Below are 42,421 nucleotides of genomic sequence, written 5' to 3'. Positions count from 1 at the left end.
ATCCAAATTTATCAGGGGGGTCACTTTTGGACGCCGATCACCCCAATACAGGGGTCAAAGTTGCATGCTGATCCACATGTCCTGCGTCTCGATGTCTTTCACTTCCATGTCACCAAGACGCGCCTCGGCAAGCGACACGATCCACTCCAGTTTCTTGAGGGTCTGCGCGGCCCGTCCTTCGCGGCGCAACTTGTCGAGATACTCCGCGGCCAGGTCCGAAAAGGAGATGCCTTGCTCGAGGAATTCCTGGCGCTTTCTACGCTTCCGTTCGACCGATGGATCATACCCCTCGACGAGCAAAAGGCGCGCCTCGTCGCGTTTTTCCCTCGCTAGCTTGAGACCAACGAGTGGGTAGCTGCCGAGCGCCAGCAGTTTCTCCTTGCCGTTGAAACGGTACTTGAACCGCCAAAGCTTTGACCCTGTTGGGTTTACCAGCAAGTAGAGACCGTGCGAGTCGGTTGCCTTGAAAGGCTTTACTCTAGACTTAAGGTTGCGAATGGCGACATCGGCGAGGGGCATTGAAAAACCGGAGTCAAATTACAGGTACCCTATAATGTACCCCCTACTCTTGTCGCTGTCACTGGTTTTAGGTGGACATCACTGGACTCGGAATTCAACCATTACAACAAGTTGGGCATCACTGGACGTTGCTGGAAGTTGAAGTGGTGCCCGGGGGCGGAATCGAACCACCGACACGAGGATTTTCAATTAGCCTTGTGATCCGCGCGCGCTGTCTCAGGATCACTCAACCTGCAACGTAGCCGATTGAAAACCTTAACCTTTGCGCTTGGCAGATCGTCTCGACCCGTCTCACGCCGGAGCATTCAAGCTCACCGCTCCTGCTACCCCAGTGATACCCGAGGTGCTTGAGGAGACCACGCAACTACCGTTTGCGTCTCAGTTCCCGGCAATTGGGCGAAGCCGGTATACTTGAATGCCGCAAAAATCGTTAGCTCCGCCGACGGTACTAAAGCTTCGCTATTCAAACCGCCCACAAATCTCTCTACGGTTGCATCACGAGGCTATCTACATACCCAATGCAGTAGCCGTTTGATCAGATTTCTTGAGAGACTGCGATTGTACGATTTATCAAGCTGGCGAAAGCTCTCTGCGGACTACGGCTTTATGCTTCCTGATGTGGAATGTCCCATCTCAGCGCCTCAGGTGCCGGGATTGCTGTTTGAATTGAACAACCTACAAGCTGCTGCTCAGGCCACATCGTTTGACGAACTCCATCGAGTCAGTGCCGCAGTTGCGGAAGAGATCATTCAAGCTCAGGCGAACGCAACCGGCGACGTCGAGCGCCTTCTGCTCGAATATCTTCAGTTCGAAATATCGATTGCGCCAATGATGGTTGCGATTCAGCGAGGTCGCTTTGATAGTGCTTTCGACTGGATACATAACGGCCTAAGTGACAGCGTAGAATCTAGTGCTACACGAAAGTTCTTTGACGGACGGCCATTTCGTTTCATCGGAGCTTTGGTGGACGTGTTGCCTAACAGCTTTCCGAACACGTTTTTGGAATGGACGGATGGTTTCTTCTATTACTGCCGCCATCAATCCGCACTGCAAACTCCTGCTGTCAGGATTGCTCCGCTTTTAGAAGCGACGGTTTTCAAGCTGCCCGCCAATAGGACTCTAAAAACAAAAGCTGCGGTGAGCCTGATGTGCTGGGGTAGAGACACGGGGCATCGAAGCGCGGCTGGCGTCGCAGCCGCTTTGAGAGGCTTGTATGATGTCGATGCATTGCCCAGAGACAACAAAGCTATGATCGCCAAGGCGTTTTCCTCACGGAGCTGCGACTTGATCGGCGAGGAGCACCACAAGTGGGCAAAGATCGTACTGCGAGACTACGCCGACTTCCTGTTTAACCACGAACCCTTTCAGTACCTCTTTGCATCTCTCGAAAACGTGGAAGATTGGGATGAGAATGTAGTCCGCTTGATCGAGACGGCCCAAGACTACTCAGATCGAGTTCGAGACAGCTTCCCGGCCTATACAGACTGGGCGATCGCTCTCGATCAGCGGTCCAGCCTGTTGAGCCCTGTGGCAAAATTCTCGTTGGATAATGATCGAGCGGGAGACTTTGCGAAAATTATCGCCGCTTGGTATGGCGGTGAAATTGAAACAGCTTCTGCCGGGTGCAGTGTCGTTTTGCCGACTGCTATTTCCGGCGTTGGGTTTCTCGGGAACGACCCTGAACTGATCAATTTTCGAGGAAAATTTTCCGGAGCGACCGAGGTGGTAGAAGCGATGAATGAAGCTACCAACAACGCATTGGGTATGACACGAACCGTACAAGCTGGTCCTGAACTTTATCAAGTTCCGGGGCGTCCCGGGCAGCCGAACAGAGATTCTGCGAATGTGTTTGAAGAGGCACTGACTGACTTCTACAATGTCCCTGTTCTAGTTGAGAAGCTGGCTGGATCACCCGCCTTTACATGTTATCCTCACAACCTTCACCCGCTTCAGGCGCTGCTGTCGCGGGAGGCGAATGAATGCTGGCCTTTGAGTTCGAGTCTACGGACACCGCTTCCAGATCGCCCAATTCGGCGGGCCGCCATCTGGGCTTCATGTGATGATTGGTATTCTGAAATGGAGGCGGCCTCGGCGTCGGAATTTCTGCAACGGCACGGTGTCGAAGCACATGTCTATCTTGGGCGTCAGCGTGGTCGAGATGACTTCTTCGCAATGTACCGCGATCCTGCCTATGACTTCATCCATGTAATAGGGCATGGAGTCTTCGACCACTGGCAACTTGGTTCCTCAAAAATCCTCGTAAATCACGGTGAGATCGTTGCTGTAGACGACCTAGTTGGCCTTCACCCAGAAAATGAAGGGAGGCGCCTTCTTTGTTTGAACATTTGTGATGGCGGCGTTTCAGATGGCTTGGGTGGGATACAAAAACTGGGGCTCGCACCTTCATTGGCCTCACCAGCACAAGCGGCTGTTTCCCACATTTGGCCCGTTGAGCCCCGAGTGGCTTCAGCCTTTGGTTTGACAATTTGTTCCGAGTTGATCGCTGCGCAAAGTGACCATTTTGGTGCATTTTCTGAAACCCTAAAACGAGTTCGAGAACCTTGGGAGCAACGTGTTGCGGCGCTGCGAGACCAGTTCGAAGGCGAAATGATGGAACGCCTTGAAAACTTCAATGCTCCTGGTGACATTTTCGATTGGGCTTCCCCCGTGTTCTTTCAGTAGCCACAAACAGTTGTCATCAGCGCCCTTTCCCCTTCGGCTCAGCAGTAGTCATCTATGCATTCTTCATAGCTGTCCCCGGACAGTTCACAATATGTCTTCAGCGCACCTTGGAGCGAAAAGTACTGATGCTCGCTTCGATGGTGGAAGAACTCACCACGAACCGAGATTTGCGCTACCGCCCAGTCTTTGATCGCATTTGGCCCCGGGTTGTGGGTCAGGACGATCAATGCATCTTCGACAAGAGATCGTTGAACCACCAAGCTCTGGTAGATGTCATTTCGTGCGAACACCCTTCCGAACACAAGGCTTTCTGCATAGCGCTCCAGCGCATCGTCGGTCACTTCCGTTGGGCATTCGGGAAATTCCGTTGGCACCCGCCAGCGAACTTGGATGACCGAAGGGGTGAGAGACTCGTACTCTTCTGGGTCCGGCTCGAAATCCGCACGTTCAGCAGTACCGTACAGCCATTCACCAATTGCGCCTCCACTGGGAACCGAACCGCTTTGTGCCCACGCTTCGAAGCGTGACTTTGTTTTGGCGGCCTCGTCTTTCGATACAGTTCGCATCCACGATACGTCTGGATAGGAAGCTTCACTTTGGATCTTTGACGGATCAGCTAGGAAAGCCTCGATTGAACCGTAGACCAGTTCAATGCGTCGCGCGGTGATCTCATTCAACAGGGCGTTTTCTAATCTCGTCAGCCATCGCAAGTTTTCCGGTCGGTTGTTCGCTCGGTTGGTGTCGATGTGATCCACCACGTGCTGATGTGTGGGCGGCTCGCCGTGAAATGCAGAGCAAACAATGCGGTGAACAGGGACACCCGACAGATACTGATACCCAGTTGTTAGGTTTTGGCGCCCGAAGGTCCACGTTTTGTCCAGTGGACGGGCGCGCTTTCGATATTCATTGAAGCGATAAACCGCGCCGTTATCGCGAACGAGATACCGCTCACCTCGATATTCAACTTCGATTTCGTTTTCGTAGACTTCAAGCAGGTGATCTTGATCGACCACTGGCAAATTCGATTGGTCCAAAGATGGCATCACACTCTCCAGTGCAAAATTGCCTCGGCCTTTCCCAGACTACTCGATCTGGTGCCGGTTTGTTGTTGGCAGACATGAAACACGGCGTCAGGCGCTGCCTTATGCTCTGAAACGCAACCGGAGAATGTCGTCCATATAGACACGAAGTCAACCAACGATTGAAGCCGTCCAAAAGCACCAGACTCACCAGACCGCCAGTGCAGAGCGAGCCATCTCGCCTCAACGCATCTAGGATTGTCCCTGACGCGGCTCATCCACTCATCTTATCATGGGCATATGAAACGCAAGCTCACCACCAAGTTCATAGAAGGGCAGAGACCCAACCCGTCGAAACGTCTCGATATCCGGGACGGGTTGATGCCGGGTCTCGTCCTGCGCATCAGCACGTCCGGCACCAAGACATTTTGCCTGCACAAGCGCATCAACAGCAAGATGCGTCGCCTGACCATCGGGCGGTTCGGCGTCGTGTCGCTGGCCGAGGCGCGTGAACGGGTGCGACAGGTTCTTTACGAAATCGAGACGGGACGGTTCGAGGATCGCACGGGCATCGAGGTGGAAACCAAGCCCAAGCTGGGCGACGTGATCCCCGACTACACCGAGAAGCACGCCAAAGTTCACAACCGTGACTGGAAGCGCAAGGAAGCCCTGCTGGCGAAGTTTACGACCCTGCATGGCAAGAGGATCGACGAGATCAAGCGCGCCGACGTGGTGAAAGCTTGTGATACCATCCACAAATCCGCGCCGGTCAGCGCCAACCGTGCGCTTGCTCATCTCAAGCACCTCATGGGCTGGTGCGTCGAGCGCGGCATGATCGATGCATCCCCCATCGCCGGGATGAAACCGTTGTCGAAGGAGCGGTCGCGCGAGCGCGTGGTGTCGGATGAGGAGATAGGCGCGCTGTGGGCGGCCTGCGACGCCGAAGGCTATCCTTTTGGGGACTGCATGAAGCTGCTGATCCTAAGCGGTCAGAGACGCGCCGAGGTCGCTGAAATGCGCTGGTCAGAACTCGACCTAGAAAAACGCCTGTGGACCCTGCCTTCGCAGCGCGCCAAGAACGGTAGGCAGCACACTGTTCCGATCACTGACGCCATGCTGACCGTCCTGCGCAAGGTGCCAAGATTTCTTGGATCGGATTTCGTTTTCACGACGGGCGGCAAATCGCCAGTATCGGGGTTTGGTCGCCTGAAAAAGCGGCTCGACAAGGCACTGCCTGATGCCACGGAACCGTGGATCATTCACGACCTACGCCGCACGATGTCAACAAACATGGCGATGCTGGGCGTCCCGCAGCCCGTTACCGAGGCGTTGCTGAACCACAAGACTGGTGTAGTCTCGGGTGTGGCTGCTATCTACAATGTTTACTCATATGCAGACGAAAAGCGCGAGGCGTTGGGCAACTGGAATGAGCGTATCGAAGAAATCAGAGCGGCCAAGAATGATCAGCCAGTTGCAAGGCAGCATCGTCCCTGAACGATGGGTCGGAGAAACCAGCAAGAATTACCCGCCTAGCCTAAACCCCTGGTCCGAAATTTACACACAAGATACGACGACCGAGATTGCAAAATCGATAAAGCTTAAGAACCCAGATAAGATTGATGCGCTTCGCCTGCAACTCGCTGCCACAGCCGAATATCTCCTCTCATTTTTTGATTTTGTAGGTGGCGCAGCCACACCGGCACAAAAGCAAAAATGGGCAAGCAGAGTTGACATTTTGTGCCGCCGTCTAGCCTCGGAACTAGCAAACTCAGATGATTTTTTGACACCAGTCGTTTTTCGCTCGGATAAAGCAGGTTCTTTGCGATTAGTGCCCGCCTCAGAAGTGCGGCAAAGGGTGCATGAGACCCAAAGCGCGATCTTGGGACTTCGTAATTTAGTTCAAGCTATTTACGGCGTACCCGCCGAAGGTGGGAAGCCGACAGCGCACGCCCGAACCGTGCAATTAGTTGTAGATGGAATGACCGAGGTATTCATCGACCTCATAGGTCTTGAGCACGTGAAGCGTTCCGCATCATTAAGTCATATAGACGGTGAATATCCTGATTTCATTCGGGCTTCGACGCGACCATTTCTCGCTGCTTACTACTCCAAATTCTCAAAAGACCCAAAGCGGTTTGAGAGCCTGAACAGACAGATACAGGCGGCTGTGGCGGCCTATCGAATATACGAATGAACAGAACGCCGCTGATTGAGGCAGTTCCGTTCATAGGAACGAAGTGCTGTATGCCGCGATATATGACAATGCTTTGTTAGGAACCGGTTCCCTTTAACCAGAAAGGGAAAATCATGACAGACAGCATAGCAAACAAGACCTTGGCAACACGCGACGACTTGAAGCGCCTTGGCATCATTGTGAGCAATACGACGCTATTGCGCTGGGAGGCGCGTGGGCGCTTTCCCAGGCGCATCAGAATGGCGGGAACCAGCGTTGCATGGTTTCTGTCAGAAATCGAGAGTTGGCTCACTGAACGTGCCGCCGAGCGCGCTCACACCCATTACACCGACTACTGATCACCTATAAAGGAAAAATACGATGCGAAATTCATTTCGTGTCGAGGGTGACATGAAGTCGTCCTCGATCACTAAAGCTGCGCTCGCGTGGGTAAAACAAGGCGCAAAAATCATCGCTTTGCACGGTATATACGCGAATGGAAAATGCACCTGTGGGAAGCCCCGGTGTCGCAACTCCGGCAAGCACCCCATCGCCGAACTGTTTCCGAAAGGTCAAAACAGCGCCACCAACAACGTAGGAAAGATCCGTCAAGCCTTCGCCAAGCACCCAAACGCTAATCTAGGGGTAATACTGCCCTCCAACTTGGTCGCACTAGACGTCGATGGGCCCGAGGGTGAAGCAGCACTTCGAGATTTAAACTTGAAAAATACCCCCACGGTTCGCACTGGCCGAGGTCAACACCACTATTTTAAGCTAACGCAGACGCTCCCCAAAGCAAAGGTATCCCTACCGCAAGTCGATATTAAGGACGACGCGAATGGGTACATCGTGGTACCGCCAAGCATGCACAAATCTGGTAAGCGTTACAGATGGATACGGACAAAAAAGCCGATTACGCCGTTGCCAGCGAGTTTCATCCGGTCTTTGGAACGGGTCAGCAAACAATCTGTATCACTCGCTAATAAGGTCAAAATCAAAGCTGGTGGTCGCAACAACGAACTGACCGGGATTGCGGGCTTCCTGAGGTATCGGGGGCTTGGAGAAACCGCCATTTCGGCTGCCCTGCAGGCCCTCAACGTATCAGTTTGCAACCCGCCGCTAGATCACGACGAGGTTGACCGCATCGCAGCAAGTGTCGCCAAATATGAAGCAGGGCACGAAGATGCATTCGGCTGGCTGGGTGACGTTGAGGAATCCGAGGTTGAATTTCTTGCCCACCCCTACATCGTAAAGGGTGCAACCACGGTGCTGGACGGGCATATGGGCGTGGGGAAGTCCACATTTACGGCAGCCATCGCATCGGCAGTAACTACCGGAAAGCCGCCTCCATTCCTTGACCAGATTGAGAAGGGTTCTGTTCTTTTCATGTCCGCAGAAGACGATGCTTCACGTGTATTGAAGCCAAGGCTTATGAAGGCGGAAGCTGACGTTTCCAAGATCAGGTATCAAGAGGAGCCGTTCACTCTGGACGAGCGTGGCATGGCATTACTCCGTCAGGAGTTGACCGCTAACACCCCTGCCCTCGTGATCATCGACCCTATTATTGCCTTCATGAAAGAAGGCACCGATGGAAACAAGGCGAACGAAACGATGCATTTCATGGTGCAGCTGGACCAACTCGCCCGTGACTTTGATACAGCCATCCTAATTGTAAGACATCTGAGAAAAGCCAGAGCGGATCAAGCTATGCACCAAGGGATAGGTTCGATTTCGATATCGGCGCGCGTACGATCAGGGTTAATTCTTGGTATCCACCCTAATGACCGTGAAAAGCGGGCGGTTGCACATGCAAAAGCGAACTATTCTGAGTTGGGGCCGACCATAGTATTCAAGATGGAAAACACGGGGCCCCGATCTCACCCACGCATCGTTTGGCACCCAAGTGAGCCGGAGCTGTTTGCTGACGATGTTCTCGCTGGCCCTGAAGGGGATAGGGGGCGTCCGCCGAAGGAGCGTGACACTGCGACCATTTGGTTGGAAGGTCTTTTGCGCAAAGGCTCAGCCAAAAAAAAAGTACTGGACCACAAAGCTAAGGAAAACGGTATCAGCCAGATGACCTTAAGGCGTGCCGCAGAAACATTGGGTGTCAGAAAGTCAAAAGATGGAAAGGAGTCGGTCTGGTCGTTGCCATAGGGAGTTGATCAACCTTGGCCGTGACGCTCACTTGCTCATAATGCCGATACATACAGGCATTGTGAGCAAGTGATCCGGGCGGCAAAAACACGATCCGTTGACTAACAATCAGTGAATCCCGCGCGCGCCGGTCCTGAAAAACTGAATCTTTTCAACTAGCGTGGATATCGATCGTATTACAGTGATCCAAAACGGGTTTCGATTGGGTAGCAAAATACCTAACGAGACTCTCCCAAAGCATACAAAAACCCGATTCGACCGATCATTAAAGATCATTCCGAGTTGCACATCGGCAACCCGCCATACAATTCAACATGCTCCCAGATAAACCGGCGCTCGGCATAGGCAATATAGGGATGCAGGATTTCCGGCTTGGAGTCGACGCCATCGGGCAGGTGCACCGTGACGAACAGGCCGGACGTGTCGCCCTCGAACACACCGTGAAAGGTGACACCCCCTGCATGACCTCTCTGCCCGGTCGTAGCCGACCTGTGAAATGCCCGAATCCGGTTGCGTATCCCTTTCGCTCCCCACGTCCGCCCGATATAGACTGTGCCCGCCGGATCGCCGCGCGCGATCACATACACACCTGCAAGGTCAGGCAGGCTTGCGCGGTCGCTCCACGCGACGGGATGGGACAGTGCCAGTTCCAAGAGACCCCGATCTGCGAGCGCCCTCGCAATTGACTGGTGATCGGGGTGTTGGAAATCCGCGATAGCACGGACCCTGTGCCTTTAGCCGGGGCCTGTTGTATAACACAGGCACCCCGACCATAGGTCAAAGGTGTTCAGCCGATTGCTCGGCCTAGCTATCGAGGGGTTTCCAAGCCCCAACATGGCCGCGTCTGCCATGTCGAGAACAGGAGTAGCAGCAGCCGTGGGAAAACTAAAGGATTTCGAGGGTTGTCACTGACAAGACGCGAGTCTTCGTCTTATCGATCTTCATCAGCAACTTAGGAGATCGATATGACCGACAATGTAACGCTCAAGGCTATCTGCGACGAACTCAAGATCGACCCGCGCGAAGCCCGCGAACGCCTGCGCGCCGCCGCCAGCGACGCCAAGGCAAACCCCGAATTGGCGAAGGCGAGAAAGCCGCGCACCCCGTGGCAATGGATGAAGGGATCAGCCGCCGAGAAGGAAGCGAGGGGTGTGATCGTCGGGACATCTAAGCGTACAGACTTGGGGAGCTAGCAATCACGCTTGCTCTATCGCTGTAGATTTTGTGTTCGAAGTTGATCCTGCCACTAGCTTTATGCGAGAAACACCGCAGCGCTTGGTCAAGGCAACTTAGGTCGGGAATCGATGTCGGGCCGCCAGCGCTCAACAATAGAAAGAACTGGAGCGGTACGTGGCCTCTAACATGCCTTCGAAACAAGAATCACAGGAAGAGACTACGGCCCTGCCGTTCCCTGAGCGCCTTCGAGCCTTCCGCGAACAATTGAACTTGGATCGCGGTGCGCTTGCCGAACGAATTGGCGTCAAGGCCATCACACTATATCGGTGGGAAACCGACACCGCTCGGCCTTCCAGACAAGACGCTGACACCTTGGAGAGCATAGGTTTCGGCAAAGTCGATGAAGCGGACACGAACGCGAGGTCCCGTTCCAGATTGCAGAAGGGGGAAACTTCGGCTGCATCTAGGCAGCTCGCACTGAACCTGCGCTCAGACGCAAAAATCGACCTGAAGACGCAGTCTGGGCAGCTATCAGTCGTACCTGCTCCCTGCGTACGCAACGGTCCACCAGACCAGACTGAGTTCCACAAGCGTCTTTTGGAGATGCAGGCAGCGGGAATGTCTGACGACATAGAATGCACACAGCGTTACTCACTGGTCGAAGAGGTCGAAGGACTAGGTGCTCCAGCGCAGCACTTGCTGGAACGCCCCAAACCGACCGCAGTCTCTTGGAATTCGAACTACGGACCACACGGTTGGCATCGATATGTAGGGCGCTTTCCGCCTCATATGGTTCGTTCCATCTTGAATGCCTTTGGGGCGCGTCCTTCTCACCTGGTTTGTGATCCATTCGTGGGAAGTGGAACAACAGCAGTTGAGTGTCGGCTACTGGGGATACCATTTGTCGGCATTGAGATTTGCCCTTTGTCGGCGATGATGACGAGAACGAAGTCGCGGTTTCCGGATGACCCGAAAGCCATCGCTCGACGCGCAGAAGAATTTGAATTTTTTTATCAGGCGAAATGGTCTGAGATGATAACCGGCACGGATGCGGACAACCTTACAAATTTGGACGTGCTTGAAAGGGTCGGAAACCAAATCCCACAGTTCAAAAACCATGAGAAATGGTTCAACCCAACGGCTCTCTTAGGCACCTCGATAGCTGTTGAGTACGCCATGACCCTTTCGGGATACGAAAGAGAGGCCGTGCTGCTCGCGCTGTCAGCTAAGATGAGAAGCATCGGAAATGTGGATGTTGATGTAGTCCGAGCTGAGTACAGCAAGAAGCCTAGAGAAAAAGTCGACGTTAAAGCCTTGGTTGCGCGGCATTTGAAAAAGATGTCAAAGGACATCCAACTTTCGGTGAAGACTCATGCTGATCTGATCGGAAGCCCAGACATTATTGATGTTATCGAAGCATCGGTACTCGACGTTGACCTAGACCCTCAATCCGTTGACTTTGTGATAACTTCACCGCCATACGGTGTCGAGGCGATCAGCTATCTGCGCACACACTTGTTGTCCTATCGCTCGCTGATCTCTCATCTAGGACACGATCCCTACGACACTCGAGAAAAAACAATCGGCTCTGAGTATCTTGAAGATATTCATCACGAGGCAGGCTCTAGTGCGACAAGAGTGTCTTCTACCATGCGTGATTATTTCCTGGCTTCGGATGTGGATGAAGATCGGAAGTATCGCCTACGCCGTCTCTCCATGCTCCAATTTTGCGATGACATGTTGGCAGTTGGTCAAAAGCTCGCTGTTTGGACAAAAATTGGAGGCAAGGTCGCCTTCGTGATTGGAAACAAGCGTTTAGGAAAATCCATCATTCCGATGGACAGAATCATTATTGAGCTTTTTGAAAGCTGCGGGCTGAAAATTATTGATGCAATGCGGCACAAGCTTAAGACCAACAACAGCAACTCTCAGGTTCCTTGGCAGGAGCGAACCATTCAGGAAGAGTACATACTAATCTTCGAGAGAGCATAGTCGTGCGTTGGACCGAAGGACATATTCACTTAGCCATGCGCAGGATTATGAAGGCTTGTGGATGGACTCTAATTGCGGGCGAATTTCCTGGCGGCTCAGATCATGAACTCTACCCACTGAATGTTGTTGACCCCGCAGTTGCGCGCGACGCCAGTCCGGATCCAAGGCGGCACAGTCTCGGCGAGTTGATCCCAGATCTTGTCGCCTTAAAGGGGCGGCAGTTGACTATTTTCGAAGCAAAAGCCCTCTACAGTGAACCTGATAGGCTCAAGTTGGAGAATCTGCTATCTGCAAGAAGACATGACCTGTTGGCGTCTCTCAAAAAATTCGCCCATGAACGCAATTTTCCAGAGTTGCTGCCGGTCGAAGCTCTACAACTTCTGCCTGTTCTCGCATTTCGTGCGGACGTCGCGGCTCCACCGCCGGTCCACGAAATCAGCTACTTAAGAGTTGTCGATCTGACTTCTGGCTACTTTGAGGGCCGACTTGATGTTGGCTCAAGCTTGGTTGGGAGCTGATATGATGCTAAATACTCTTCCAAACGCTAATAGCGTCCGCACGGCGGTGGAGTCGTCTGATTGGGAGTACGTAGATGCGGAAACCCAAAACCTCACGCACAACGTCCATAGGTATTCTGGCAAGTTCATTCCGCAAATTGCAGCCCGAGCAATAGAAATTCTGTCTAAAGACAGTGACACAATCCTTGATCCCTATTGTGGATCAGGAACAACCTTGCTTGAGGCCGCTTTATTGGGGCGCAATTCGATTGGTATCGACCTAAGCCCGTTAGCAGCGTTAATCGCGAAGGTAAAGACCACACCAATCGACGTTTCAGCTTTGGACGAGCAAGTTACTCGTCTCAAGAAGGCTGTTTCGGAACGAGAGGCACTGACTTCTGAGCCCTTGCCGCTTTTCTCTTCGGATACCTTGGATCAGTCCGTGGGTTTGGAGGGAAATGAGAAATGGAATGATGAATGGTTTAGAAAATGGTTCAATGACCAAGTATTGAAGGACCTCTTGTTCCTCGAGGAGCAAATACAAAACATCGCCGATCAAGACATTCGCAATTTGGCCATCGTGGCGTTTAGTGACATTCTCCGAAAGAGTAGCAACGCGGCGTCGGGCTACCCCAATGTGATGTTCGACAAGCGTCGTCCTGAAAGGCCACGACCTCTCAGACCTTTCCTGAGGTCACTGGTAAAGGCTTCGGAGATGGTGCGGGAGTTGCAGGGTACACCACTCTCTAAGCACCATCCGAAAATTATAAACGCTAGCTCCACAGATATGCCTGTGGAAGTCGATAGCGTCGACGCAATTGTTACTCATCCGCCCTATATTGGCTCGATCCCTTATGCTGAGTATGGGCTGTTGAGTCTGAAGTGGCTGGGCCACGACCCCAAGTCGCTGGATAGGGCGCTCACAGGCGGAAAAAGGCAAACCAAAGATGTCGTTGAGAGGTTTGCCGCCGACTATCAGCTATTTATGAAGGAGTGTCATCGCACCCTAAAACCCGGAAAGTTTGCGTTCTTTATGGTTGGAAATCCCGTTGTTAAAGGGGAAAAGATCGACCTTAGGAAGATGACAATTGATTTCGCCGAGAGCGCGCGCCTTGAACTTGTGGCGACAGCAGAACGGGTCGGCGTTAATCGCAGGGCAAACAAGATGGGTTCAGAGTTCCTGTTATTCTTCCAGAATCAGCTCTAGTACGTCTTAACCCCAAGACCTCAAAGCGAGCCCTTGGGAACTAACGAGTCAGAAAACAAGATTGCATCTGCCGCAATGCGGTAAAGCCGAATGTCCTTCCGCTCTCGCCCGGAAGCAACCGTTTTCCATGTATCGTGGGATATGTGCGGAAACCATAAAACGAGATCCCGAGTGGCGTGTTCGGCAACGTATAGATAGTGATAAAGAATTGACATGCCTGTGTAGGGGTCGGAGCGAATGTTCTGCATTCCAACGTTGTAGAGAACTACCTCACCTTTGAGAAAGCCTATGTCGTCGATGTAGTTAAAGCGAGGAAGCAGGGAGTGCCTCGAGAAGATTTCAACCGAGGGCGGTGGTCCATTATATTGCTCAGGTGAGCGAACCTCATTCTGAGCGAAGTCCTGTCTCTCCGACACCATTCTTGCGTGAAATTGGGATACAATAAGGGCGCGGTTTAGCCCGGCCAGATTGGCGGTTTGATAATACTCATCAAAGAAGGTCGCCATATATGCGCGAACGTCGTCGTCTTTGTGGGGATCCCTTCGCACTTCACACTGGTCATCTACTGGCCAATTTACGGTGGTAACAGCTGAGCCGGTTGCTCTCTCCATGGCATCCAAGGCGTGGAACAATCGCAGGTTCATATATCGTGGACCTGCTGTGTCACCGCCGTGTTTCTTCGCGACATAGGGACCGAAGTATAGGCACGGAACACCACACTCCGCGGCTGCGGCTATTCGTGCGAAGCGTTGACCTACATTATGGCCGCTAGGCACCTCTACCGTCTCCTCAACAACCAAGATCGGATGCCCGTTATCCAACAGAACGACGTCCGGTCGGTCGTAGGAAAGCACTTTGCTCACTTCTGGCCTGTTGCGAGCCCCCGTGATTGGGGCTTCGCGAGCGTCAGCGAGATCAGGGTGTAGGTTGCGAAACCAATACGCTTCTTGTGGTTCGTCATAGAGGATTTCGAAACGCGACATTGCTCACCCTTCAATTGTTTGCTCTTCTTTGTTCCGATATTGTGAGAGGGCACACGCTGCTTGGTCCTACCTAGCAAGCTTGCTGATCTCCCCTCGGCGGTGTTACCGCTTGAGAATACTCAGGTTCTTCAAGCGAGCAAGCAAAAGGAGTCCGATGCCCGATCCGTTTACAATCCGCATCTTTGTGCCTGACGGCGATCCCGAAGGCGTACGGTTGATCGACAGAATGAACTGGACTGGTCTTGGTCTTGTGTTCCCCCGTGGCAAGTGGCCCGAGGTGCGCCAGCGCTCTGAGATGCAGCGAACAGGTGTCTACATCCTCGTGGGCTACAGCGAGGATGACGACTTGCCGACTATCTATGTCGGTCAGGCCGATGGTGTGCGCGGACGGATTGATTCCCATTCGGCGACGAAGGACTTTTGGGATTGGGCTGTCGTCTTTGTCTCAAACAGTGGCGGTCTCAACCGCGCGCATGTGACGTGGCTGGAACACGCCTTAGTGAAGAGGGCGACAGAGGCGAAGCGTTGCCATCTAGACAACGGAAACGCGCCCCAAGAACCTGCTCTGAGTGAAGCCGAGAAAGCAGACACGCAAGGATTCCTAAAGGAAATCCTTCAAATCTTACCCTTGGTCGGTCTGCGTGCCTTTGAGTTCCCCAAGGCAGTTGCCGCACCCCATGCGTCTGATCCTTCGGAAAGCACCAAGCCTCCTTCTTCAAAACCGGACACTATCATTGTCCCGGCACAAAAGGAGGGGTTCGACCGCGTTTTCTTGGGTGAGGACTGTTGGTACGCAATCCGAATATCTGGTGGCATGCTCGAAAAAATCAAATACATCGCCGCGTATCAAACGCAGCCCATTTCTGCGGTGACGCACTACGCTCCGGTCTCTCGAATTGAGCCCTACGGCGAGGGCGGAAAGTACCGGGTCATCTTTTCCGAGAAGGCAAAGGAAATTGGGCCGATCCTGTATGGCGACGCTCCGATGGGTGCGATGCAGGGGCCTCGATACACCAGTTTTTCCAAGTTACAGACAGCCACGAAGCTGACTGAACTTCTTGGGAAGTCCTAACTGCCAATTCAGCCTCTTGCCCAGAAAGCGAACTCACTAACCTCAGCGTATCGGTACAACAGAATGCTACCCAAACGCTACCCGAAGCCCAATTTGCAGCTTGGGAAGGCAGCCATAGTTCGCGCAGGCCCTTGATTTTGTTTGGTTTTAATGGTGCCCGGGGGCGGAATCGAACCACCGACACGAGGATTTTCAATCCACTGCTCTACCCCTGAGCTACCCGGGCATCGGGAACGCTTGAGCGTTCGGGTGAGGGCGTTCTAGGCGAGGGTCCGGGCGCTGTCCAGAGGCTTTGGCAACTTTTTCAATGCGGTTTTGTACGATCCGCCTCTGCGGCCTCGATGGCGGTTTCGATATCTTCGGGATCGGTCGAAGGGATTGCGTATCCGCCGCCCAGCCAGCGGGCCAGATCGAGGTCCGCGCAGCGTTTCGAGCAAAAGGGCCGGTGGGCGGCCACGGTCGGTTTGTTGCAGATCGGGCAGCTCATTCAGGCATCTCCAGCGGCGCGCGGTCGCGCTTCCTTTGCAGCTCGTAATGGCCCAGCGGGGTCCAGCCCACCAGCGCGGTCTCGCCGCTATCAGCGCGGAAGGCGGCACGCAGGGCATCCTCGAACTGGCGACGGTCCTTCTTGGCCATGGGCGCGAGGTCCAGCGTGATCTGCCCGCCAAGCCCGCGAAGGCGCAACTGGCGGGGCAGCTCGCGCGCGGCGGCGAGGTTTGCCTTGTGGCCCGCGGCGGGGCTTGTATCGCCGCCCGTGTTCACATCGACGGCGATGAGGGCACGCGTCGGCTCTACATACATCGCGGCGCCGCCGCTGAGGGGGACATGGGGCTGGCCCAACTGCTCCAGTTGATCCATTACGCCCTCGGCCTCGAACCCGCCCGGCTCGGTCACGACATCAGCGGGTGCGGTCCAGTCGCGCCAGGCCAGTTGGTGAGGCCCGTCACCCTCGGTCAGCACCTCGGCCTCGCCCGCCGCATCGCCCATGACCGTGGCGGCCAGATCGGCCATTGCACGGATATCCTCAGCGATGGCCCCGTCCTCGGCCTCCAGGCAGGAGGAGCGCAGGATGAGCCCCATCTCGGCCCCGTCCATCTCGCTGCGCGCAATCTGGATCAGTATGTCGCGGCGGTCATCATCCTTGATCCGGCGACTGATGTTCAGGCCGGGCGCATCGGGCGTCACGATGGCATAGCGCGATTTGAACAGCAGCTTTTGCGTCACGGGTAGCGCCTTGCCAGGTTCGGCCTGGCCGGTGACCTGCACCAGCAGCACCTGCCCCGGCGCAAGGCCGCGCACCTGCCGCAGGAAGGCCGGACCGTCGGGCGTGCGCAGGAACATGCCGCCCTGCCCCTTGATTGGGCGGTCGGCGATGGCGCGGTAGATGGTCCCGACGCGGGGTGCGTCACTGTCGATCAGCACATCTTCCAAACGCCCACCCACGAGGCGCGCAGCGGCCTCGCGGCCCACCAGATGATCCAGAACGATGGTCTCGCGGCTCATGCCTGCGCCCTCCAGCCTGCGGCCCGCAGCAACACCGCCGTCTCTGCCAGTGGCAGCCCGACAACGGCAGTGAACGAGCCTGAAATCCAAGGGATCAGCGCCCCAGCGGGACCTTGAATCCCATATCCGCCCGCCTTGCCCTGCCAGTCGCCGGTGGCGAGGTAGGCGGCAATTTCGGCATCCGACAGGCGCTTCATCTTGACCTTGGTCAGCACGTCGCGCTGCCAGACGCGCGCGCCGCGGCGCACGGCCACGGCAGTAATGACACTATGGCGCCGTCCCGAGAGGGCCCGCAGGAAAGCCTCGGCTTCCCCCGCATCCTCCGGCTTGCCCAGAATGCGGCGGCCCAAGGCGACGGTCGTGTCCGCAGACAGAACGATATCGCGATCCTCGGCGATCACGGCCAGCGCCTTTTCATAAGCCATGCGGATGCAATAGGGGCGCGGCAATTCGGCCTTGGCCGGCGCCTCGTTGATATCGGGGGGGCGAATCTCGTCCGGCAGAACGCCGATCTGCGCCAACAGATCCCGGCGGCGCGGACTGGCCGAGCCCAGAATGAGGCGTGGCGACGTATCGGATGAAACGGTCATGGCACCCAGTTTGTCGATGACATGCGGACGCATTTCGCGCATGGCAAAACACTTTCCCGCACAGTACCGAAACGGACGCGAAACAGCATTTCGCCTTTATTTGAAGCGGTAATTGATCCGGCCCTTGGTCAGATCATAGGGGGTCATTTCGACCTGCACCTTGTCGCCTGCCAGAACGCGGATGCGGTTCTTGCGCATCTTGCCTGCCGTATGTGCGATGATCTCATGGCCGTTTTCCAGCTCGACCCTGAATGTCGCATTCGGCAGGAGTTCCTTGACGACACCGGGAAATTCGAGCGTATCTTCCTTGGCCATGTGGTCTCCTATAGCGGTAGAGTTCGCGCGGGTGCGCGGAACAGCGCCTTAAATGGCCCCATTCCCTGCCTTTTTCAAGGGCTATTAATGCAATGGCCGTCTGGCCACGCCGTCTTGCCGGCCGATTTCCGCGCTCAGCGCAGCGTGATCGTGGGCGGCGGGGCGTCGCGCCCGGCCTGATTGGCCCAATCGGCGCGGTTCAGCACCCCGCCATCGGCGCGCACTTGTGCCACGCGGGCCAGGTCAACCTCGCCAATCGTCCAGCCGGGCTGGTTCATCACGCCCTCGGCGATGACCCCGGTCGAGGGAAATCCATGATCCGGCGGGCCAAAGATACCGCCCATACCCACATTGACGTCCACAGCAGGCGACCAGGGCGCATTGCCCACAAGCGAGGACATGACACTGACGCATTGCCCTTCCAGCGCCCGCGCCATCGAGCCGATTCGCACGCGGCTATAGCCCGCCAGCGCCTCGGTGCAGGAGGGCACAAGCAATAGCTCCGCCTCGCTGACGGCACGCGCCAGCAAGGGAAACTCGCTATCATAGCAGATGAGGATCGCGATCTTGCCCAGGCTGGTGTCAAAGACCTGCAGCTTACCGCCCGGCACCACATCCCATGGCGCATACTCGAACCGGGTCATGATCTGCTTGTCCTGAATGCCGCGCCCACCCCCCGGCGCAAACAGACATGCGCGGTTGACCGGGCGCGGGCCGATCGCGTCATCGAAAACCGGGGCTGATGCGCTCAGGATGTGGACGTTATGTGCGGCAGCCAGATCGGCATGCAGATCGTTCACGTCGCCCATCAAATCAGACGTGGCGCGCAGGCAACCCTCGAGGTCGCCCGCCACTTCAGGCCCCGCCAGCATCGACAGCTCAAGCGCACCATATTCGGGAAAGACCAGCAGTTCGGCCCCCTGCCCTGCGGCATTGGTAACCCAGTCGGTCAGCTTGGCCTTGTAGCTTGCCCAATCGGGCAACGGATCCAGCGGATATGCGGCGGTTGCTATCTTCATGGCGCCGACCATATCAGCGCCGCCTGCGGCGTCCAGCCCCCTGCTTCATCTTCGACGAAAACACTCGAGCACCGCCCGCAAGGCGCGCAGCGGTGGCCCCTCAGCCGCCGTCGGTAAATTGGAGCCGCGCCAGCCGCGCATAAAGGCCATCCTCGGCGACGAGGCTGTCATGGGTGCCGGTGGCCACGATGCGGCCCGCCTCCATCACGATGATGCGGTCTGCCTTTTTCACCGTCGCCAGGCGATGCGCGACGATGATCGTGGTGCGCCCCTCGGCCAGCGTGTCGACCGCCTCCTGCACCGCGCGCTCGCTCTCGGCGTCAAGCGCGCTGGTCGCCTCGTCCAGCAGCAGTACGGGTGCGTCGCGCAGGATGGCGCGGGCGATGGCGATGCGCTGTTTCTGGCCACCCGACAGCATCACGCCGCGCTCGCCCACCGGGCTGTCATAGCCTTCGGGCAGGTCCATGATGAACTCATGCGCCGCCGCCGTGCGCGCTGCGGTCTCGACCTCGGCATCGGTGGCGTCCAGCCGTCCAAAGCGGATGTTTTCACGCGCCGAGGCGGCAAAGATCACCGGGTCTTGCGGGACCAGCGCCATCACACGGCGAAACGCATCGCGCCGCATGTCCGACAGCGCGACACCGTCCAGCAGCACGCGGCCCGACACCGGATCGTAGAACCGTTGCAGCATCTGGATGACTGTCGTCTTGCCCGCGCCAGATGGGCCGACCAGCGCGACGGTTTCGCCCGGCTTGATATGCAAATCGAACCCGTGTAGCGCGGGAACATCTGGCCGCGCGGGATAGACGAACTCGACATTCTCAAACCGGATATCGCCGGTCACCGTGGCTGGAAGAGCGGCGGGCAATGCGGGATCCTGCACCGGATCGTTGCTGCGCAAAAGTTCGACCAGACGCTCGGTCGCGCCTGCGGCGCGCTGAAGCTCGCCCCAGATCTCGGAGAGCGCGCCCACGGCGCCCGCCACCATGACCGAGTAGATCACGAACTGCACCAGCGAGCCTGCACTCATCTCGCCGCCGCGCACATCGCGCGCGCCGATCCAGAGGACACAGACGACGCCGGTAAAGACAAGGAAGATGACGATCACGGTCATCATCGCCCGCACACGGATACGCTGGCGCGCGGATTGATAGCTGCGCTCGGTCGCGGCGCCAAAATCATCGCGCGTCGCGGCCTCATGGGTAAAGGCCTGCACGGCCTGCACGCTCAGCAGCGCCTCGGACGCCTTGCCCGAGCTTTCGGCGATCCAGTCCTGGTTATCGCGGCTGAGACGGCGCAGCTTGCGTCCCAGCGTCATGATGGGCACGATGATCAGCGGCACGATCAACAGGACCAGCCCGGTCAGTTTGGGCGAGGTCGCCAGCATCAGGACAAGCCCGCCTGCAAAGATCAGCGCATTGCGCAGCGCGATCGAGATGGACGAGCCGATAACGCTGAGGATCAGCGTGGTATCGGTGGTGATCCGGCTGAGAACCTCGCCGGTCATGATCTTTTCGAAGAAAACCGGGCTCATCCCGATCACGCGGTCGAAAACGGCCCGCCGGATATCGGCAACGACGCGTTCGCCCAGCTTGGTCACCAGCGCATAGCGCAGCCCGGTGCCGATGGCCAACAGCGCGGTAATCAGCAGCGCGGCCATGAAATAGCGGTCGAGAATTTCGCCATTTTCGACATTGAAATTGTCTATCACCCGGCGCACGGCCAACGGCAGGGTCAGCGACACCGCAGCCGTCAGGAAGAGAGCAGCCCCGGCGGCGGCCATCAGCAGCTTGTAAGGCGCCAAGAAAGGGACCAGAGACGCCAGGGCGCCGATCCGCTTGGACGGGTCTCGGTCGCGCATCTCGGCTCTGCTTGCTCCATTGCGGGCCATCTGTCGCTCCTGTCGTGTGGGGCTATCGCGGCCCGTTCTTGGCCCTGTGGGCACTGGGCGTCAAGCGCCCTTTCGCCGCAGAACGCCCGGCCACGGCCGGGCGCCTGCGCTATGCCGCGTCACTCGGATTGATTGCGCTCGGCTTCGATCTGGCGCCACTTGGCGACATTGGCGTTGTGCTGCTCCAGCGTTTCGGCAAAGGCATGACCGCCACTGCCATCGGCCACGAAGAACACGTAATCCGTCACTGCCGGATCAACCGCCGCCATGATGCTCGCCTCGCCCGGATTTGCGATGGGCGTGGGCGGCAGGCCTTCGATCACATATGTATTCCACGGGGTTGCCGCGCGCAGTTCACTCGCGCGCAAGCCACGGCCCAGCACGCCCTTGCCCTCGGTGATGCCATAGATCACGGTGGGGTCCGTCTGCAGGCGCATGCCGCGCTTCAGCCGGTTCTCAAAGACCGAGGCGACTTGGCGCCGCTCGTCCGGCCGGCCGGTTTCCTTCTCGATGATCGAGGCGAGGACCAGCAATTCCTGCTCGTTCGCCAGCGGCAGACCTTCGGCGCGGCTTGCCCATGCGGTGGCGACGATCACCTCCTGCGCTTCGGTCATCCGCTCGATCACGCTGGCGCGGGTGTCGCCCTTGGTCACCTCGTAGCTGTCAGGCGCAAGCGTGCCCTCTGCAGGGATCTCGGCCAGCTCTCCCTCCAGCACATCAACGGCCTTCAGGCCTTCAACGATCTGCCAACTGGTCGTGCCCTCGGCAATGGCAACGCGGTAGCGCGTGTCGGCCTGCGCGCGCACCTCTGCGAAAGGCTCGGGCGCCTCTTCGCTGGCAGGGTCATAGGCCGCCTTTTCGACGTAGCGATTGGTTTCCAGATCCAGCTCGCGCAGCTCGATTTCGCTATCGGTCACACCGATGCGATAGACGATCTCGGTGCCGCAGGTGCTGGCCCCGCCGCGGGTGATGATGCGCGTGATCTCTTCCATGGTCGCGTGCTCGGGAATCAGCCAGCTGCCCGCTTTGAGATCGCCGGACTTGCCCGCGTAATCGGCGCCGATGCGAAAGAGCATGGGGCTGGAGATCGCGCCCTGCTCGGCCAGCTTGGTAGAGGTCGCGCGCATGGATGCGCCGCGCTCGACCCGCAGGCAGACGGGCGCGTCAGACGGACCTTCGGCCTTGTAGGTGTTCTGCCCCCAGACGATGACGCCGCCCAAGAGGAAAACGATCACGACCAGAAAGCTGATCGCGCTGGAGGCAATATTGCGCCACATCAGCGGACGGCACCGAAACAGACGCTGGCATTCGTTCCGCCAAAGCCGAAGCTGTTCGAGAGGGCCACCTTGACCTCGCGCTGCACCTTCTTGTTCGGGGCCAGATCCAGCGGCGTCTCGACCGCCGGGTTGTCCAGGTTGATGGTCGGCGGGACCACCTGATCGCGGATGGCAAGGATTGCAAAGATGCCCTCGATCGCGCCCGCAGCCCCCAAAAGGTGCCCGGTCGCGGATTTGGTGGAGCTCATCGTCGCCTTGGACGCCGCATCGCCGAGCAGCCGTTCGACCGCTTTCAGCTCGATCGTGTCAGCCATGGTCGAGGTGCCATGCGCATTGATGTAATCGACGTCCTTCGGCTCGACCCCGGCATGGCCCAGCGCCATCTTCATCGCGCGGAAGCCGCCCTCGCCATCCTCGCTGGGGGCGGTGATGTGATAGGCGTCGCCCGAGAGGCCATAGCCCAGAACCTCGGCATAGATCCTGGCGCCGCGCGCCTTGGCATGCTCGTATTCCTCCAGCACGACGATGCCCGCGCCCTCGCCCATGACAAAACCGTCGCGGTCGGCGTCATAGGGACGGCTGGCTGCCTTGGGATCGTCCGCGCGCTTGGTCGACAGGGCCTTGCAGGCGTTGAAGCCCGCGATGCCGATCTCGCAGATCGCCGCCTCGGCGCCCCCCGCGACCATGACATCGGCATCGCCGAACATGATCAGCCGCGCGGCATCGCCGATGGCATGCGCGCCGGTCGAGCAGGCTGTGACAACAGAATGATTCGGCCCCTTGAAGCCATAGCGGATGCCCACCTGGCCACTGATCAGGTTGATCAGCGCGCCGGGAATAAAGAAGGGCGAGACACGCCGCACGCCCTTGTCGCGGATGATGAGAGTCGTCTCCTCGATCGAGCGCAGACCGCCGATGCCCGAGCCGATCATGACGCCGGTGCGCTCGCGCGCCTCTTCGTCCTCGGGCATCCAGCCTGCATCCTCCACCGCCTGCTGCGCGGCAGCGACCCCGTAGAGGATGAAATCATCGACCTTGCGGCGCTCTTTGGGCTCCATGTAGTCGTCGGCGTTGAACGTGCCCTCAGTGCCATCGCCAAGAGGAACCTCGCAGGCGTATTTGGTCTGCACGTTGACCGGATCAAAGCGCGTGATCGGGCCAGCGCCCGATTGGCCATCCAGAAGGCGGCTCCAGCTTTCCTCGACGCCGGAGGCCAGCGGTGTGACCAATCCAAGGCCCGTTACGACAACACGGCGCATATTTTGCCCCTTCCAGCAAGTTCGTTGGCGCCGCTCTTACCTCGGCTTGGGGCCGGGGGGCAAGACCGCGCTGGCGAGGTGGCGGCCAGCCGCCTTATTGAAAGGCGGCTACAGGCTCGTTCGGGGCATCGGCCATCGCAAGCGCCTCGGCCAGATCGACATTATGGGACATCAGCGCATGGCCAATCAGCGTGCCTGCAATGTTGGGCACGTATTTCAGACGTGCGATGTCGTCGACGCTGGAAACCGTGCCGCGGGCGATGACCGGATGGCGCGTACGTGCCGCAAGACCGCTGATCATCCCCAGTGTGCCGTCGGTCTCGCCAATCATCGCGCCCACGTCGGTCACGATGATTCCTGCCAGTGGATCGTCCTCGAACGCGCTCAGGAAACTCTCTGGAGTAAAGCTCGATCGTTCGCGCCAGCCATCGGTGACGACACTGCCCTCATGCACATCCAGCGACATCACGACCTGATCGGGATAGAATTTGGCAAGTTGGCGCAGCAGGTCGGGATTGCGCGCGGCCATGGTGCCGATGACGACACGGCCCACACCCCGGTCGATCCAGGCCGCGACCTGATCACGCGAGCGGAAACCGCCGCCCAGCTGAACGGGGATACGCGCGGCGCGGATGATCTCCTCGACCAGTGCATTGTTTTCGCCATCGCCACGCAGCCCGTTGACATCGGTCACATGCATCCACTGCGCGCCCGCATCGGCAAAACGCCGAGCCGTTTCGACCGGATCGACATGCCACAGAACCGGCTCGTCAAGCTGGCCGCGCGTCAGCGAGACGCATTTTCCGTCCAGAAGTTCAAGTGTGGGATAAATGATCATGGTCTTGCCCCGGAATCGCCGCACCGCCCAGCGCGGTAGCTGGCCCAGAGTGCCACATTACATCAGCATCCCGATATTCCCAAATCGGCATTCGCCGCGCCATTCGCGGCCTGCACGCCTTGTCACCCCCCCGTGAGACAATGTGAATTCATCAGGAACCGAAGTGGCCAGCATCCGTTATGTCCGCAGATGAAATCCAAAGTCTAGGAGGCAAAGATCATGAAACATCTGACAGCAAGCGCATTCGCCCTGACCATCGCTGCAACTGGCGCACTGGCCGATAACCATGGTGACATGAACAAGTCGATGGAACTGAACGAGATGCAGGGCGAGCTGATCCGCACCCGCGACATCACGGGCGGTGAGGTCTACACCACGAACGAAGCCGATGACGAAGGCTGGGACGGCGTTGCATACGACAGCATCGGCGCAGATTGGAACCAGATCGGCGAAATCGAAGACATTGTCTTGTCCAAGGATGGCCAGATGAAAGGTATCGTCGCAGAGGTTGGCGGTTTTCTCGACATCGGCGACAAGCATGTTATGATCGCTGTCGAAGATGTGCGCCTCGTACCGGTCGATGATCAGAGCTATGCTCTCGTCACGCGCATGAACGAAGAGCAGCTGGAAGAAATGCCCGGCGTCGATGAAGGCTTCTGGAATTGATGCAAGGGTCGCCGCGCCCAGCGCGGCACCGTAGCACCTGAACGAGAAAGGGCGCTGGATGATCCAGCGCCCTTTTTTCTATGTCTTCAAGTCGATTGCCGCAGCTTAAGAGCCGGGCTTGGCGCCGAATGATGCCGCCAGCCCACCGGGCTCTAAATCAGGACGCTTCCTTGATGAACTTGACCGCGTCGCCGAAGGTCTGGATGTTCTCGGCGGCGTCATCCGGGATCTCGATGCCGAACTCTTCTTCGAAGGCCATGACCAGCTCGACCGTGTCCAGGCTGTCTGCGCCAAGATCGTCGATGAAGGAAGCGTTCTCGACAACCTTGTCCTCTTCGACGCCCAGATGCTCGACTACGATCTTCTTCACGCGGTCTGCGATATCGCTCATGTCATAATCCTTGTTTTCTCGATGGGCGCCTCGGCCCGTTTTTGCCCCCGCCCGACAGGCGGGTGGCGACGTGAATGGTGCCCTTTGCGGGCGGTAAGTCAATGCCGATCACGGCAAGCCGGGCAAAGCCGCGCTGCGCGCCCCCCGGCAAATCTGCGCCGCCTATAGCATATGGCGCGCGCGAGGCAAATGTTTTCGCCGCATTGTCCGGCGCCGATACGCCGGGCATTTCTACAGCATCGCCATGCCGCCATTGACATGCAATGTCGATCCGGTGACGTAGCCCGCCTCGTTGCTTGCCAGATAAAGAACCGCCGCCGCGATCTCGGCCGGGGTGCCCATGCGGGCGGCCGGGATCTGGCCGTTGATCTTGTCCTTCTGATCGCCCGTCAGCTTGTCGGTCATGGCCGTGGCAATAAAGCCGGGGGCGACCGCGTTGGCGGTGATACCGCGGCTGGCAACCTCGTAGGCGATGGATTTGGTCATGCCGACGACGCCCGCCTTTGAGGCGGCATAATTGGCCTGGCCGGGATTGCCCGTGGCGCCCACAATGGACGAGATGTTGATAATCCGGCCCCAGCGCGCCTTCATCATCGGGCGCATTACCGCGCGGCAGAGGCGCATCGTCGAGGTCAGGTTCACATCCAGAACGCTCTGCCACTCGTCATCCGACATCCGCATGAATATCTGGTCGCGCGTGATCCCCGCATTGTTGACCAGGATATCAAGGCCGCCAATCGCCTCGATGGCCTGTTTCGGAAGCGCCTCGACAGCGTCTTTGTCGGAAAGGTTGCAGGGCAGCACATGGGCGCGCTCGCCCAGCTCCTTGGCCAGCGTCTCCAGCGGCTCGGTCCGGGTGCCGCTGAGGCCCACGGTGGCGCCAGCGGCGTGCAGGGCGCGGGCGATCTCGCCGCCGATACCGCCCGATGCGCCGGTCACCAGCGCGGTCTTGCCTGTCAGATCAAACATGATGATTTCCTTTTCAGCTCTCGTTCAGGGCAGCGACAGCGGCCGCCACATCATCGGGCGTGCCAACATTGCGCACGGTGATCTCCTTTTCGATCCGGCGCACCATGCCCGACAGCGCCTTGCCCGCCCCGATCTCCCATGTCTCGGTCACGCCCTGCGCGGCCATATAGCCCACGCTCTCGCGCCAGCGGACCGAGCCCGTAACCTGCTCAACCAGCAGTGCGCGGATCGCTTCGGGGTCCGTCACGGCGGCGGCGCGCACATTGGCGACCACCGGCACGGCGGGCGCCTCCATTGCCACCTCTTCCAGGGAGTCCTTCATCACCTGCGCCGCAGGTTCCATGAGGGCGCAGTGGAACGGGGCGCTGACCGGCAGAAGCATTGCGCGCTTGGCGCCGCGGTCCTTCGCCATGTCGACCGCGCGCTCGACCGCGGCCTTGTGGCCCGACACGACGACCTGTCCGGGATCGTTGTCATTGGCCGCCTGGCAGACATCGCCCTCTGCCGCATCCTTTGCCAAGGCCGTCACCGCCTCGAAATCGAGGCCGAGGATCGCGGCCATCGCGCCGACGCCCACCGGCACGGCCTCTTGCATGGCGCGCCCGCGAATACGCAGAAGGCGGGCGGTATCGGCGATGCTGAGCGCGCCCGCCGCTGCCAACGCGGAATATTCGCCCAGCGAATGACCGGCGACAAACTGCGCCGCTTCCAGTGTCACGCCCTCGGCCTCGAGCGCGCGCAGCGCGGCCAGCGAGGTGGCCATGAGCGCGGGTTGCGCATTTTGGGTAAGCGTCAGCGTGTCCTGATTGCCCTCCCATATGGTGGCTGACAGCGCCTCGCCCAGCGCATCGTCGACTTCGTCGAACACATCGCGCGCGGCCGGGTAGGCCTCGGCCAGCGCGCGGCCCATGCCGATGGTCTGGGCGCCCTGCCCCGGAAATATGAATGCACGGCCCATGCTGGCCCTCCCTGTCTCATTGGCCTCAACCGACTGACGAGACCGATACCGCGCAAGCGCCTGCGAGGCAATGGCGCAGGGGAATTGTGCACGCCTGCAGGATTGCCCGCGCGCACCAATGCGTTACCCTTCGCGCAAGCAAATCGCAAAAGGACCGTCTTCATGCCCCTTGGCAATTCCACGACCAGCTATGGCAGTGTCACCAAGTTCTTTCACTGGACCATCGCGTTGATGATACTCAGTATGTTTCCCTTGGGATGGATCGCCAGCGAGCTGGCCGAGAGGATCGAGGCGCCGGATATCGCCACCACCGACGCGGTGCTGGAATGGGCCAAGTTGCTCTTTTCGATCCACAAGACACTGGGAGTCACGATCTTTGCGCTCGCCCTCCTGCGCATCCTCTGGGCCACCCTGCAGCCCAAGCCGGCGCTCCTGAACGGTGACAAGCCGCTGGAGGCGTGGCTGGCCGAGACGGTGCACTGGTTGCTCTATGGGTCGCTGGTGGCGGTCCCGCTCAGCGGCTGGGTGCATCATGCCGCGACAACCGGCTATGCGCCGATCTGGTGGCCTCTGGGCCAGGATCTGCCCTTCGTGCCGAAAAATCCGGCCGTGGCCGAGGTGTCCGCCGCGCTGCATTTTATCCTGCAATGGGTTCTAGCGGGCGCAATCGGACTGCATATTGCGGGCGCGCTCAAGCATCACGGCATTGACCGCGACGCCACACTGCGCCGGATGCTGCCCGGCCACCTGACCGCCCTGCCGACGGAGCGGCAGCCTGGTCATGCCCTTCCGGTGCTGGCGGCGCTGGCAGTCTGGGGCGCGGCACTGGCCTTGGGTGCCTGGGCCGGGTGGCTCAGCCCGCATCAGGGCGCACGTGCCGAGGCGCTGGCCGAGGTTAGCAGCGAATGGCAGGTCGAGGATGGCGATTTGAACATAACCATCGTGCAAAACGGCTCGAACGTGACTGGCAACTTCGAGGACTGGACCGCCGAGATCAGCTATGATCCGCAGGCGGATGCAGAGGGGCAGCATGGCGCGGTCACAGTCACCGTCGCCATCCCCTCGCTGACGCTGGGCTCGGTCACCGGACAAGCGATGGGAGCCGATTTCTTTGCCGCCGAGGACTATCCGACTGCGGTGTTCGAGGCCGCTCTGATCGAAGAAGACGGGCTGATCGCTGATGGCACCCTGCGCATCAAGGACCAGTCCGTGCCTGTGCGGATGCCCGTCGATCTGGTGATCGAGGGCGATACGGCAAAGGCATCGGGTGCGCTGACGGTCAACCGGCTGGATTTCGGCATCGGCACCGGGACGCAGGACGAAAGCTCGCTGGCCTTCGATGTGCGCATCGACTGGGCGCTGACGGCAACGCGGAGCGAGACGCCGCAGGAGTGACCAGGAAAAAGGCCCGCGCCCCTATTTCGGGGCGCGGGCCTTGGCCTACAGCGCTTTAGCGCCGAATTACTCGGCCTTGCCAGCCTCGATCGATATCTCGACCTCCAACTCGTCGCTGATATTGGGCGCATAGGCGCCAACGCCAAAGTCCGAGCGCTTGATCGTCGTCTCGGCATCGAAACCCAGCCATGGCTTGTTTTGCATCGGGTGATCGCCGCTCTTGTTCAGCTCGGTCTCCAGCTGCACGGATTTGGTGATGCCGTTGATCGTCAGATCGCCGGTGATGATCGCCTCGTCGTCATCCGTCACCTCGATGGCCGTGGATTTGAACGTGATCATGTCGCCGTCCTGCGCGTCAAAGAAATCCGGTCCCATCAGATGCTCGAACCGCTCTTCCCATCCGGTGTAGAAGGAGGACAGCGGGATCGACACTTCGACCGAGGAATTGGCCGGATCGGCCTCGTCGAACATGATCTGGCCTTCCCAGCCGGCAAACATGTTGAACGTGGTCGAATAGCCCAGATGATCGTAGGTGAACATCACCTGGCTATGGCTTGAATCCAGCGTATAGGCCTCGGGGGCGGCAGCGGCGCCGGTGGCGGTCAGCGCGACGGCGGCGGCGATAAGCGATGTCTTCATGGTTGGATCTCCTGTTTACTGCGGACACTCAGAACCCAAGGTATCGCAAACAGGGCGCAAGGCAATTGCGCAGAATTAAACAGGTCGTGTGGACCGGCGCAGGCTTGCCGATCTTCGGCGTGCCCGCGCCGGTTCAGGCCCCCCGGCCAGCCAACATGTCATGAAGCGCGGCCTCGACCTTGGGGTCGGTGACCGGCAGGCTCATCAGCGGCAGCCCCGCGCCGCACCGTGCGGTCAGCAGCCCGTCGCGCAGGACGACATCCCCCAATGTGTCGATATCGTGGCTCGCCTGCGAGCGGATGTTTTTGTGTGCGTCGCGCTCGATGATGGTCAGTTGCCGTGTGTGCGGGTTCAGATGAACCTCGGGCCCGATAGCGGCATGGCCACCGGTCAGCAGGATCGCGCCGACGACGGCCAACACACCGGAGAACGCCAATTTGTAGAGTTGCATCATCGCGTCGCCGTCGATTACCGGCACAAGCCAAAGCCCGGCAGCCGCCATCAACAGCGCCGCCCCCGTGCACCGCGACGTTACTCGGCGCAGGACGCCCGTCTCGCTGGCTTCCATGTGGTAAAGGGGCACCTGGCGCTGATGGCGCAGCGGACCTTCGGGCATGAACGTGTCAGGAAGTGCGGTCATCTGTCTTTTCCCTCGTCGTTGAGAATGGGCGATCTGTGGCTTGGTTAACGAATGACAAGGAAATTCGACCCAAATGGGGCAATGGCGCGATCAAATGAGGGCGACGCGCACCGCACTTGCGCGCGACGGGGTATGGCTGTAAGGGTCGGCCTCGTTTCGCAGATACGTATGAACCGCGCAGTCTCTCGTGGTGGGGCCGCGAAACGAATTGCCCCGCCTATGAAATGCGCCTTGATAGAAGTGGATCCAACATGCCCCTTTACGAGCATGTCTTTATCTCGCGCCAGGACCTGTCCAGCGCCCAGGCCGAAAACCTTATCGAGCATTTCGGCACCGTCCTGTCCGACAATGGCGGCAAACTCGTCGATCACGAGTACTGGGGCGTCAAGACGATGGCCTACAAGATCAACAAGAACCGCAAGGGTCACTACGCGTTCCTGCGTTCCGACGCGCCCTCCGAGGCCGTTCAGGAAATGGAGCGCCTGATGCGCCTGCATGATGACGTCATGCGCACGCTGACCATCAAGGTCGATGAGCACAAAGAGCTGCCCTCGGTCCAGATGCAAAAGCGCGACGAGCGGTCCGAGCGCCGCGAGCGCCGTTGATCAACGCCCTCAGATAAAGGACATAACCCATGGCTACCAAACCGTTTTTCCGTCGCCGCAAGGTCTGCCCCTTCTCGGGCGAGAATGCACCTAGCATCGACTACAAGGACACGCGCCTGCTGCAGCGCTACATCTCCGAGCGTGGCAAGATCGTGCCCTCGCGCATCACCGCCGTCTCGGCCAAGAAGCAGCGTGAGCTGGCCCGCGCGATCAAGCGCGCCCGCTTCCTCGCCCTGCTGCCCTACGCCGTCAAGTAAGGAGTAAGACAATGCAAGTTATCCTTCTCGAGCGTGTGGCCAAGCTGGGCCAGATGGGCGACGTCGTCGACGTCAAGCCGGGCTTTGCACGCAACTACCTCCTGCCCCAGCGCAAGGCGCTGTCGGCCTCCGAGCGTAACATCGCGGATTTCGAGGCGCGCAAGGCGCATCTCGAGGCGCAGAACCTCGAGACCCGCAAAGAAGCCGAGGCGATGGCCGATAAGCTGAACGGTCAGCAATTCGTCGTGATTCGCCAGGCCGCCGATTCCGGCGCGCTTTATGGCTCGGTCACCACGCGCGATGCGGCTGACGCGGCAAATGAGAACGGCTTCACCGTCGATCGCAAGCAGGTTTCGCTGGGCAAGCCGATCAAGGAACTGGGCCTGCACGAGATTCATGTCTCGCTGCACCCCGAAGTCGACGCGACCGTCATGCTGAACGTCGCCCGTTCGCCCGAAGAGGCCGAACTGCAGGCGTCCGGCAAGTCCATTCAGGAACTGGCGGCCGAAGAAGAAGCGGCAGCCGATTTCGAGATCGCGGAACTCTTCGACGATATCGGCTCGGCCGCATCGGACGACGAGGACCTGGCCGAAGCCGTCGAGCAGCAGTCGGACGAAGACGACGCCTGATCCAGGCGCGCGTCACACTAAAAGAAAAGCCGCGCAAGGAGTTGCGCGGCTTTTTTGTTTTCGGCAAGGTTCCGGATCAGTCTTGCGCGACAGCCTTGTAGCTCAGCCGATACGCCGCCACCTGCCAGCAGAAATAGAGCCAGGCGGCAGCGCCGATGAGCTTGAACCCCTCCTCGACGATCTGCGACCCCCCCATAGGCGATCGGCAGGATCTCCTGCACCGCATCCACCGCAACCGAAAGCGCCAGAAAACCGCCCGTCATCAGGAAGGCCGGCGCGTCGATATCCCGGATCAGCGCCCAATGCCGGCGCGCAATCCAAAGGATGAACAGCGCGTAGGCCGGCAGCAGGATGCCCTCGGCGACGTAGCGGTCGTGGATCAGGAAGAAATCATCGACGCCCAGAACCAGCGAGAACACTGCGAGCGAAAAGAGCAGCTTGCCATGCGGCCGCGCCGCCTCGCCCGGCGCCCGTTGCAGCGTATAGCCAAAGAGGCACACCGCCGCTGCCGCAACCCAGAACCAGGTGCCGTTACTCGACAGGAACCCGAGAGAGCTGGACTGTCCCGTCTGCTGTGCCGGATCGCGCAGCGACTCGACGGCTGTGAACCCCGACAAGGTCATGATCTCAAGCGATATGCCATAAAAGATGGCCGCCGGAGCGCAGCATATCAGCGCACAGCGCAGGACCCGCGAGACTGCCTGCGTGCGGATCTCTGGCCCAATCATATCAGATTTCATCCGGTCTCTCCGTCATCGGCCCGCAAGGATCAGCCGCGGACGCGCCGGGCATTTGGGCCGATGCTCGGGCCGGCCGTTCAGGCCATGCCCAACGCTTCCTTATACATCTCGAGCACAGCTTCTTCCTCGGCAATGTCGTCCTTGTCCCGCTTACGCAGGGCGATCACCTTGCGCATTACCTTGGTGTCGTAGCCACGGGCCTTGGCCTCGGCCATGACCTCTTTCTGCTGCTCGGCAAGATCCTTCTTCTCGGCATCGAGACGCTCGATACGCTCGATGAATTGGCGTAGCTCGTCAGCGGTCACGCGATAGGTTGCATCCGGGGTCTGGTCGTCCATTTCTCTACTCCGCATCCTCAAAGATGACCGTGACTACAGCGCGTCCCGCCCTCCCGCAAGCCCCCGGTGGCTTGAGCTTGGGGGCTTGGCGCGCTAGAGGGCAAGAGCGGGAGATTGCCCGCCGGTCAGTCAGGGAGACCACATATGCAAATCCTCATTTGGTGCGGGGCCGCTGTCTCGTTGGGCGGGCTGGCGGGGCTGATCTGGTGCATCCTGCGCGTCTGGCGCGCCCGCCGTGCCGATCTGGACGATGCGCAGATGCGCACCGTCCTGCAAAAGGTTCTGCCGGTGAATACCGGCGCGCTTTTCCTGTCGGTGCTGGGGCTGATGATGGTCGTGACCGGCATTCTGCTACGCTGAGGCGCGCATCCTGCATCCCGGCATCCCGGTGGCCGGCATCCACAAGTCGCCGCCACCTCATTCTCAAAAATCTCCATATTCCATCATTTCCTTGTCCGACACGGGAGGGCTGGCCTGCTTTGCGGGGGGCGATCCTTGCGCTTTCTCGGGCGTGGGCCGGGACGTCTCCGCAAGTTCCTCGATCCGCGTCAGATCCAGCGCCGCCGTGCCAGCTACCTCGCCTGACCTTGCGGTATCGGTCTGGCCGCGGGCCACGGATGTGCCCCCGCCGTCCTCCGGGATCAGCTTGACCGCTCGTGCCCCGTTCAATTGCCCAAGCCGCGCAACGGCGACGACGTGTTTCTGGCTTGCCTCCAGTCGCACCTGCAGCTGCTGATCGGCTGTTACGGGCAGAAGGCCTCCTACCTCAAGTTTGCACACCTTTTCCAGCGGCAGGGTAACACGCCCCAGCACTGCCTCCAGGCTGACCGGCGCGTTCATCGCACTTTGCTCCAGCGTGCGTTGCAGGCTCGACGCCTTTTCATCTATCGCTGGCCGCACCGGCACCTCTGGCACCGGCAAGAGGAACGTGACCGCACCGGGATACCCGTGATTTCCGACCTCTACCATCAAGCGAAAGACGTGGAACGCCGCCGCTCCCAGCGCCAGCGTCATGCCGCGCGCATCCTCCATCATCACGCCAAAGCGATAGCCCGAGGCCCAATGCGGCGGCGCCTCTTCGCCCTCCTCGCTGCGCGCATCCTCGGCCAGCTTGGCCTCGGCGCCCGAAAGCGCGGCGTCGATCAAAGGCGCAGCGATGGCCGCATCGGTGCGGGTGACCGCCCGCCCCCCGGTGCCGCGTCCGGTCACCCGCCCGGTCGTCTGGATTTCGATCAGCGCGGCCAGCAGCGCATCGTCGATGCGCACCGCCCCGCGCCCGCCCTTGGGGCCATCGAGCAGCACCATGAGGCCGCCACCCGCAAATTCGCCCTGCAGCGCCGTTTGCGAAATCTCGACCTGCTCGACTGCCGCCACGACCATCGGCAGGTCAAAGAGCGTGTCCGATGCCTGCGCCAGCGCCAGCCTCAGCGCCTTGGCCGGGGACATGGCGCGCGCGTGATATTCCTCGCGTGAGGCGCGCGCCTTGCGATGAATGACCGTATTGCCGCCTGTCTGTGCCATGCGCTGCGCCACCATTCCGTGGAAGTTGCCGATGGCCCCACCGTAGCGCCATTCCGGTTACCAAAAGGTTTCCGACCGAAAGACCCGCCGATTTCGCAGCCTCAGACCGCCGCGCGCGGCAATGTCACGCGGAATGCAGCCCCGCCCTGCCCCGGCAAGTATTCAATCGTGCCGCCCAACCGGTGCATGATCTCGCGGCAAATGGCGAGGCCGAGGCCCGCCCCCGGCGCGCCCGCCTTTCCAAGCCGCGAGAATTTCTCAAAGATCAGCGCCTCATCCTTGATCGGGATGCCGGTGCCGTTGTCGATGAAGTCCACGGTCAGACCCGATGCGCCCCTTTCGGTGCGCACCCGCAGTACGGGCGCGTCCGCGTCGCAATACTTGCGCGCGTTGGTAATGAGGTTGATGAACACCTGCGCGAGGCGGTCCATATCGGTCTTTAGCTGCACCGCCTCGCTGGCCGGATCACGCTCGATCCGCAAGACCCCCGGCGTACTGCCCATCGTGGCCGAGACGGCGCGGTCCAGCACCTCGGCCAGCGTGCCGGTCTGCGCATTCAGCACCACCTGCCCCGATTCCAGCACCGAAAGGTCCAGCAGATCATCCAGAAGCCGCGTGAGGCGCAGCGATTCGGCGTGGATGATCGAGGCGTATTTCTGCTGCTCGTCGGGGGCAAGACCTCCTTCACGCAGGATTTCGGAAAAGGCCCGGATCGAGGTCATGGGGGTGCGCAATTCATGGCTGACCTGGCTGAGAAAGCCATCCTTCTGCACCGAGAGCTGCGTCAGCTTCTCGTTCACTTCACGCAGCTGGCGCGCGGTGCGGGCCTGCTCGGCCGATTTCGCCTCAAGCTGACTGGAATACTCCATGATCTGGGCGGTCTCATCTGCCACGGCCAGCAAATCTTCGACCGAGACGGTCGCGCGCCCGACGATCTGGCTGATCATCGCATGGGCCGTCGCCGCCCCGACCGAGCCCGAGAGGCGCCGTTCCAGCCATTCCAGGAACTCGGGCGACGGCTCGGGCAGGTAGCCGCTCAGACCCTGGCGGCGCGCGGCGCGGCTGAAGAGCTCCTGCGCCTCGGCCGCGCCCATGATGCGCTGCGCCATGATCAGCAGATCCTCGGACTGCCCGCGCCCGCCGCTCCAGGTGCCGGGGCCGCGCGAATGCTCGAAAACGTTGACAAATTGCGCGCCCTGCAGCCGCTCGACCGGGCGGGGAAAACTGAGGATGGACACGGCGCAGAAGGCCGCCGTGTTGAGGCCCATCGACCACATGACCGCGTGCACCAGCGGGTCCATCCCCCCGGTCCAGAACATCGCCTGCGGGCGCAGCCATGACAGGCCGAAAAGCCCTTGGTCAAAGACATGCTGCGGCAGGACCACCCCCGCGCCAAAGCTGGGCAGGAAGAGGCAATAGATCCAGAGGACAAAGCCGACCGCCAGCCCCGCCAGCGCCCCGTTGCGCGTGGCCCCGCGCCAGACAAGGCCGCCCATCAGCGCCGGCAGGAACTGCGCGACCCCCGCAAAGGCCACAAGACCGATGGCGGCCAGCGCCGTACCCCCGCCCGACATGCGGAAATAGAGATAGCCCAGCATGACGACCCCGGCGATCGACAGCCGCCGCGCCAGCAGCGCTACATGACGCACATCGCCCGACATCATGGCAGCGCCACCGGTGGCGCGCAGCCAGATGGGCATGACGATATGGTTCGATACCATCGTCGAGAGTGCAATCGCCGCCACGATCACCATCGATGTGGCCGAGGAAAACCCGCCAAGAAAAGACAGGATCGCCAGCCCGTCCCGCCCCGCGAACAGCGGCAAGTTCAGCACGTAAAGGTCAGGGTTCGACCCCTCGGGCATCAGCTCCAGGCCCACGGCGGCGATAGGCACGACAAAGAGGCTGATCAGCATGAGGTAGAGCGGAAACGCCCAGGCGGCGGTACGCAGATGTCCCTCGTCCTCATTCTCGACCACCATGACCTGAAACATGCGCGGCAGGCACAGAAACGCCGCGGCCGACAGCAGGGTCAACCCGGTCCAGCGGCTGCCCGACACGTCGAAATCCGCAATGGGTGAGGCGTCGATCCGCGACAGCGTCGCCGCAAGGCCGCCCTCCAACCCCCAGACGACAAAGATACCGACTGCGATGAGGGCCAAAAGCTTGACCACCGCCTCGAGGGCGATGGCCATGACCACGCCGTGATGCCGCTCGTTCGCGTCAAGGTTACGGGTGCCGAAGAGGATCGTGAAGAGCGTCAGTCCCAGCGCCACATAGATCGCGATCGACTGAACGGAACTTCCGCCCTCGGGGTCGGGCGGGGAAAAGGCCGCGAAGGACAGCGTCACGGATTGCAGTTGCAGCGCGATATAGGGCGTCGCGCCGATGACGGCGATTACCGTCACGCAGACGGCCAGGGTGTTCGACTTGCCATAGCGGGACGAGATCATGTCGGCGATCGAGGTGATGCGCTGGCTGCGGCCCACCCGCACCATCTTGCGCAGGGTCCACCACCAGCCGATCATGACAAGGCTGGGCCCCAGATAGATCGTCACATATTCCATCCCCGACCGCGCGGCAAAGCCGACAGCGCCGTAGAAGGTCCAGGCGGTGCAATAGATCGACAGCGACAAGGTGTAGACCAGCGGCGAGCGCAGCCATGCCCCGCGCCCGCGCCGTGCCGCACGGTCGGCGGCAAAGGCGACGGCAAAGAGGAAGACCACATAGGTGATGCAGACCGCGACAAGGATATTGAGCGTGGCCATCAGCCGCCCCGCGGATCATGATCCGCGGCAGGCGCGTCATCCTCGCTGGCATCCGGCGACGCGCGCAGGCTGCGCGTGATCAGCGCCGACAGGATCACCAGACCGGCCCAGACGGCAAAGACGTAGATCATCACATAGGACGTGCGCGCGGCGTCGCCCGCTTGCCCCAGCCACAAGAGCGGCAGCGCGAACAGAACCGCGCCGAGGGTCGGCAACAGCCCCGCTGCATCGACCATCCGCCGCTGGCGGTAGGTATCATGTGCGACGAAGACGGCATAGCCCGCAGGCTGCTTGGGCGCAGAGGGTTGGCTAGACGATGTCTGGCCCAGAACAGGCGTGCCGTCCGGCGCGGAAGGCTCGCTCATGCTTCCCCCGCAAGGGCGCGCACGGCCTCCAGCATTTCGGCGTTCGAGAAGGGCTTGGTCATGAAGCGGCTGGCGCCCGCGCGCTCGGCCATCTCGCGATCCTTGCGCTGGCCGCGCGCGGTCAGCATCAGGACGGGCGTCGCGCCCAGCTCGGCATCCGCGCGGATGTCGGCCAGCAGTTCGAACCCCGAGCGATGGGGCAGCATCACGTCGAGGATGATCAGATCGGCGCGCCGCGTGCGCACCGCATCCATGGCCCCGGCGCCGCCCGTATGACTGCGCACCTGCCACCCATCGCGCGACAGGATGAAGCTGATCGCCTCGATGATGTTCGGCTCGTCCTCGATCAAGAGAACCTGTTTGGTCATCTGGCGCACCTCCCCTTGCTCCAGCCCATGCGCCACTATTGGCCAAGCGTCCAGCACTGTCAAAAGCTTGCGTTCCATCTGCCCCTATTCAGTCACCGCATCCGGCAGGATCGACGGCTCGCGCCGGGCGGGGCAATCGCCACGTGGACAGATCCGGCACGAACTGCCGACGGGCACAGGGGTCTCTACCGGCGCGCCGTCCGCCATGCCGTCTGGCAAGAGCAGCATATAGGCATGCATCAGCGGCGGCATGTTGAAGCCGCCGGGCGCAGCCTCTTCCACCGCCGTCAGGGCCAGCACCGGGCGCGCATCGCGGTCCGGCTGCACAAGACGCTGGCGCAGCGCCATTCCGGGCTGCGCCCCCGCGCGAAAGAGCGGCCATAGCGCGCAGGTCCCGGCCAGCCGCGTGACGGCAAAGCCCGGCAGCGGCTTGAGCGCCAGAATGACGCCCGAATTGTCGGCGCTGACCAGTCCTACGGGGCCGGTGACGTCCTCTGGCATCGCGGCCAGGCGGCGAAAGACAAGCGCGAGCGGCACGCCCAAATCCTGCGCCAGCGCCAGCGGGGCCATGCCGTGCCGCTCCAGCGCGGCACGGAGCCGCGTCTCGGGCAACGCCTCGGCATCCCGGCGATAGCGCACAAGGGACGCGGCGATCAGCACATGGGCGCCGGTGTCGGGGCGCAGCTCCACCGCCTCCAGCACCTCCTCGGGATCGCCGCCCTCTTCCAGCACCTCGAAGCGATGGCCATGAGCATCCATGAACCTGTCCATCTCGTCTTGCGGAGAAAGGATATCGCGCCCGGTGCCCGGCCCATCATCAAGGTAACGCACGAGTCGCTCGGCCCCTTCGGCCAGACGGCGGCTGTCCTCGCCGAGGTTGCGGTGAAAGCGCGCCTGCCATTCCGGCTCCAAACCGCTGGTATCGGTGAGGATCGACGCGGTGGAGCGGATGGCGGTGACGACCGACAGCACCTCGTGCAACGACGCGGCGAGATGCGGGTCATGCGCCAGCCGGTCGGCCATCGCATCGGCGCGCCGGGCCTCGCCCTGCGCGCGGCGCAATGTGGCCACGGTCAGCTGCGCCCAGCCGGGAAAGCGGCCTGCAAACTCCTCCAGCCGGTCGATTTCGGGCAGCGGAGCGCCCGCGCCGGGCGCGTCGCCCGCAGCCTCGCGCAGCCCATCCAGCAGCGCCGCCTCGCCGCCATGAGCCAGCGACTGCGCATCGAGACCCAGTGCCGCGGCCAAGCGTAACAAGAGCGCACCGCCGATTCTGCGCCGGTTATGCTCGATCAGATTCAGATAGGAGGGCGAAATTCCGGCCTCCCTCGCCAGCGCTCCCTGTGCCAGACCGCGTTCCAGCCGCCGCTCGCGGATGCGGCTGCCGGTCAATGTGCCGGCATCCGGCCCACGCTGCACCGCAGCGTTCCCATCATTTCCGTTATGTTTCAATGCAATTCCTCCGTGCATTGACAGCAATTTACAAAAAACCTTACCTGCATGTTCATATTTTTACAAAATAATTGTTTTACAAAAGGCAGTTGTTGAGAAGTTTTCTTTCGCCGTGTCATAATAGTTTTGCACATAGTGCGGTCACGGCAAGGCGCGGAGGAGGCGCTTGCCGGGATTAATCATAAAGGGAGGATTCTATGTCCACATCCAACTTCACCCGTCGTGGTCTGCTCAAGACCAGCGCCGTTGCGGGCGCCGGCCTTGCGGTTCCGACGATATTCACGGCCAGCAGCGTCGCGGCCTTCACCAACGACCCCACCGATGCCAGCAACGTCACGCTGGGCTTCAACGTGCCCCAGTCCGGCCCCTATGCCGATGAGGGCGCGGACGAGCTGCGCGCTTACGAGCTGGCGGTCGAGCACCTGAATGGCGGCGGCGACGGCGGCATGATGCAGACCTTCAGCTCCAAGGCGCTGCAGGGCAACGGCATCATGGGCAAGAAGGTGGATTACGTCTCCGGCGACACCCAGACAAAATCGGATGCGGCACGTGCCTCGGCCAAGTCGATGATCGAAAAAGACGGCGCGGTGATGATCACCGGCGGCTCGTCTTCGGGTGTGGCCGTGGCCGTGCAGGCGCTCTGCCAAGAGGCTGGCGTCATCTTCATGGCGGGCCTCACGCACTCCAACGACACGACCGGCAAGGACCGCAAGGCGAATGGTTTCCGTCACTTCTTCAACAGCTGGATGTCCGGCGCCGCCCTCGCGCCCGTTCTGGCCAACGCATATGGCAAGGACCGCAAGGCCTATCACCTGACAGCCGACTATAACTGGGGCTACACGACCGAGGAAGCGATCCGCAACTCGACCGAGGCCATGGGCTGGGAGACCGTCAACGCGGTCAAGACCCCGCTGACCCAGACCGATTTCAGCGCCTATATCACCCCCGTCCTGCAGTCGGATGCCGATGTGCTGGTTCTGAACCACTACGGCGGGAACATGGTCAATTCGCTGACCAATGCCGTTCAGTTCGGCCTGCGCGACAAGATGGTCAACGACAAGAAGTTCGAGATCATCGTGCCGCTCTATTCCGAGCTGATGGCACGCGGCGCCGGCAAGAGCATCGCCGGCATCCTCGGCTCGCAGAACTGGGACTGGAAACTGGAGCGCGAAAAGGGTGACCGCTATGTCGGCACCGACGCCTTCGTCAAATCCTTCGGTGAGAAATACGGCTTCCCGCCCAGCCAGGCGGCGCATACCTGCTATGTGCAGACCCTGCTCTACGCGGATGCGGTCGAGCGCGCGGGCAGCTTCAACCCCTGCGCCGTGGTCGAGGCCCTAGAGGGCTACGAGTTCGACGGTCTGGGCAGCGGCCCGACCCTCTACCGTGCCGAAGACCACCAGTGCTTCAAGGACGTTGTGGTCGTGCGCGGCAAGGAGAACCCCGAGAACGAATTCGACCTCGTCGAAATCGTCGAGGTGACCCCTGCCGAGCAGGTGACCTACGCCCCCGACGCGCCCGAGTTCGGCGGCGCGGACGCGACGCTGGGCGAGTGCAACCCGGGCGCATAAGCGCCCGGCGGCCCGCCCCCCCAATCCGGGGGCGGGTCCATACGATCCAAAAACCAACCTGCGCGCCGGCCCCTCACGCGGGGGGCCTGACCTGGCCTTGCTGATTGGCCGGACTGATTTCTGACATGTGAGGCAGACGATGGATGCGATAATCCTGCAAATCCTCAATGGACTGGACAAGGGGTCAGCCTATGCGCTGATCGCCCTCGGCCTGACATTGATCTTCGGCACGCTGGGGGTGGTGAACTTCGCCCACGGCGCCCTGTTCATGATCGGCGCATTCTGCGCCGTCACGCTCAGCCGCATCCTGACCTTCAGCCACGAGGTCGTCGATGAGACGCGCACGGACTTCCTGGGCAATCCCATGACCGTGGATGTGCCCTATATCCACAGCATCGTCGGCGAAAATGCAGGCAATTTCATGATCGACTGGGCCGTGCCGCTGTCGATCCTCTTTGCCATTCCCGTGATGATCGCGATCGGCGTCATCATGGAGCGCGGCCTGATCAAGCATTTCTACAAACGCCCCCATGCGGACCAGATCCTGGTGACCTTCGGCCTTGCCATCGTGCTGCAGGAGATCATCAAGTATTTCTACGGCGCCAACCCGATCCCGACGCCGGCGCCCAGCGCGTTCCGCGGCTCCTTCGATTTCGGCGCTTTCCTGGGAATGCAGGCCAATTCAATCATCTACCCGTACTGGCGCCTCGTCTATTTCGCCTTTGCCCTTCTCATCGTCGGCGGTGTCTTTGCCTTCCTGCGCTTTACCACCTTCGGGATGGTCGTGCGGGCCGGGATGGCCGACCGCGAGACCGTGGGCCTTCTGGGCATCAACATCGACAAGCGGTTCACCATCATGTTCGGCATCGCCGCCGCCGTCGCGGGCCTGGCGGGCGTGATGTACACGCCCATCAACAGCCCCAACTATCACATGGGCATGGACTTCCTGGTCCTCAGCTTCGTGGTGGTCGTCGTGGGCGGCATGGGCAGCCTTGCAGGCGCGGTTCTGGCCGGTTTCCTGCTGGGTATTCTCGAAAGCTTCGCGTCCATGTCCGCTGTCCTCGAGGCGCTGCCCGGGATCAACCAGATCGTCATCTACCTGGTGGCTATCATTGTATTGCTGACCCGCCCGCGCGGCCTGATGGGCCGCAAAGGCGTGATGGAGGATTAAGCCCATGCTGGGAATGACACGCAAAGACGCAATCCTGCTCGTGGTGGTTTCGGCCCTCGCGCTGCTGGCCCCCTTCATCCTGAACCCGTTTCCCGTCAACTCGAACATGGCGCAATTCAACGCAGGTTATCCCGACCTGATGCAGCGCTTCGTGATCTTCGGGATCTTCGCCATCGGCTTCAACATCCTCTTTGGCCTGACCGGCTATCTCAGCTTCGGCCATGCCGCCTTCCTCGGCGTGGGCAGCTATGCCGCGATCTGGATGATGAAGCTGCTGACGGCCAACATCATCCCCGGCATCATCATGTCGGTCATCGTGGCGGGCCTCTTTGCCCTCGTCGTGGGGTACATCTCGCTGCGCCGGTCTGGCATCTACTTCTCGATCCTGACGCTGGCCTTTGCGCAGATGTCCTATGCGTTGGCCTATTCGGTGCTGACACCCATCACCGGGGGCGAGACGGGGCTGCAGCTGAAGCTGAACGACGCGCGCGTCCTCGACGGTGCGCTGGCGCCGGGCAACCGGGCCAGCGCCAACCTCTTCGGCCTCGACATGACGGCCACCCACGACATGATAGTCGGCGCATGGCAGTTCACCTTCAACGCGGGTTACTACATCGCGGCGATCATCATGGTGCTGGCCTTTTACCTGTCGATCCGCATTTTCCGTTCGCCCTTCGGCATGATGCTGCGCGCGATCAAGTCCAACAATACGCGAATGACCTATACGGGCCTCAATGCGCGCCCCTATGCGCTGGCGGCCTTCGTAATCTCGGGCATGTATGCCGGCCTCGCCGGTGGCCTGATGGTGGCGATGG

General features: G+C 60.1%; 44 protein-coding genes and 1 tRNA gene (1 of these 45 running past the window's edge). 19 read left to right on the top strand and 26 right to left on the bottom strand.

Translation table 11 applies throughout. From position 1 onward, the window contains the following. Positions 1 to 54 precede the first annotated feature (54 nt). Positions 55 to 519 (bottom strand): Arm DNA-binding domain-containing protein, encoded by a 465-nt coding sequence (locus ACEWPM_RS13095; RefSeq protein WP_393962444.1) that lies wholly within the window; start codon positions 517 to 519, stop codon positions 55 to 57. 558 nt (positions 520 to 1,077) lie between these two features. On the opposite strand from ACEWPM_RS13095, the gene ACEWPM_RS13090 reads away from it, so the two are divergent. Continuing rightward, positions 1,078 to 3,201 carry a CHAT domain-containing protein gene (locus tag ACEWPM_RS13090; RefSeq protein ID WP_393962445.1) on the top strand — a complete coding sequence of 708 codons (2,124 nt, stop codon included), beginning with the start codon at positions 1,078 to 1,080 and terminating at the stop codon, positions 3,199 to 3,201. A 38-nt stretch (positions 3,202 to 3,239) separates the two neighbouring features. On the opposite strand, the gene ACEWPM_RS13085 is transcribed toward ACEWPM_RS13090, so the two are convergent. Beyond that, on the bottom strand, positions 3,240 to 4,244 hold the full coding sequence (locus ACEWPM_RS13085) for an HNH endonuclease signature motif containing protein (protein WP_393962446.1): 1,005 nt from the start codon (positions 4,242 to 4,244) through the stop codon (positions 3,240 to 3,242). A 276-nt stretch (positions 4,245 to 4,520) separates the two neighbouring features. On the opposite strand from ACEWPM_RS13085, the gene ACEWPM_RS13080 reads away from it, so the two are divergent. From ACEWPM_RS13080 to ACEWPM_RS13065, 4 genes are all read left to right on the top strand, one after another. Continuing rightward, on the top strand, positions 4,521 to 5,714 hold the full coding sequence (locus tag ACEWPM_RS13080) for a tyrosine-type recombinase/integrase (RefSeq protein WP_393962447.1): 1,194 nt from the start codon (positions 4,521 to 4,523) through the stop codon (positions 5,712 to 5,714). Next, complete coding sequence (locus ACEWPM_RS13075; RefSeq protein ID WP_393962448.1) at positions 5,680 to 6,414, top strand: hypothetical protein; 735 nt, start codon at positions 5,680 to 5,682, stop codon at positions 6,412 to 6,414. Before ACEWPM_RS13080 ends, ACEWPM_RS13075 begins: the two co-directional genes overlap by 35 nt. A gap of 113 nt (positions 6,415 to 6,527) precedes the next feature. After that, positions 6,528 to 6,752: a helix-turn-helix transcriptional regulator gene (locus ACEWPM_RS13070; protein ID WP_393962449.1), complete on the top strand. Its 225-nt coding sequence runs from the start codon at positions 6,528 to 6,530 to the stop codon at positions 6,750 to 6,752. Positions 6,753 to 6,774: 22 nt separating this feature from the next. Next, complete coding sequence (locus ACEWPM_RS13065) at positions 6,775 to 8,547, top strand: bifunctional DNA primase/polymerase (protein WP_393962450.1); 1,773 nt, start codon at positions 6,775 to 6,777, stop codon at positions 8,545 to 8,547. Between the two features lie 272 nt (positions 8,548 to 8,819). On the opposite strand, the gene ACEWPM_RS13060 is transcribed toward ACEWPM_RS13065, so the two are convergent. Then, positions 8,820 to 9,200 carry a hypothetical protein gene (locus ACEWPM_RS13060; protein ID WP_393962451.1) on the bottom strand — a complete coding sequence of 127 codons (381 nt, stop codon included), beginning with the start codon at positions 9,198 to 9,200 and terminating at the stop codon, positions 8,820 to 8,822. A gap of 312 nt (positions 9,201 to 9,512) precedes the next feature. Between ACEWPM_RS13060 and ACEWPM_RS13055 the strand changes: the two genes are divergently transcribed. The 4 genes from ACEWPM_RS13055 (at position 9,513) to ACEWPM_RS13040 (ending at position 13,419) form a co-directional block, all read left to right on the top strand. Beyond that, positions 9,513 to 9,740: a hypothetical protein gene (locus tag ACEWPM_RS13055; RefSeq protein WP_393962452.1), complete on the top strand. Its 228-nt coding sequence runs from the start codon at positions 9,513 to 9,515 to the stop codon at positions 9,738 to 9,740. A 157-nt stretch (positions 9,741 to 9,897) separates the two neighbouring features. Next, the gene (locus tag ACEWPM_RS13050) at positions 9,898 to 11,715 is read left to right on the top strand and encodes a DNA methyltransferase (protein WP_393962453.1); all 1,818 of its coding nucleotides are present in this window, start codon (positions 9,898 to 9,900) and stop codon (positions 11,713 to 11,715) included. Between the two features lie 2 nt (positions 11,716 to 11,717). Beyond that, complete coding sequence (locus ACEWPM_RS13045) at positions 11,718 to 12,233, top strand: hypothetical protein (RefSeq protein ID WP_393962454.1); 516 nt, start codon at positions 11,718 to 11,720, stop codon at positions 12,231 to 12,233. Next, positions 12,205 to 13,419: a DNA methyltransferase gene (locus ACEWPM_RS13040; RefSeq protein ID WP_393962455.1), complete on the top strand. Its 1,215-nt coding sequence runs from the start codon at positions 12,205 to 12,207 to the stop codon at positions 13,417 to 13,419. The genes ACEWPM_RS13045 and ACEWPM_RS13040 overlap by 29 nt, the downstream gene beginning before the upstream one ends. 20 nt (positions 13,420 to 13,439) lie before the next feature. Here ACEWPM_RS13040 and ACEWPM_RS13035 read toward each other — a convergent pair whose 3' ends face one another. After that, a complete protein-coding gene (locus ACEWPM_RS13035; RefSeq protein ID WP_393962456.1) occupies positions 13,440 to 14,402 on the bottom strand; it encodes a hypothetical protein in 963 nt (320 codons plus the stop codon). A 154-nt stretch (positions 14,403 to 14,556) separates the two neighbouring features. Here ACEWPM_RS13035 and ACEWPM_RS13030 point away from each other — a divergent pair, with 154 nt between their 5' ends. Further along, a complete protein-coding gene (locus ACEWPM_RS13030; RefSeq protein WP_393962457.1) occupies positions 14,557 to 15,474 on the top strand; it encodes a GIY-YIG nuclease family protein in 918 nt (305 codons plus the stop codon). A 151-nt stretch (positions 15,475 to 15,625) separates the two neighbouring features. Here ACEWPM_RS13030 and ACEWPM_RS13025 read toward each other — a convergent pair. From ACEWPM_RS13025 to ACEWPM_RS12980, 10 genes are all read right to left on the bottom strand, one after another. Further along, a tRNA-Phe gene (locus ACEWPM_RS13025) sits at positions 15,626 to 15,700 on the bottom strand. Positions 15,701 to 15,778: 78 nt separating this feature from the next. After that, complete coding sequence (locus ACEWPM_RS13020; RefSeq protein ID WP_393962458.1) at positions 15,779 to 15,961, bottom strand: DNA gyrase inhibitor YacG; 183 nt, start codon at positions 15,959 to 15,961, stop codon at positions 15,779 to 15,781. Beyond that, a complete protein-coding gene (locus ACEWPM_RS13015; RefSeq protein WP_393962459.1) occupies positions 15,958 to 16,977 on the bottom strand; it encodes a ribonuclease E/G in 1,020 nt (339 codons plus the stop codon). Before ACEWPM_RS13015 ends, ACEWPM_RS13020 begins: the two co-directional genes overlap by 4 nt. After that, positions 16,974 to 17,567 carry a Maf family protein gene (locus tag ACEWPM_RS13010; protein ID WP_393962628.1) on the bottom strand — a complete coding sequence of 198 codons (594 nt, stop codon included), beginning with the start codon at positions 17,565 to 17,567 and terminating at the stop codon, positions 16,974 to 16,976. The genes ACEWPM_RS13015 and ACEWPM_RS13010 overlap by 4 nt, the downstream gene beginning before the upstream one ends. Positions 17,568 to 17,663: 96 nt before the next feature. Beyond that, on the bottom strand, positions 17,664 to 17,882 hold the full coding sequence (infA, locus tag ACEWPM_RS13005; RefSeq protein WP_005978431.1) for a translation initiation factor IF-1: 219 nt from the start codon (positions 17,880 to 17,882) through the stop codon (positions 17,664 to 17,666). A gap of 134 nt (positions 17,883 to 18,016) precedes the next feature. Continuing rightward, complete coding sequence (locus ACEWPM_RS13000) at positions 18,017 to 18,901, bottom strand: carbon-nitrogen hydrolase family protein (protein ID WP_393962460.1); 885 nt, start codon at positions 18,899 to 18,901, stop codon at positions 18,017 to 18,019. Between the two features lie 100 nt (positions 18,902 to 19,001). Continuing rightward, the gene (locus ACEWPM_RS12995; protein ID WP_393962461.1) at positions 19,002 to 20,792 is read right to left on the bottom strand and encodes an ABC transporter transmembrane domain-containing protein; all 1,791 of its coding nucleotides are present in this window, start codon (positions 20,790 to 20,792) and stop codon (positions 19,002 to 19,004) included. A 119-nt stretch (positions 20,793 to 20,911) separates the two neighbouring features. Next, positions 20,912 to 22,069 carry an endolytic transglycosylase MltG gene (gene mltG / locus ACEWPM_RS12990; RefSeq protein ID WP_393962462.1) on the bottom strand — a complete coding sequence of 386 codons (1,158 nt, stop codon included), beginning with the start codon at positions 22,067 to 22,069 and terminating at the stop codon, positions 20,912 to 20,914. Beyond that, positions 22,069 to 23,328: a beta-ketoacyl-ACP synthase II gene (gene fabF, locus ACEWPM_RS12985; protein ID WP_393962463.1), complete on the bottom strand. Its 1,260-nt coding sequence runs from the start codon at positions 23,326 to 23,328 to the stop codon at positions 22,069 to 22,071. The genes mltG and fabF overlap by 1 nt, the downstream gene beginning before the upstream one ends. 94 nt (positions 23,329 to 23,422) lie before the next feature. Continuing rightward, positions 23,423 to 24,166 (bottom strand): 1-(5-phosphoribosyl)-5-[(5-phosphoribosylamino)methylideneamino]imidazole-4-carboxamide isomerase, encoded by a 744-nt coding sequence (locus tag ACEWPM_RS12980; RefSeq protein ID WP_393962464.1) that lies wholly within the window; start codon positions 24,164 to 24,166, stop codon positions 23,423 to 23,425. Between the two features lie 219 nt (positions 24,167 to 24,385). On the opposite strand from ACEWPM_RS12980, the gene ACEWPM_RS12975 reads away from it, so the two are divergent. After that, entirely contained in the window at positions 24,386 to 24,832 is a 447-nt protein-coding gene (locus tag ACEWPM_RS12975; RefSeq protein ID WP_393962465.1) for a PRC-barrel domain-containing protein, read from the top strand. Between the two features lie 157 nt (positions 24,833 to 24,989). Here the strand turns inward: ACEWPM_RS12975 and ACEWPM_RS12970 are convergent, their stop codons facing one another. From ACEWPM_RS12970 to fabD, 3 genes are all read right to left on the bottom strand, one after another. Then, positions 24,990 to 25,223, bottom strand: coding sequence for an acyl carrier protein (locus ACEWPM_RS12970; RefSeq protein ID WP_076531917.1), 234 nt, complete (start codon positions 25,221 to 25,223; stop codon positions 24,990 to 24,992). 231 nt (positions 25,224 to 25,454) lie between these two features. Next, entirely contained in the window at positions 25,455 to 26,192 is a 738-nt protein-coding gene (gene fabG / locus ACEWPM_RS12965; RefSeq protein WP_393962466.1) for a 3-oxoacyl-[acyl-carrier-protein] reductase, read from the bottom strand. A gap of 13 nt (positions 26,193 to 26,205) precedes the next feature. Continuing rightward, on the bottom strand, positions 26,206 to 27,150 hold the full coding sequence (gene fabD / locus ACEWPM_RS12960; RefSeq protein ID WP_393962467.1) for an ACP S-malonyltransferase: 945 nt from the start codon (positions 27,148 to 27,150) through the stop codon (positions 26,206 to 26,208). 162 nt (positions 27,151 to 27,312) lie between these two features. On the opposite strand from fabD, the gene ACEWPM_RS12955 reads away from it, so the two are divergent. Continuing rightward, positions 27,313 to 28,545, top strand: a complete 1,233-nt coding sequence (locus tag ACEWPM_RS12955) for a cytochrome b/b6 domain-containing protein (protein WP_393962468.1) — start codon at positions 27,313 to 27,315, stop codon at positions 28,543 to 28,545. Between the two features lie 66 nt (positions 28,546 to 28,611). Here ACEWPM_RS12955 and ACEWPM_RS12950 read toward each other — a convergent pair whose 3' ends face one another. After that, positions 28,612 to 29,184 carry a YceI family protein gene (locus ACEWPM_RS12950; protein WP_393962469.1) on the bottom strand — a complete coding sequence of 191 codons (573 nt, stop codon included), beginning with the start codon at positions 29,182 to 29,184 and terminating at the stop codon, positions 28,612 to 28,614. A 133-nt stretch (positions 29,185 to 29,317) separates the two neighbouring features. Further along, positions 29,318 to 29,824, bottom strand: a complete 507-nt coding sequence (locus ACEWPM_RS12945; RefSeq protein ID WP_393962470.1) for a hypothetical protein — start codon at positions 29,822 to 29,824, stop codon at positions 29,318 to 29,320. Between the two features lie 251 nt (positions 29,825 to 30,075). On the opposite strand from ACEWPM_RS12945, the gene rpsF reads away from it, so the two are divergent. The 3 genes from rpsF to rplI are packed head-to-tail and all read left to right on the top strand — an operon-like array spanning position 30,076 to position 31,315. After that, complete coding sequence (gene rpsF / locus ACEWPM_RS12940; protein ID WP_393962471.1) at positions 30,076 to 30,429, top strand: 30S ribosomal protein S6; 354 nt, start codon at positions 30,076 to 30,078, stop codon at positions 30,427 to 30,429. A gap of 29 nt (positions 30,430 to 30,458) precedes the next feature. Then, a complete protein-coding gene (rpsR, locus tag ACEWPM_RS12935) occupies positions 30,459 to 30,686 on the top strand; it encodes a 30S ribosomal protein S18 (protein ID WP_393929245.1) in 228 nt (75 codons plus the stop codon). An 11-nt stretch (positions 30,687 to 30,697) separates the two neighbouring features. After that, a complete protein-coding gene (gene rplI, locus ACEWPM_RS12930) occupies positions 30,698 to 31,315 on the top strand; it encodes a 50S ribosomal protein L9 (RefSeq protein WP_393962472.1) in 618 nt (205 codons plus the stop codon). 17 nt (positions 31,316 to 31,332) lie between these two features. Here rplI and ACEWPM_RS12925 read toward each other — a convergent pair whose 3' ends face one another. Together ACEWPM_RS12925 and ACEWPM_RS12920 are read right to left on the bottom strand one after the other, a co-directional pair. After that, positions 31,333 to 31,938: a hypothetical protein gene (locus tag ACEWPM_RS12925; RefSeq protein WP_393962473.1), complete on the bottom strand. Its 606-nt coding sequence runs from the start codon at positions 31,936 to 31,938 to the stop codon at positions 31,333 to 31,335. Between the two features lie 194 nt (positions 31,939 to 32,132). Further along, entirely contained in the window at positions 32,133 to 32,393 is a 261-nt protein-coding gene (locus tag ACEWPM_RS12920) for a DUF2312 domain-containing protein (protein WP_170846539.1), read from the bottom strand. 144 nt (positions 32,394 to 32,537) lie between these two features. On the opposite strand from ACEWPM_RS12920, the gene ACEWPM_RS12915 reads away from it, so the two are divergent. Then, positions 32,538 to 32,753 (top strand): hypothetical protein, encoded by a 216-nt coding sequence (locus tag ACEWPM_RS12915; RefSeq protein WP_393962474.1) that lies wholly within the window; start codon positions 32,538 to 32,540, stop codon positions 32,751 to 32,753. Between the two features lie 63 nt (positions 32,754 to 32,816). Here ACEWPM_RS12915 and ACEWPM_RS12910 read toward each other — a convergent pair whose 3' ends face one another. The 5 genes from ACEWPM_RS12910 to ACEWPM_RS12890 all read right to left on the bottom strand — a co-directional run bounded on the left by ACEWPM_RS12910 (position 32,817) and on the right by ACEWPM_RS12890 (position 38,864). Further along, positions 32,817 to 33,914, bottom strand: coding sequence for a FliM/FliN family flagellar motor switch protein (locus tag ACEWPM_RS12910; RefSeq protein WP_393962475.1), 1,098 nt, complete (start codon positions 33,912 to 33,914; stop codon positions 32,817 to 32,819). Between the two features lie 101 nt (positions 33,915 to 34,015). After that, positions 34,016 to 36,682 carry an ATP-binding protein gene (locus ACEWPM_RS12905; RefSeq protein WP_393962476.1) on the bottom strand — a complete coding sequence of 889 codons (2,667 nt, stop codon included), beginning with the start codon at positions 36,680 to 36,682 and terminating at the stop codon, positions 34,016 to 34,018. Next, positions 36,682 to 37,047 carry a hypothetical protein gene (locus tag ACEWPM_RS12900; protein WP_393962477.1) on the bottom strand — a complete coding sequence of 122 codons (366 nt, stop codon included), beginning with the start codon at positions 37,045 to 37,047 and terminating at the stop codon, positions 36,682 to 36,684. The genes ACEWPM_RS12905 and ACEWPM_RS12900 overlap by 1 nt, the downstream gene beginning before the upstream one ends. Beyond that, positions 37,044 to 37,415 carry a response regulator transcription factor gene (locus tag ACEWPM_RS12895; protein WP_393962629.1) on the bottom strand — a complete coding sequence of 124 codons (372 nt, stop codon included), beginning with the start codon at positions 37,413 to 37,415 and terminating at the stop codon, positions 37,044 to 37,046. The genes ACEWPM_RS12900 and ACEWPM_RS12895 overlap by 4 nt, the downstream gene beginning before the upstream one ends. 84 nt (positions 37,416 to 37,499) lie before the next feature. Further along, positions 37,500 to 38,864, bottom strand: a complete 1,365-nt coding sequence (locus ACEWPM_RS12890) for a helix-turn-helix domain-containing protein (protein WP_393962478.1) — start codon at positions 38,862 to 38,864, stop codon at positions 37,500 to 37,502. A gap of 197 nt (positions 38,865 to 39,061) precedes the next feature. Here ACEWPM_RS12890 and ACEWPM_RS12885 point away from each other — a divergent pair, with 197 nt between their 5' ends. From ACEWPM_RS12885 to ACEWPM_RS12875, 3 genes are all read left to right on the top strand, one after another. After that, the gene (locus ACEWPM_RS12885; protein WP_393962479.1) at positions 39,062 to 40,435 is read left to right on the top strand and encodes a substrate-binding protein; all 1,374 of its coding nucleotides are present in this window, start codon (positions 39,062 to 39,064) and stop codon (positions 40,433 to 40,435) included. A 139-nt stretch (positions 40,436 to 40,574) separates the two neighbouring features. Next, complete coding sequence (locus ACEWPM_RS12880) at positions 40,575 to 41,606, top strand: branched-chain amino acid ABC transporter permease (RefSeq protein WP_393962480.1); 1,032 nt, start codon at positions 40,575 to 40,577, stop codon at positions 41,604 to 41,606. 4 nt (positions 41,607 to 41,610) lie between these two features. Beyond that, on the top strand, positions 41,611 to 42,421 hold the 5' portion of the coding sequence (locus tag ACEWPM_RS12875; protein ID WP_393962481.1) for a branched-chain amino acid ABC transporter permease. It continues 380 nt past the right edge of the window; only the first 811 of its 1,191 coding nucleotides appear in the window; the start codon lies at positions 41,611 to 41,613; its stop codon lies off the right edge, out of view.

Source organism: Roseovarius maritimus (genome assembly GCF_043355895.2).
GTDB classification, from domain to species: Bacteria; Pseudomonadota; Alphaproteobacteria; order Rhodobacterales; family Rhodobacteraceae; genus Roseovarius; species Roseovarius maritimus.
The sequence above is the reverse complement of the archived record's forward strand: the minus strand, read 5'-3'. Positions and strand labels throughout refer to the sequence as shown.

Coding starts and splice junctions, on each gene's coding strand:
- ACEWPM_RS13035 (WP_393962456.1), bottom strand. CDS start 14,402: ATGTCGCGTTTCGAAATCCTCTATGACGAACCACAAGAAGCGTATTGG.
- ACEWPM_RS13075 (WP_393962448.1), top strand. CDS start 5,680: ATGATCAGCCAGTTGCAAGGCAGCATCGTCCCTGAACGATGGGTCGGA.
- ACEWPM_RS12910 (WP_393962475.1), bottom strand. CDS start 33,914: ATGGCACAGACAGGCGGCAATACGGTCATTCATCGCAAGGCGCGCGCC.
- rplI (WP_393962472.1), top strand. CDS start 30,698: ATGCAAGTTATCCTTCTCGAGCGTGTGGCCAAGCTGGGCCAGATGGGC.
- ACEWPM_RS13040 (WP_393962455.1), top strand. CDS start 12,205: ATGTTGGCTCAAGCTTGGTTGGGAGCTGATATGATGCTAAATACTCTT.
- ACEWPM_RS12900 (WP_393962477.1), bottom strand. CDS start 37,047: ATGAGCGAGCCTTCCGCGCCGGACGGCACGCCTGTTCTGGGCCAGACA.
- ACEWPM_RS12920 (WP_170846539.1), bottom strand. CDS start 32,393: ATGGACGACCAGACCCCGGATGCAACCTATCGCGTGACCGCTGACGAG.
- ACEWPM_RS13015 (WP_393962459.1), bottom strand. CDS start 16,977: ATGAGCCGCGAGACCATCGTTCTGGATCATCTGGTGGGCCGCGAGGCC.
- ACEWPM_RS13080 (WP_393962447.1), top strand. CDS start 4,521: ATGAAACGCAAGCTCACCACCAAGTTCATAGAAGGGCAGAGACCCAAC.
- fabG (WP_393962466.1), bottom strand. CDS start 26,192: ATGTTTGATCTGACAGGCAAGACCGCGCTGGTGACCGGCGCATCGGGC.
- mltG (WP_393962462.1), bottom strand. CDS start 22,069: ATGTGGCGCAATATTGCCTCCAGCGCGATCAGCTTTCTGGTCGTGATC.
- infA (WP_005978431.1), bottom strand. CDS start 17,882: ATGGCCAAGGAAGATACGCTCGAATTTCCCGGTGTCGTCAAGGAACTC.
- ACEWPM_RS12970 (WP_076531917.1), bottom strand. CDS start 25,223: ATGAGCGATATCGCAGACCGCGTGAAGAAGATCGTAGTCGAGCATCTG.
- ACEWPM_RS13085 (WP_393962446.1), bottom strand. CDS start 4,244: ATGCCATCTTTGGACCAATCGAATTTGCCAGTGGTCGATCAAGATCAC.
- ACEWPM_RS13055 (WP_393962452.1), top strand. CDS start 9,513: ATGACCGACAATGTAACGCTCAAGGCTATCTGCGACGAACTCAAGATC.
- ACEWPM_RS13020 (WP_393962458.1), bottom strand. CDS start 15,961: ATGAGCTGCCCGATCTGCAACAAACCGACCGTGGCCGCCCACCGGCCC.
- ACEWPM_RS12945 (WP_393962470.1), bottom strand. CDS start 29,824: ATGACCGCACTTCCTGACACGTTCATGCCCGAAGGTCCGCTGCGCCAT.
- ACEWPM_RS12895 (WP_393962629.1), bottom strand. CDS start 37,415: ATGACCAAACAGGTTCTCTTGATCGAGGACGAGCCGAACATCATCGAG.
- rpsF (WP_393962471.1), top strand. CDS start 30,076: ATGCCCCTTTACGAGCATGTCTTTATCTCGCGCCAGGACCTGTCCAGC.
- fabD (WP_393962467.1), bottom strand. CDS start 27,150: ATGGGCCGTGCATTCATATTTCCGGGGCAGGGCGCCCAGACCATCGGC.
- ACEWPM_RS12905 (WP_393962476.1), bottom strand. CDS start 36,682: ATGGCCACGCTCAATATCCTTGTCGCGGTCTGCATCACCTATGTGGTC.
- ACEWPM_RS13070 (WP_393962449.1), top strand. CDS start 6,528: ATGACAGACAGCATAGCAAACAAGACCTTGGCAACACGCGACGACTTG.
- ACEWPM_RS13010 (WP_393962628.1), bottom strand. CDS start 17,567: ATGACCGTTTCATCCGATACGTCGCCACGCCTCATTCTGGGCTCGGCC.
- ACEWPM_RS13095 (WP_393962444.1), bottom strand. CDS start 519: ATGCCCCTCGCCGATGTCGCCATTCGCAACCTTAAGTCTAGAGTAAAG.
- ACEWPM_RS12955 (WP_393962468.1), top strand. CDS start 27,313: ATGCCCCTTGGCAATTCCACGACCAGCTATGGCAGTGTCACCAAGTTC.
- ACEWPM_RS12950 (WP_393962469.1), bottom strand. CDS start 29,184: ATGAAGACATCGCTTATCGCCGCCGCCGTCGCGCTGACCGCCACCGGC.
- rpsR (WP_393929245.1), top strand. CDS start 30,459: ATGGCTACCAAACCGTTTTTCCGTCGCCGCAAGGTCTGCCCCTTCTCG.
- fabF (WP_393962463.1), bottom strand. CDS start 23,328: ATGCGCCGTGTTGTCGTAACGGGCCTTGGATTGGTCACACCGCTGGCC.
- ACEWPM_RS12975 (WP_393962465.1), top strand. CDS start 24,386: ATGAAACATCTGACAGCAAGCGCATTCGCCCTGACCATCGCTGCAACT.
- ACEWPM_RS13065 (WP_393962450.1), top strand. CDS start 6,775: ATGCGAAATTCATTTCGTGTCGAGGGTGACATGAAGTCGTCCTCGATC.
- ACEWPM_RS12915 (WP_393962474.1), top strand. CDS start 32,538: ATGCAAATCCTCATTTGGTGCGGGGCCGCTGTCTCGTTGGGCGGGCTG.
- ACEWPM_RS12925 (WP_393962473.1), bottom strand. CDS start 31,938: ATGACCTTGTCGGGGTTCACAGCCGTCGAGTCGCTGCGCGATCCGGCA.
- ACEWPM_RS12880 (WP_393962480.1), top strand. CDS start 40,575: ATGGATGCGATAATCCTGCAAATCCTCAATGGACTGGACAAGGGGTCA.
- ACEWPM_RS13000 (WP_393962460.1), bottom strand. CDS start 18,901: ATGAAGATAGCAACCGCCGCATATCCGCTGGATCCGTTGCCCGATTGG.
- ACEWPM_RS12980 (WP_393962464.1), bottom strand. CDS start 24,166: ATGATCATTTATCCCACACTTGAACTTCTGGACGGAAAATGCGTCTCG.
- ACEWPM_RS12885 (WP_393962479.1), top strand. CDS start 39,062: ATGTCCACATCCAACTTCACCCGTCGTGGTCTGCTCAAGACCAGCGCC.
- ACEWPM_RS12995 (WP_393962461.1), bottom strand. CDS start 20,792: ATGGCCCGCAATGGAGCAAGCAGAGCCGAGATGCGCGACCGAGACCCG.
- ACEWPM_RS13030 (WP_393962457.1), top strand. CDS start 14,557: ATGCCCGATCCGTTTACAATCCGCATCTTTGTGCCTGACGGCGATCCC.